The organism is Micromonospora sp. LOL_013, from assembly GCF_048060315.1.
Classification (GTDB): domain Bacteria; phylum Actinomycetota; class Actinomycetes; order Mycobacteriales; family Micromonosporaceae; genus Micromonospora_E.
This window is the reverse complement of sequence record NZ_JBHMIQ010000028.1, coordinates 1-57,671: the sequence shown is the minus strand read 5'-3', so window position 1 is coordinate 57,671 and position 57,671 is coordinate 1. Positions and strand designations below refer to the sequence as shown.

Annotated in this window: 41 protein-coding genes and 2 pseudogenes (1 of these 43 running past the window's edge); 21 read left to right on the top strand and 22 right to left on the bottom strand. The window is 69.8% G+C overall.

Translation table 11 applies throughout. From position 1 onward, the window contains the following. Positions 1–446, top strand: the end of a protein-coding gene (locus ACFHWS_RS19305) for an LLM class flavin-dependent oxidoreductase (RefSeq protein ID WP_416568711.1). 562 nt of this gene lie to the left of the window's left edge; only the last 446 of its 1,008 coding nucleotides appear in the window; its start codon lies off the left edge, out of view; it ends in the stop codon at positions 444–446. Positions 447–655: 209 nt separating this feature from the next. On the opposite strand, the gene ACFHWS_RS19300 is transcribed toward ACFHWS_RS19305, so the two are convergent. Further along, complete coding sequence (locus ACFHWS_RS19300; protein WP_416568710.1) at positions 656–2,965, bottom strand: cellulose binding domain-containing protein; 2,310 nt, start codon at positions 2,963–2,965, stop codon at positions 656–658. Between the two features lie 142 nt (positions 2,966–3,107). Continuing rightward, entirely contained in the window at positions 3,108–5,363 is a 2,256-nt protein-coding gene (locus tag ACFHWS_RS19295; RefSeq protein WP_416555568.1) for a beta-galactosidase, read from the bottom strand. Positions 5,364–5,478: 115 nt separating this feature from the next. Between ACFHWS_RS19295 and ACFHWS_RS19290 the strand changes: the two genes are divergently transcribed. Next, complete coding sequence (locus ACFHWS_RS19290; RefSeq protein WP_416568709.1) at positions 5,479–7,785, top strand: TIM-barrel domain-containing protein; 2,307 nt, start codon at positions 5,479–5,481, stop codon at positions 7,783–7,785. Between the two features lie 17 nt (positions 7,786–7,802). Here the strand turns inward: ACFHWS_RS19290 and ACFHWS_RS19285 are convergent, their stop codons facing one another. Genes ACFHWS_RS19285 through ACFHWS_RS19275 form a run of 3 tightly spaced genes read right to left on the bottom strand, consistent with a single transcriptional unit; the run spans position 7,803 to position 11,517 of the window. Continuing rightward, a complete protein-coding gene (locus tag ACFHWS_RS19285; RefSeq protein ID WP_416555572.1) occupies positions 7,803–8,783 on the bottom strand; it encodes a carbohydrate ABC transporter permease in 981 nt (326 codons plus the stop codon). Next, a complete protein-coding gene (locus tag ACFHWS_RS19280) occupies positions 8,780–9,817 on the bottom strand; it encodes an ABC transporter permease (protein ID WP_416555574.1) in 1,038 nt (345 codons plus the stop codon). The genes ACFHWS_RS19285 and ACFHWS_RS19280 overlap by 4 nt, the downstream gene beginning before the upstream one ends. A gap of 17 nt (positions 9,818–9,834) precedes the next feature. After that, the gene (locus ACFHWS_RS19275) at positions 9,835–11,517 is read right to left on the bottom strand and encodes an extracellular solute-binding protein (protein ID WP_416568708.1); all 1,683 of its coding nucleotides are present in this window, start codon (positions 11,515–11,517) and stop codon (positions 9,835–9,837) included. A gap of 272 nt (positions 11,518–11,789) precedes the next feature. Here ACFHWS_RS19275 and ACFHWS_RS19270 point away from each other — a divergent pair, with 272 nt between their 5' ends. From ACFHWS_RS19270 to ACFHWS_RS19255, 4 genes are all read left to right on the top strand, one after another. Then, positions 11,790–13,010 (top strand): ROK family transcriptional regulator, encoded by a 1,221-nt coding sequence (locus ACFHWS_RS19270; protein WP_416555578.1) that lies wholly within the window; start codon positions 11,790–11,792, stop codon positions 13,008–13,010. A gap of 337 nt (positions 13,011–13,347) precedes the next feature. Continuing rightward, positions 13,348–16,329, top strand: a complete 2,982-nt coding sequence (locus ACFHWS_RS19265; RefSeq protein ID WP_416555580.1) for a glycoside hydrolase family 3 C-terminal domain-containing protein — start codon at positions 13,348–13,350, stop codon at positions 16,327–16,329. 86 nt (positions 16,330–16,415) lie between these two features. Next, positions 16,416–17,507: a LacI family DNA-binding transcriptional regulator gene (locus ACFHWS_RS19260; protein ID WP_416568717.1), complete on the top strand. Its 1,092-nt coding sequence runs from the start codon at positions 16,416–16,418 to the stop codon at positions 17,505–17,507. Between the two features lie 13 nt (positions 17,508–17,520). Beyond that, on the top strand, positions 17,521–19,029 hold the full coding sequence (locus ACFHWS_RS19255; RefSeq protein ID WP_416568707.1) for a pyridoxal-dependent decarboxylase: 1,509 nt from the start codon (positions 17,521–17,523) through the stop codon (positions 19,027–19,029). A gap of 350 nt (positions 19,030–19,379) precedes the next feature. Here ACFHWS_RS19255 and ACFHWS_RS19250 read toward each other — a convergent pair whose 3' ends face one another. The 3 genes from ACFHWS_RS19250 to pyk all read right to left on the bottom strand — a co-directional run bounded on the left by ACFHWS_RS19250 (position 19,380) and on the right by pyk (position 22,274). Continuing rightward, the gene (locus ACFHWS_RS19250) at positions 19,380–19,841 is read right to left on the bottom strand and encodes an RrF2 family transcriptional regulator (protein ID WP_416555586.1); all 462 of its coding nucleotides are present in this window, start codon (positions 19,839–19,841) and stop codon (positions 19,380–19,382) included. A 106-nt stretch (positions 19,842–19,947) separates the two neighbouring features. Then, entirely contained in the window at positions 19,948–20,829 is an 882-nt protein-coding gene (locus tag ACFHWS_RS19245; RefSeq protein WP_416555588.1) for an acyl-CoA thioesterase, read from the bottom strand. Further along, entirely contained in the window at positions 20,826–22,274 is a 1,449-nt protein-coding gene (gene pyk / locus ACFHWS_RS19240) for a pyruvate kinase (RefSeq protein ID WP_416555590.1), read from the bottom strand. The genes ACFHWS_RS19245 and pyk overlap by 4 nt, the downstream gene beginning before the upstream one ends. 303 nt (positions 22,275–22,577) lie before the next feature. Between pyk and ACFHWS_RS19235 the strand changes: the two genes are divergently transcribed. Further along, positions 22,578–23,810: an endonuclease/exonuclease/phosphatase family protein gene (locus ACFHWS_RS19235; RefSeq protein ID WP_416568706.1), complete on the top strand. Its 1,233-nt coding sequence runs from the start codon at positions 22,578–22,580 to the stop codon at positions 23,808–23,810. Between the two features lie 17 nt (positions 23,811–23,827). Here the strand turns inward: ACFHWS_RS19235 and ACFHWS_RS19230 are convergent, their stop codons facing one another. After that, a complete protein-coding gene (locus ACFHWS_RS19230; protein WP_416568705.1) occupies positions 23,828–24,397 on the bottom strand; it encodes a hypothetical protein in 570 nt (189 codons plus the stop codon). A 185-nt stretch (positions 24,398–24,582) separates the two neighbouring features. Between ACFHWS_RS19230 and ACFHWS_RS19225 the strand changes: the two genes are divergently transcribed. From ACFHWS_RS19225 to ACFHWS_RS19200, 6 genes and pseudogenes are all read left to right on the top strand, one after another. After that, positions 24,583–25,275 (top strand): DUF4386 domain-containing protein, encoded by a 693-nt coding sequence (locus tag ACFHWS_RS19225; protein ID WP_416555596.1) that lies wholly within the window; start codon positions 24,583–24,585, stop codon positions 25,273–25,275. Between the two features lie 62 nt (positions 25,276–25,337). Beyond that, positions 25,338–25,628 carry a DUF305 domain-containing protein gene (locus ACFHWS_RS19220; RefSeq protein ID WP_416555598.1) on the top strand — a complete coding sequence of 97 codons (291 nt, stop codon included), beginning with the start codon at positions 25,338–25,340 and terminating at the stop codon, positions 25,626–25,628. Next, positions 25,625–26,146 (top strand): hypothetical protein, encoded by a 522-nt coding sequence (locus ACFHWS_RS19215; RefSeq protein ID WP_416568704.1) that lies wholly within the window; start codon positions 25,625–25,627, stop codon positions 26,144–26,146. Before ACFHWS_RS19220 ends, ACFHWS_RS19215 begins: the two co-directional genes overlap by 4 nt. A 9-nt stretch (positions 26,147–26,155) precedes the next feature. Then, complete coding sequence (locus ACFHWS_RS19210) at positions 26,156–26,587, top strand: HIT family protein (RefSeq protein ID WP_416555601.1); 432 nt, start codon at positions 26,156–26,158, stop codon at positions 26,585–26,587. Between the two features lie 294 nt (positions 26,588–26,881). Then, a pseudogene (locus ACFHWS_RS19205) lies at positions 26,882–27,052 on the top strand (IS200/IS605 family transposase); the annotation flags it as partial. A 272-nt stretch (positions 27,053–27,324) separates the two neighbouring features. Beyond that, on the top strand, positions 27,325–27,558 hold the full coding sequence (locus ACFHWS_RS19200; RefSeq protein WP_416555645.1) for a hypothetical protein: 234 nt from the start codon (positions 27,325–27,327) through the stop codon (positions 27,556–27,558). Positions 27,559–27,575: 17 nt separating this feature from the next. Here the strand turns inward: ACFHWS_RS19200 and ACFHWS_RS19195 are convergent, their stop codons facing one another. From ACFHWS_RS19195 to ACFHWS_RS19185, 3 genes are all read right to left on the bottom strand, one after another. Then, positions 27,576–32,714 (bottom strand): AAA domain-containing protein, encoded by a 5,139-nt coding sequence (locus ACFHWS_RS19195; protein WP_416568703.1) that lies wholly within the window; start codon positions 32,712–32,714, stop codon positions 27,576–27,578. A gap of 169 nt (positions 32,715–32,883) precedes the next feature. Then, positions 32,884–34,623, bottom strand: coding sequence for an ArnT family glycosyltransferase (locus ACFHWS_RS19190; RefSeq protein WP_416555605.1), 1,740 nt, complete (start codon positions 34,621–34,623; stop codon positions 32,884–32,886). Positions 34,624–34,836: 213 nt separating this feature from the next. Continuing rightward, positions 34,837–35,700, bottom strand: a complete 864-nt coding sequence (locus ACFHWS_RS19185) for a hypothetical protein (protein WP_416568702.1) — start codon at positions 35,698–35,700, stop codon at positions 34,837–34,839. Between the two features lie 134 nt (positions 35,701–35,834). Here ACFHWS_RS19185 and ACFHWS_RS19180 point away from each other — a divergent pair, with 134 nt between their 5' ends. Beyond that, positions 35,835–38,768, top strand: coding sequence for an AfsR/SARP family transcriptional regulator (locus tag ACFHWS_RS19180; RefSeq protein ID WP_416568701.1), 2,934 nt, complete (start codon positions 35,835–35,837; stop codon positions 38,766–38,768). Positions 38,769–38,789: 21 nt separating this feature from the next. On the opposite strand, the gene ACFHWS_RS19175 is transcribed toward ACFHWS_RS19180, so the two are convergent. The 5 genes from ACFHWS_RS19175 to ACFHWS_RS19155 all read right to left on the bottom strand — a co-directional run bounded on the left by ACFHWS_RS19175 (position 38,790) and on the right by ACFHWS_RS19155 (position 43,974). Continuing rightward, positions 38,790–40,010, bottom strand: coding sequence for an NAD(P)/FAD-dependent oxidoreductase (locus ACFHWS_RS19175; protein WP_416568700.1), 1,221 nt, complete (start codon positions 40,008–40,010; stop codon positions 38,790–38,792). Positions 40,011–40,109: 99 nt separating this feature from the next. Continuing rightward, positions 40,110–41,054, bottom strand: a complete 945-nt coding sequence (locus ACFHWS_RS19170) for an RNA polymerase sigma-70 factor (RefSeq protein ID WP_416568699.1) — start codon at positions 41,052–41,054, stop codon at positions 40,110–40,112. Between the two features lie 69 nt (positions 41,055–41,123). Next, positions 41,124–41,561, bottom strand: a complete 438-nt coding sequence (locus ACFHWS_RS19165) for a hypothetical protein (RefSeq protein WP_416555615.1) — start codon at positions 41,559–41,561, stop codon at positions 41,124–41,126. 9 nt (positions 41,562–41,570) lie between these two features. Continuing rightward, positions 41,571–42,611, bottom strand: coding sequence for a trypsin-like serine peptidase (locus ACFHWS_RS19160; protein ID WP_416555617.1), 1,041 nt, complete (start codon positions 42,609–42,611; stop codon positions 41,571–41,573). A 517-nt stretch (positions 42,612–43,128) separates the two neighbouring features. Next, positions 43,129–43,974 (bottom strand): MOSC domain-containing protein, encoded by an 846-nt coding sequence (locus ACFHWS_RS19155; RefSeq protein ID WP_416555619.1) that lies wholly within the window; start codon positions 43,972–43,974, stop codon positions 43,129–43,131. Between the two features lie 424 nt (positions 43,975–44,398). Between ACFHWS_RS19155 and ACFHWS_RS19150 the strand changes: the two genes are divergently transcribed. Continuing rightward, positions 44,399–45,208 (top strand): phosphotransferase family protein, encoded by an 810-nt coding sequence (locus tag ACFHWS_RS19150; protein WP_416555621.1) that lies wholly within the window; start codon positions 44,399–44,401, stop codon positions 45,206–45,208. A gap of 156 nt (positions 45,209–45,364) precedes the next feature. After that, entirely contained in the window at positions 45,365–45,922 is a 558-nt protein-coding gene (locus tag ACFHWS_RS19145) for a dihydrofolate reductase family protein (RefSeq protein WP_416568698.1), read from the top strand. A gap of 98 nt (positions 45,923–46,020) precedes the next feature. On the opposite strand, the gene ACFHWS_RS19140 is transcribed toward ACFHWS_RS19145, so the two are convergent. The 3 genes from ACFHWS_RS19140 to ACFHWS_RS19130 form a co-directional block, all read right to left on the bottom strand. Continuing rightward, complete coding sequence (locus ACFHWS_RS19140) at positions 46,021–49,446, bottom strand: hypothetical protein (RefSeq protein WP_416568697.1); 3,426 nt, start codon at positions 49,444–49,446, stop codon at positions 46,021–46,023. After that, positions 49,443–49,844 carry a hypothetical protein gene (locus ACFHWS_RS19135; protein ID WP_416568696.1) on the bottom strand — a complete coding sequence of 134 codons (402 nt, stop codon included), beginning with the start codon at positions 49,842–49,844 and terminating at the stop codon, positions 49,443–49,445. The genes ACFHWS_RS19140 and ACFHWS_RS19135 overlap by 4 nt, the downstream gene beginning before the upstream one ends. A 287-nt stretch (positions 49,845–50,131) precedes the next feature. Then, entirely contained in the window at positions 50,132–51,259 is a 1,128-nt protein-coding gene (locus ACFHWS_RS19130; RefSeq protein ID WP_416568695.1) for a hypothetical protein, read from the bottom strand. A 134-nt stretch (positions 51,260–51,393) separates the two neighbouring features. Here ACFHWS_RS19130 and ACFHWS_RS19125 point away from each other — a divergent pair, with 134 nt between their 5' ends. The 5 genes from ACFHWS_RS19125 (at position 51,394) to ACFHWS_RS19105 (ending at position 56,161) form a co-directional block, all read left to right on the top strand. Continuing rightward, positions 51,394–51,747, top strand: coding sequence for a hypothetical protein (locus tag ACFHWS_RS19125; RefSeq protein WP_416568694.1), 354 nt, complete (start codon positions 51,394–51,396; stop codon positions 51,745–51,747). A gap of 247 nt (positions 51,748–51,994) precedes the next feature. After that, the gene (locus ACFHWS_RS19120) at positions 51,995–54,814 is read left to right on the top strand and encodes a hypothetical protein (RefSeq protein ID WP_416568693.1); all 2,820 of its coding nucleotides are present in this window, start codon (positions 51,995–51,997) and stop codon (positions 54,812–54,814) included. Positions 54,815–55,041: 227 nt separating this feature from the next. After that, positions 55,042–55,272, top strand: a complete 231-nt coding sequence (locus ACFHWS_RS19115; protein ID WP_416568692.1) for a hypothetical protein — start codon at positions 55,042–55,044, stop codon at positions 55,270–55,272. A gap of 20 nt (positions 55,273–55,292) precedes the next feature. After that, on the top strand, positions 55,293–55,931 hold the full coding sequence (locus ACFHWS_RS19110; protein WP_416568691.1) for a hypothetical protein: 639 nt from the start codon (positions 55,293–55,295) through the stop codon (positions 55,929–55,931). Next, positions 55,928–56,161, top strand: coding sequence for a hypothetical protein (locus tag ACFHWS_RS19105; RefSeq protein WP_416568690.1), 234 nt, complete (start codon positions 55,928–55,930; stop codon positions 56,159–56,161). The genes ACFHWS_RS19110 and ACFHWS_RS19105 overlap by 4 nt, the downstream gene beginning before the upstream one ends. 61 nt (positions 56,162–56,222) lie before the next feature. Here the strand turns inward: ACFHWS_RS19105 and ACFHWS_RS19100 are convergent. Both ACFHWS_RS19100 and ACFHWS_RS19095 read right to left on the bottom strand, forming a co-directional pair. Then, a pseudogene (locus ACFHWS_RS19100) lies at positions 56,223–56,519 on the bottom strand (transposase family protein); the annotation flags it as partial. Positions 56,520–56,808: 289 nt separating this feature from the next. Then, the coding region (locus ACFHWS_RS19095; protein ID WP_416568689.1) for a hypothetical protein at positions 56,809–57,671 on the bottom strand (863 nt) is incomplete at its 5' end.

Sequence of the window (57,671 nt, the reverse complement as noted above, 5' to 3'; positions counted from 1 at the left end):
ACCATTTCAGTGCGGCCAACACGCTGCCGGCGCTCGCGCTGTACCGGCAGCATTTCCGCCCATCGGCGTGGTTGGACCGGCCGTACGCGATGGTCGCGGTCAACGTCGTCTGCGCCGAGTCGGACGAGCGGGCCGAGTGGCTGTCCGGCCCGGCCGCCCTGGCGTTCCTGCGGCTGCGCGCCGGGCGGCCGGAGGCACTGGTCAGCCCGGAGGAAGCGGCCGCCTATCCGTACACGGATCTCGAGCTGCAATTCATCCGCCAACGCAACGAGGAGCAGGCGGTCGGCTCCCCCGACACGGTCCGGCGGGCGCTGCACGAGTTGCGCGAGCGCACCGGTGCCGACGAGCTGATGTTGACCACGATGGTGTACGACGTCGCCGACCGGGTGCGCTCGTTCGAGCTGGTGGCCGGTGACCCGGGCCACCCCACGGACGGCGATCAATAGCCGGAAACAGGAGCTTCATCAGCTGGTCACCGCCGCGCGACGGTCCGCTGGCTATCGTCTCTGGCAGGTGATGGTTCGACGCACGAGATCACGCGTGGGGTGGATGTCGTCGCGTCCGCCGACGGGGGACCGGGTTCCGGTCCCCCGTCGGCGCGTCTACGGCCGCCGGCTCACTCAGCCGGCCGCCGGACTCACTAGAAGGTAGACATTCACCTCAAGTAGACGTTCGGCGTCGGTGGTGCCGGCATGTTGGCGCCAATGAAGAACGACGGGTGTGGCGGCTGGTTGTAGGCGGTGTTCTGCCAGGCGACCGCCACCCGGTACTGCGGGTCGTGCATCAGGGTGTGGATCCGTCGGTCAGTGGTGTGCGGTGTGGCGTAGATCCGCAACGCGCGGGAGTCGCTGGTCCGCCAGATGACCTCCTCCCGCCAGTCGCCGAACAGGTCGGCCGACAAAGCGGGGGTCGCCTTGGTGCCGTTGTTCGACGCCACCCCGGAGCCGGTCAGCAGCCGGGTGTCGCCGGAGGTGCCGTACTTGTCGATCCGGGTCCGGTCGAGCAGTTCCCGGACGGGGTCGCCGTCCCACCAAATCACGAAGTTGGCCGACGACGGCTTGCGTCCGACGTTGCCACCGGTCGGCGACCGCAGCTCGGACACGGCCGACGACCAGGATTCGGCACCGGCGCTGCCTGCCCAGATGTCCGCCGACACGCCCCGGCCGTTGTCCCCGCCGGTCGGTGTCTGCCAGATGATCTGCCCGGTGCGGGCGTCGATCAGCGCCGACGACGGCTTCGAGCCGTCCTCCTGGACCTTGAAGTACTCCAGCCCGGACCGCCCCGGGTCGAGGTCACCGAGGTGTCCGGCGTCGCCGTGGTTCAGGCTGGTGTTCCACAGCCCGCGACCGTTGTCGTCGATGGTGGCACCGCCGAAAACGATCTCGTCGCGGCCGTCGCGGTCGACGTCCGCGATGGACAGCGAATGGTTGCCCTGCCCGGCGTAGCTGCCGTTGCCTGACGAGTTGGAGTCGAAGACCCACCGTTGAGTGAGGCTTCCGTTGCGGAAGTCCCAGGCGGCGATGACGGTGCGGGTGTAGTAGCCGCGTGACATGATCAGGGACGGCCGCCGGCCGTCCAGGTAGGCGGTGCCGGCGAGGAACCGGTCCACCCGGTTACCGTACGAGTCGCCCCAGGACGACACGTTGCCCCGGGCCGGCACGTAGTTGACGGTGGACAGGGCGGCACCGGTCCGACCGTCGAACATGGTCAGAAACTCCGGACCAGATAGCACGTAGCCCGACGAGTTGCGGTAGTCGGCGCCGGAGTTGCCGATGACATTGCCCCGGCCGTCGCGGGTGCCGTCGGCGGTCTTCATCGCCACCTCGGCCCGGCCGTCGCCGTCGTAGTCGTACACCTGGAACTGGGTGTAGTGGGCACCTGCCCGGATGTTGCGGCCCAGGTCGACGCGCCACAGCCGAGTCCCATCGAGCCGGTACCCGTCGACGTAGACGTTGCCGGTGTAGCCGGAGTGCGCGTTGTCCTTGGCGTTGGACGGGTCCCACTTCAGGACGATCTCGTACTGTCCGTCACCGTCGAGGTCGCCGACGCTGGCGTCGTTAGCCGAGTAACTGTAGCTCTCCCCGGACGGGGTGGTGCCGCCCGGCGGCACCTGCAGCGGCACGTCCAGGTAACCGTTGGCGAAGATCAACGAGGCTGGCGACGCGGGCTGCTCGGTGCCAGCGACGACCGCCCGGACGGTGTAGCTGGCATTGGACGCGGCACCCGCGTCGTAGTAGTTGGTCGACGCGGTGACCGGCGACGAGGTGATCCGGGAGGAGCCACGGTAGACGTGGAACCCGGTACCGGCGGCCTCGGTGCCGAGCAGCCGCCAGGAGACCAGGTTGCCGGATCCGGACCGGACGCTGATCAGCCCACGGTCGAGGTCCTCCATCTGCTTGGCGCCGGGCCCCGGCGTCGGCGGCGAGGTGGTGGGCGGAGGCGCCGTGGTCGGTGGGGCGGTCGTCGGGGGTGCCGTCGTCGGGGGTGGTGCGGTGGTCGGCGCGACGCCGCCGGTGCAGGTGGTCCCGTTGAACGCGAAGGTCGTCGGCACCGGATTGCTGCTGTTGTTCCAGGATCCGTTGAAGCCGAACTCGGTGCTGGCGTTGGTGGCCAGGTTCCCGTTGTAGCCGACGTTGTCTGCGGTGACCTGGGCACCGCTCTGCGTCACCGCCGCGTTCCACGCCTGGGTGATCGTCTGCCCGGCGCCGAACGACCAGGTCAGCTGCCAGGATGTGACGGGGTCACCGAGGTTGGTCACGGACACGCTGGCGCCGAAGCCACCGGGCCATTGGCTGGTGACGCGGTAGTCGACCGCGCAACCGGCGGCCGCGGCGGCCGACGGCGCGAGGATCGTGGTGGCCACGCCGGCACCGATCGCGGTGGCCGCCGCAGTCGCGGCCGCGAGCAGGGCTCGGCGGGGGTTCCCGGGCTGGGACCAGGGGTTGCTGAGAGGGACGTTGCGCATGGAAGTCTCCAGGGAGCAGAGGGCGGACGGCACCTGACGGACGTCCCGGCTGCCCGGCCGGGGGGCGTACGCCCGGTGGCGCTGCGCTGGATCGGTCGACCGCAGTACGGCGGTCGTCGGTCGGCTCCCGTGCAGGCCAATGCTAGGGCAATCGCTTTCCTCGCTCAATGTCGATGTCCGTCGGCACCTGACGGGGTTGGTGCCGATGGTTCCGGTTGCCCACCGGCTGGTCCGGCTCCCGCAGCACCAGGAGCCCACCGGGCGGGACCCGGACCCGCCGGCTGCCCCGGCCGCGTCCCAAGATGCCGGTGACACCGGCCGGGGCGCCCGGCCACCGGCCCGGACCGCCGCCCATGGTCAGCAGCACGTCACTGGCGGGCAGGAACTCGCCGGCCACCATGATCTCCCCGGACGGCAGGACGCCACCGGAGACCAGCACGTCACCGGTGGCCGCCACCACCGCTTCCTCCCGGCCATGGTTGAACAGGAACAGCCACCGGGTGGTGCCGTCCACCCGGCGTACCGCCTCCACCCCGGCGGGCGCGGCGGGCAGTACCGGTGCCACCCCGGCCTCGGCGGCGACCACCGCCAGCAGCTCCCGGTAGCCGTCGTCGTCCAGTCTGGTGGACAGGTACCAGGCGGCGCCGGCACCGACCGAGCGGCGGGTCACCGCCGGCTGACCGGCCAGCACACCATCGACGTAGTCGAGCACCGGCTCGGCGGCACCGGCCTCGAAGCGTTCCCGCCACAGCCGGCCGGTACGCCCGCCGGACAGTCGCACCGTGCCGTCCGGACCGAGCGGCAGGAACTCCTCACTGCGGACGCCGAGCAGCTCACGCAGGGCACCTGGATATCCGCCCAGCCGGACCCGGGCGTCGGGGTCGGCGACCCCGGACAGGTAGCTGACCACCAGATAACCGCCGGTCCGCACCCAGTCGGCGAGGGTGTCCGCGACGGCGTCGTCCATCAGGTACAGCGCGGGCAGCACCAGCATCCGGTAGCCGGTCAGGTCCAGTGGTCCGGTCGCCGGGCAGACGAAGTCGGTGGTGATCCCGCACCGCCACAGCGCCCGGTGCGCGGCGGCCACCTCGTCGGCGTACGAGATGTGCCCCGACGGCAGCCCGGGATGCTGCAGCGCCCACCCGCTGGCGGCGTCCCAGCCGATCGCGGCCCGGGCCGCCACCGCGGCGGTGTCGGTCGCGGCGAGCAGCCGCAGCGCCTCGCCGAGCTGTACCGCCGACCGGAAGGTCCGGGAGTCGGCACCGGCGTGCGGCACCATCGCCGAGTGGAACGCCTCGGCACCGCCGCGCGGCGCCCGCCACTGGAAGAACATCGCGCCCCGGGAGCCGCGTGCGACGTGGGCGATGCTGTGCCGCAGCATCCGGCCGGGTTCCTTGGCGTAGGCGGTCCCCTCGGCGTACCGGTAGATCAGGTTGGGGGCGCTCTCCATCAGCAGCCAGGGCCGGTGCCGGCCCGCCGATGGCGGTGATCCGTCCCCGGTGACCGGGCGTGACCAGGACCGGGCGAGGTCGGCGGCGAGCGCGGTCTGTTCCTCGGCCCGGCCGTCGGTCTCGGTCGGATAGTGGTCGACGGCGATCAGGTCGATCTCCCGCGCCCACCGGGCGTGGTCCACCGGGACCCAGTCGCCGAACACATAGTTGGTGGTGACCGGCACGTCCGGCGTGTGTTCGCGGAGCAGGTCGCGCTGGTCGCGATAGGCGGCGAGCAGTTCGTCGGACCAGAACCGGCGGAAGTCCAGCACCTGCGTCGGGTTGGTCAGGTACTGGGTGGCGCGCGGCGGGTCGATCTGCGTCCATTCGGAGTAGCACTGGCTCCAGAAGGCACCGGTCCACGCCTCGTTGAGCCGGTCCAGGTCACCGTAGCGCTGCTGCAGCCACCGCCGGAACGCGTCGGCCGCGTGCGGGCAGTGGCAGACTGTGCCGTACTCATTGTGCACGTGCCACATCGCCAGCGCCGGGTGGTCGCGGTAGCGTTCGGCGAGCATCGCGGCGATGCGCCGGGCCGCGACGCGGTACGCGGGGGCGGCCGCGCAGTACGTGTCCCGGCTGCCGTGCCGCAGCCGTACCCCGTCGGCGGTGACCGGCAGCGCGTCGGGGTGGGTGAGGGAGAACCACGGCGGCGGCGAGGCGGTCGGGGTGGCCAGGACGACCCGGATCCCGCCCTGCTGCAGCAGGTCGAGTGCCCGGTCGAGCCAGTCGACGGTGTACTCGCCGGGGTGCGGTTCCAGCCGGGACCAGGCGAACACCCCGACGGTGACCAGGTTGACCCGGGCGCGACGCATCAGCTCGACGTCCTCGACCCAGGTCGTCTCCGGCCACTGCTCGGGGTTGTAGTCCCCGCCGTAGCAGAGCCCGTCGAGTCCTTTTGGCCAGCGCATCGGCGCTCCCTCCGACGTTGACAGTTTGTTGGATTAGCAAAGAAACTAATTTAGTCGCCCCCAGGCCGCTGGTTCCACCAGGGAGCGTCGAGCCCCGGACCGACGAGGAGAGCCCATGCCGTACCGTCCGCCCCTGGTCCCCCATGAAACATTCGTGGCCGACCCGCCCGACCTGCCGGTCCGCGCGCCCGGCGAGGAGGGCTTGTCCGCGCTGGTCCGCGCCGAGTTGCTGGGCACCGATGCTGCCGGGATCACCTGCAAGGGCAGCACCGCCGACGGTGAGACGCTGACGGTCGCGGTCAGCGCCGCCGGAGAGGGGGTGATCCGGGTCCGGCTGAGCGCGACACCCGACGCCCGCAGCCGGTCGGCCCGGGCGCTGCCGCTGGTCGATCCACGCCCGTACCCGGCCACGGTCACCGTGGCCGGCGGCACGGTACGCGTCGACGCCGGAAAGGTCGTCGCCGAGCTGCGGCTCGACCCGTGGCATCTGCGGTTCCTCGACCGGCAGGGTCGGGTGCTGCTCAACCAGAACCGGGGCGAGCGCGACATCAGCGGCCGGCTGCGCACCCTGCCGTTCGGCCGGTCCCTGGTCGACGGCTCCGTCGCCGCGTACCACGAGAGCTTCGACGCGCCCGGCGACGAACGCTTCGTCGGGCTCGGCGAGAAGTTCACCCGGCTGGACAAGCGCGGCCAGCGGGCGCTGATGTGGAACTTCGACGCCTTCGGCAGCGAGTCGGACCGGTCGCACAAGAACGTCCCGCTGTACCTGTCCGACCGCGGCTACGGGGTGCTGGTCGACAGCGGCATGCCGGTGGAGTTCGACATCTGCTCCTCCACGCACAGCTGCGTGCAGATCCTGGTGCCGGACGACCTGATCGACTACTACGTGATCGCCGGCCCCACCCCCGCCGAGATCCTGGACCGCTACGACCGGCTGACCGGCCGACCGGTGCTGCCACCGAAGTGGGCGTTCGGCACCTGGATCTCGTCCGGCTTTTTCGTGGACAGCCAGGAGAAGGTCCTGGAGCGGGCCCGACGGATCCGAGCCGACCGCATCCCGTGCGACGTGCTGCACCTGGACTGCTACTGGCAGGCCGACGGCGCCTGGTCCGACCTGGCCTGGGACGTCACCAACTTCCCCGACCCGGCCGGCATGCTGGCCACCCTCGCCGAGCAGGGGTTCAAGGTGAGCCTCTGGATGAACCCGTACATCATGACCGGCAGCCCGGTCTTCGGGCAGGCCGACGCGGCTGGCTACTTCCTGCGCCGCCCGGACGGCTCCACCTACATCGCCGACGTCTGGCACGGATCCTACCCGGTCTGCGGGATCGTCGACTTTACCAACCCGGCGGCCACCGAGTGGTTCACCGGCCTGCTAGGCGACCTGCTGCGGCAGGGCGCGATGGTGTTCAAGACCGACTTCGCCGAAGGGGTGCCGGCCGACGCGGTGGCGCACAACGGGATGACCGGCGTCGAGCTACACAACGTTTACACGCTGCTGTTCAACGACGCGGTCGCGGCGGTCACCCAGGAGGTCGCCGGGCACGGCATGGTGTGGGCCCGGTCGTCGTTCCTCGGCGGGCAGCGGCATCCGGCCCAGTGGAGCGGCGACGTCAACGCCACGTACCCGGGGATGGCCAGCACGTTGCGCGGCGGGCTGTCGCACGGCCTGTCCGGCGTACCATTCTGGAGTCACGACGCCGGCGGCTTCCACGGCACCCCGACCCCCGACCTGTACGTGCGGTGGGCGCAGTTCGGGGCGTTCTCGCCGCTGGTGCGCTTCCACGGCACCACCAGCCGGCTGCCGTGGGACTTCCCCGACGACGCCGCGCGGGACGCGGTCGAGGCGATCCGGCTGCGCTACCGGTTGATGCCCTACCTCTACTCGGCGGCGGTCACGGCCGCCCGCACCGGTGCCCCGATGATGCGGGCGCTGCTGGTCGACTCGCCGGACGACCCGGCCGCGTGGGGTGCCGAACTGGAGTACCGGCTCGGCTCCGACCTGCTGGTCGCGCCGATGATCAATCCGGACGGGCGGCGGCACGTCTACCTGCCGGCCGGTGACTGGGTCGACCACTGGACCGGGCGGACCCACCCCGGCGGACGCCACCTGCCGGTCGAGACTCCGCTGGAGCGGATCCCGTTGTTCGTCCGGCACGGCGCGCTGATCCCGACGACCGGACCGGGAGACACCGTCGGCGACGGTCCGTTCGCCGACGTGACCCTGGTCAGTTGGGGCGGCGTCAGCGCCGAGACGGTCGTCTGCGACGTCGACGGCGACACCACGGTCCGGGCGGTACGCGACGGCGACACGTTGCGGGTCAACCTCGACGGGCCGCTGCCGGTCCGCCGGGTCGAGGTCGTCGCGGTGACCGGCACCGAGCCGCCGGCCACGGTGCTGCTCGACGGCGTACCGCTCTGACCAGCGGTGCCGGCCGGTCAACCCTTGATCGCGCCGGTGATGACGCCCTTGGTGAAGTGCCGCTGCACGAACGGGAAGATCACCACCGCCGGCAGTACGGTGATCACCACCACGGCCATCTTGACCGCCAGGGTCGGCGGGTACGCGGTGACCCCGGGGATGTTCACCGGCGCGCCGGTGACCGACGGCGACTGGCCGGCCAGGATGTAGCTCTGCAGCACCCGCTGGATCGGCCACTTGTCGTTGTCGTCAATGTAGAGCACCGCGTTGAAGTACGCGTTCCAGTAGCCGACGGCGTAGAACAGCCCGACGACGGCGATCACCGCCCGGGACAGCGGCAACATGATCCGCCACAAGATCCGGAACTCCCCGGCACCGTCGATGCGTGCCGCGTCGATCAGCTCGGCCGGCACGTTCATGAAGAACGCCCGGATCACCACCAGGTTGAACACGCTGATCGCGGTGGGCAGGATCAGCGCCCACAGGTTGTTCTTCAGGCCCAGCCCGGTCACCACCAGATAGCTCGGCACCATGCCGGGATAGATCAGGAAGGTGAGCAGGAACAGGAACAGCAACGGACGGTGCGCGACCGAGTCCTTGCGGGACAGCCCGTACGCCGCCAGCACCGTCAGCACCAGGCTGAACGTCGTGCCGACGACGGTGACCAGGGTGCTGACCCACACCGCCCGGCTGATCTGACCGCCGGAAAGGATGTTCACGTACGCCGACAGGTCGATCTCCCGGGGGATCACCACCATGCCGCCGGTGGCGTTGATGGTCTCCCGCGACGCGAGGCTGGTCACCAGGACCGACCACATCGGGAAGATCACGGCCAGCACCATCGTGGCGAGGACGAGCCCTTTGACGCCCTGGCCGACCGGGCTCGGCGGCTCCTCCCAGACCGGCCGGCCGACGCCGGGGCGCCGCCGTCGGGGCGGCTGGTTCACCGGGTCGAGCCTGGGTCGGCGCCCGGCGGCCAGCGTACGTGCGATGCTCACCTGGAATACACTCCCTGCTCGCCGAGGCGGTGGGCGAACTTGTTCGCGGCGATGATCAGCACCAGCCCGATGACGCCCTTGAACAGGCCGGCGGCGGCACCCATCCCCCACTGCTGCGGGATGATCGCCTGGTAGTAGACGTAGGTGTCGAGCACTTCGGCGGCCTGCCGGCCGACCGCCTCACGCTGCAGGATGAACTGCTCGAACCCGACGGTGAGCGCGTCACCGAGCCGCAGGATCAGCAGCAGGATGACGACCGGACGTAGCCCGGGCAGGGTGATGTGCCACAGCCGTCGCCAGCGCCCGGCACCGTCGGCCGCCGCCGCCTCGTAAAGATTCTGGTCGATGGCGCTGAGCGCGGCCAGGAAGATGATCGCCCCCCAGCCGACGTCCTTCCACACGGCCTCCGCGGTGACCAGCACGATGAACGTGTCCGGGTTGCCCATCACGTTGAGCGGGTTGAGCCCGGCGTCGCGCATCCGCTGGGCGACCAGGCCGGCCCCACCGAGCATCTGCATGAAGAAGGTCACCACCAGCACCCAGCTGAAGAAGTGCGGCAAATAGACGACGCTCTGAATGAACCCACGCACCCGGGTCGACAGGATGCTGTGCAGCAGGATCGCCAGCAGGATCGGCAGCGGGAAGAAGAAGACCAGCTGGAACGCGGTGATGGTCAGGGTGTTGATCACCGCGTCCCAGAACGCCGGGTCACGGAACAGGGTCTCGAAGTTGCCGAACCCGATCCACTCGCTGTAGACGAACGCCTCGAACGCGTTGTCGCCGACCCAGGGGTTGTAGTCCTGGAAGGCGATCACGTTGCCCAGGGTGGGCAGGTAGTGGAAGACCAGCAGCAGCAGCGCGGCCGGCGCGGCCATCACCAGCAGCGGCCAGTCGCGGCGCAGCCGGGCCCGCAGCGGCACGGTCCGTCGGCGGGTGCGCCGACCATCCGGGGTACGGCGTGACCGGCGGTTGCCGTCCGGGGTGGGCTGGTCCGGCGACCGCCGGCTCCGGCCGTCGCCGGATCCGGCGGTCACGGACGTTTCGACCGAGGTCATCGATCGTTGTCTTCGAGCGCCTTGCGGAAGAAGTCGCGGCCCTCGTCACCGCCGCCGCTGCGCCACTCGTCGATGATCTGGTCCAGGTCGCTGGTCGGTCGGCGACCACGCAGCACGTCGAGGATCTTGTCCTCGGTCGGCTGCAGCACCCGCGACAGGTTGGCCGGCAGCTCGAACTTGATCCCGGCCCACGGGTTCGGCTCCAGGTACTTCACCGTCTCGTTGGAGTAGTCCAGCAGGGCCTCGACGAAGCCGGGGACGTCGGCGGTCTGCACGATGGTCGGGTAACGCCCGACAATGAAGGTGTACTGGTCGGCGATCTCCTGCCGGCCCAGCTCGGTCAACTCCGGACTGCCGTCGGCGCTGACCGTGTGGTGCTGGTCGGCGACCCCGTACTGGCGCAGGTGGTACTCCTCGGTACCGAACGGCGCGGCGCACCAGTTGAGCACCCGCAGGATCTCCTCGACGCGCTCCTTGCCCAGCCCTTTCTTGATGAAGGTGTAGAAGATCGGCGTCTCCCCGCCCCAGGCGACCGGGGCGCTCTGCCCGTCGGCGGAGAAGATCGGCACCGGCCGCATGTCGAACGTCGGGGTGATCTGTCGCTGCTCCGAGTACATGCCGCGCCAGGCGCCGACGCCGTCCTCGTAGCAGACCATCTTGCCGCTGTTGAACAGCTGCTTGGCGTCGGCGGCGCCGCTGCTCTCCACGATGTCCGGGTGCACCAGCCCTTCGGCGAACAGTCTGGTGGTGAACTCCAGGGCCTCGCGGTACTCCTCGGTCTCGTACTTGAATTCCAGGCCGCCGCCGTCGGTGCGCCGCCAGCCGCCCTGCGAGCCGGGCACACCGTAGAACATCTGCACCATGTTGAAGATCGAGCCGAAGGCCCAGACGCCGTTGGCCGGATCGGTCATCGCCTTGCCGAACTCGTGCAGCTCCTCAATGTTCTTTGGGGCCTGCACGCCGGCGGCGTCGGTGAGGTCCCTGCGGTAGAACAGCGCGTACGGGAACGGGCCGTCGGTCGGCCACGGGACGGCGGCCAGCCGACCGCCCCAGACCGCGTACTGCCAGGCCCCGGTCGGGAAGCTGGCCAGGTGGGGGTAGGCCAGCGCGGCGTCACCGGCCAGGTGGTCGGTCAGGTCCTCGAACAGCGCCGAGACCGCGTCGGAGAACCGCGGAATCTTGTCGATCTCCCAGTTCGGGGCGCAGAGCAGGTCCGGCACGTCGCGGGCACCGAGAATGGCGCTCAGCTTGTCGGCGTAGGTGTTGCCGTCCTGGACGCTGAAGTCGATCGGCACGCCGAGCCGCTCGTTGACCGCCTGCAGGTAGGCGTTGCGGTCGATGCCGGGCGGGGTTGGCCCCCACCAGGGAGTCATCGCGGTGAGCGGTTCACCGCTGCTGCCGGGCGTCTCGGTGACCGCCCGGACCAGGTCGGTCGGATACGTCAGGTAGCCGTCGGCGATCGGGCGTACCCCGGCGATGTCCGGGGTGAGCAGCTCGACCGGCTGGTACCTGGGCAGAACCGCGCTGACCGCGTCGACGTCGGTCGCCGTGCCCTGGGTGCCGGCCGGCCGGCTGCAGCCGGAGAGAAAGCCGCCACCGGCCATCGCGGTGGCACCCAGGCCGACCAGGCCCAGGAATCGACGTCGATTGGTGGCCGCGCCCGCGAGGGATCGATCCACGGCGCGCTCCCTTCGTATCGGCGAGCCAGGCATCCCGGCGACGATGGGACGAACCAGCTCGAGATGGGGGTGTGGGGGTACGGTTTGCACGCTAGAGTTAGTTCGTCTGCTGACTAAACAAAGTAGCCGACGGTGACAGGCGCCACAAGGGAGGCCGACATGACGCGAACCGCCGGTGGCGGCCAACCCCGCGGTGACCGCCGCGACACGCCGGCCCGCCGGGCATCCGGCCCGAGCCACCCGGCCGGGACCCGGGGCGTAACGTGATCACCATGCGGAGCGGCCCGCAGCCAGCGGACCTGACCGACGTACGCGCCACCAACCTCGCGGTCGTGCTGCGCTACGTCCGAACCAACGCGCCCTGCTCCCGGGCGGACATCGCCGGTGCCACCGGGCTCAACAAGGCCACCGTCTCCAGCCTGGTCGCCGATCTGATCGACCGCCGCCTGGTCCGGGAGATCGGCCTCACCGAACACCGCATCGGACGCCCGGCCACCATGCTCGTCGTCGATGGCGACGCGTACGCCGCGATCGGCATCGAGATCAGCGCCGACCACCTGACCGCGGTCGCGCTCGACCTGGCCGGCGGTGAGCTGCTGTCCTGGCGACGCGCCTTCACCGGGCTGGCCGCCACCCCGGGCAAGGCAGCCAGCACGGTGGCCGCACTGGCCGGCCGGGCGGTGAACCGGGTGACCCGGCAGGGGCGGCAGGTCCTTGGGCTCACCGTCGGGGTACCCGGCCTGGTCGACCAGCAGGGCCGGGTCAGCCTCTCCCCCGAGCTGGGCTGGCGCGACGTCGACCTGCACGCCGATCTGGTTCGCGCGCTGCGCGGGCCGGCGTACGAGGTGGTGGTGGACAACGACGCCCAACTGGCCGCGCTCGCCGAGCACCGGCACGGGCCGTACGCCGGCACCGCGAACCTGGTGCACCTGACCGGCGGTGCCGGCATCGGCGCGGGGCTGGTGGTGGACGGACGGCTGCTGCACGGCGCGCGGGGGTTCACCGGCGAGGTCGGTCACATCCAACTGGATCCGCAGGGTCCGCCGTGCCGCTGCGGGGCGAACGGCTGTCTGGAGGCGTTGGCCGCCGTCCCGGCGCTGATCCGCCGGGTGCTGCCGGACGCCGAGGTCGACGGGCCGGTCGCCGACTTCGCGCCGGAGATCGACCGGGTACGGGCGGCGGCCCGCGCCGGGGATCCGGCGGCGCTCAACGCGCTCGACGAGGTCGGCCGCAACCTCGGCACCGGGGTGTCCATCCTGGCCAACCTGATCAACCCCGAAGTGGTGCTGCTCGGCGGCTACTACGTCCCGCTCACCCAGTGGCTGCTGCCGGCGGCCCGGCAGCAGCTCGCCGACCGTACGGTGGCTCCGGCGGCCGGTGGCACCGAGCTGGCAGCCTCCGATCTGGCCGGCGGCGCGGCGGCGATCGGCGGCGCGGCCCGGGCGATCGCCGCGATCGACAACGGCCGTATGCCGGCCCGCCCGACCGACTGACCGCACCGGCGGCCGCCGCCCGGCTGACCAACGGCCCACTGCGGCGACCCGGGTCGGCGGCGGCTGACATCAATTTTGTGCCGGGCAGCCCCTTGACCGTCCGTACTGATGGATGTCAACCTCAAAGGGCTCCACGGTTAACACGGCTGAAATCGTGTCGACAGTGGAGCGTTTTTGGGACGGTCATCGAAGCGCTTCGAGCCAGCGCTTCCCGGGCTGGCGGCCAACCTCCACCGCGTACCGACGCCTGCCCGTGATCCGGTGACCGCGGCGGTGCCCGCACCGCCGCAGCGACCCACACGGGTGCCCTTGCCGATCCCGGAAGGCGATCCACGTTATGAGCGACAGCACGTTCCGCGACCCCGACCAACCCGTGGCCGCCCGGGTCACCGACCTGCTCCGCCGGCTCACCCTCGACGAGAAGATCGCCCTGCTGCACCAGCATCAGCCCCCGGTGCCCCGACTCGGCCTGCCCGGCTTCCGCACCGGGACCGAGGCGCTGCACGGGGTGGCGTGGCTCGGCCCGGCGACCGTCTTCCCACAGGCACTCGGGCTGGGTTCCAGCTGGGACCCCGACCTGCTGCGGCGGATCGGCGAAGCGGTCGGCGACGAGGTACGCGCGTTCCACCACAAAGACCCCGTCGGCGTCGGACTGAACGTGTGGGCGCCGGTGGTCAACCCGCTGCGGGATCCACGGTGGGGCCGCAACGAGGAGGGCTACGCCGAGGACCCGTGGCTGACCGGGGTGCTGGCCACCGGGTACGCCAGCGGACTGCGTGGCGACCATCCCTACTACCTGCGTACCGCGCCGACCCTGAAACACTTCCTCGGTTACAACAACGAGACCGACCGGGCCACCACCAGCAGCAACCTGCCGCCCCGGGTGCTGCACGAGTACGAACTACCGGCGTTCCGCGCCCCGATCGCCGCCGGTGCCGCGGTCGCGGTGATGGCCGCGTACAACCTGGTCAACGGCCGGCCGGCACACCTGAGCCCGCTGATCGACGAGCAGCTGCGCCGGTGGACCGACGACGACGTCCTGGTCGTCGGCGACGCGGGAGCGGCCACCAACATCGCCGGCGCCCAGGGCTACCACCCGGACCACGTCACCGGCTACGCGGCGGCGCTGCGTGCCGGGATCGACAGCTTCACCGAGGACGACACCGACTCGCTGCCGACCGTCGCGCGGATCACCGAGGCGGTGGCGCGCGGGCTGCTCGCCGAACCGGACATCGACCGCGCGGTCCGCCGGATCCTCTCCGTCCGGATCCGGCTCGGTGAGCTGGATCCACCCGAACGCAACCCGTTCGCGACGACCGGCACCGATGTGATCAACTGCCCGGCCCACCAGGACCTGGCCCGGATCGCGGTACGCGAGTCGGTGGTCCTGCTGCGCAACGTACCGACAGAGTCCGGATCCGACCCGGTGCTGCCGTTGGACCCGGACCGGATCCGGCGGGTCGCGGTGGTCGGCCCGCTCGCCGACACCCTCCACACCGACTGGTACGCCGGATCGATGCCGTATGCGGTCACCGCCTGCGCCGGGCTGACCGCGCGGCTGCCGATGGCAACCGTGACCCACCACGAGGGCGTGGACCGGATCGCGTTGCGACTCGGCACTTCGGCGACCTACCTGCAGGCCAGCGGCGCGGCCGCCGGTGGACCGCTGCGGGCCGACAGCACGGCGCGCGGACCGCTGCGCGCGGTCGCGCCGGAGGCGGCGCCGCAGTGCTGCTTCGACGTGTTCGACTGGGGCGACGGGGTGGTTGCGTTGCGCAGCGTCGCCAACGGCCGCTACCTGGCCGCCGGCGACGACGGGGTGCTGGTCAACGACCGGTCCGGACCGGGCGGGTGGGTGGTCAACGAGACCTTCCGGCTGGTCCGCGCCGCCGACGGCCGCATGGCACTGCACCACCTGGCCCGGGACCGCTACGTCACGGTCGGCCCGGACGGGCTGCTGCGGGCCGAGGCCGCCAGCGTCGACACCGCCACCAGGTTCACCGTCGAGCTGGTCACCGATGGCGCCCGGGAGGCGGCAGCACTGGCCCACGACGCCGACGTGGCAGTGGTGGTGCTCGGCAACCATCCGATGGTGTGCGGGCGGGAGACCGAGGACCGGGTCGACCTGGCGCTACCCGGTGCCCAGGCGGCGCTGCTGCGGGCGGTCCGGGCCGCGAATCCGCGTACCGTGCTGGTGCTGGCCAGCAGCTACCCGTACGCGGTGGAGTGGGCCGACCGGCACGTCCCGGCGATCATCTGGTCCGCGCACGGCGGCCAGGAGTACGGCACCGGGCTGGCCGAGGTGCTCTGCGGGGACGCGGATCCGGGCGGCCGGCTCACCCAGACCTGGTACCGACGTACCGCAGACCTGCCCGACCTGTTCGACTACGACGTGATCGCCTCGGACGCGACCTACCTCTACTTCCGGGGGGAACCGCTGTACCCGTTCGGCCACGGTCTGAGCTACACCTCCTTCGACTACCGCGGCCTGCGGTTGTCGGCCACCGAGGTAGGTGCCGACGGCACGGTCGAGGTCAGCGTCACGGTGTGCAACAGCGGGGCGCGGGCCGGGACCGAGGTGGTGCAGCTATACACCCGCCAGCGGCACTCCCGGGTCAAGCAGCCGCTGCGCCAGCTGCGTGCCTTCCGCAAGATCAGCCTCGCGGCGGGGGCGCGGACCACGCTCCGGTTCCGCCTCGCCGCCGCCGACCTGGCGACCTGGGACGTCACCCGGGACCGACCAGTGGTGGAGAGCGCCCGGCACACCGTGTCGGTCGGCCGGTCCAGCGCCGACCTGGTGGCGACCACCACCCTGACCGTACGGGGTGAACGGATCGGGCCCCGCGATCCGCTGGCCGGACCGTTGTGGGCCGCTGACAACGACGACTACGCCGGCACGGCACCGGCCGACCATCCCGAGGGGCGGGACGCGGTGGGCGCGGCGGAGGACGGCGGTTGGATTGCGTTCACCGACGTCGACTTCGACTCCGGGCCCACCGCGGTCACCGCCCGCGTCGCGCACCGGCCGCCCCGGGAGGGGGCCGGAGCGGACCCCGGCGCCGCCGGCCGGGCGGCGGACGGGTCGACGGTCACCCTGCGGCTGGACGATCCGCTGGCCGGCCCGGTTGCCGGTACGCTTCCGGTACCGGCGACCAGCGGCCGCGACGACTGGGCCGAGGTACGGACGGAGCTGCACGGACTGTCCGGAATTCGAGACCTGTATCTGCTTTTCAGTACGGCAGGCGCTACGGTGAGCTACCTGAATTTCGCCGGGACCGCCACTGGCGGTCCGGCCAGGGACCTGGATGGAGGAGCCTAGTGTCAACTCCGTCACAGCCGACCGGCGCCGGGCCGGACCCCGCCGGGCCGGACCCGGCGCGGGACCGGGCCGGCAAGCGGGCCGACATGGTGACGATCGCCGACGTGGCCCGGCACGCCGGCGTCGCGGTCAGCACGGTGTCCTATGTGCTCAGCGGCAAGCGGGCGATCTCGGCGACCACCCGGGAACGCGTACTGGCCAGCATCCACGCCCTCGGCTACCACCCGCACGCCGGCGCCCGAGCGCTGGCCAGCCGCCGGGCGAACGTGATCGCGCTGGTGCTGCCGCTGCGCTCCGGGATGCATTTGCCGGTGCTGATGCAGTTCGCCACCAGCGTGGTCACCACCGCCCGGCAGTTCGACCACGACGTACTGCTGGTCACCGCCGACGAAGGCCCGGCCGGGCTGCGCCGGATCGCGGTCAGCGCCATGGTCGACGGCATCGTGGTCATGGACGTGGAGATGCACGACCCACGCGTGCCACTGCTGCGTGAACTCGAACGGCCCAGCGTGCTGATCGGTTTCCCGGCCGAGTCCGCCGGTCTGACCTGCGTCGACCTGGACTTTTATCGGGCCGGCGAGGCCTGCGTCGAACATCTCGTCACGCTCGGCCACCGGCAGCTCGCCCTGCTCGGAGCCCCTGCGGTGGTCTACGAACGGGAGACCGGCTTCGCCCACCGGACCAGGGCCGGCTTCACCGAGACGGCGACCCGCTGCGGCGTCACGGCGGTCGCCCAGCCGTGCGAGGAGAACTACGACGCGGTGCGCCGCGAACTGGCCGGGCTGCTGCACCGGCACCCGGGGCTCACCGCGCTGGTGGTGCACAACGAGGCGGCGGTCGGGCACGTCCTGGCCGCGTTGCCGACCCTGGGTCGGCGGGTCCCCGACGACATCTCGGTGGTGGCGATCTGCCCGGACGAGGTCGCCGAGCGGTCCGGTCCGGCACTGACCTCGGTGCTGATTCCGGCCGAGGAGGTCGGCCGGCAGGCGGTCAGCCTGCTGATGCGCAAGGTCCGGGGCGACGCGGTGCCGGCCGCCACGCTGCTCGACCCACGGTTGACCGTCCGGGCCAGCACCGGCCCCGCCGCCGCGCTGCCGGGCGCCGAGGCCGGAGATGCCGCCGTCGCAGGCACCGGGCCGGAGACGATGGTGGCACTTGCCCACCGTTCCGATTCCTGATCAACTCGACTGCATGGCAGGCGACGCATCCGCGCGGGGCATCACACCCGGCGCAGACACCACGGCCGGCGGGCACATGTCGGCGGACGAGTTCCGCCGGGCCGGGCACGCGGTGGTCGACTGGATCGCCGACTACTGGCAGACCCTGGAGAAACATCCGGTACGGCCGTCGGATCCGCCCGGTACGGTGGCCCGGGCGCTGCCGGTGACGCCGCCGGAGCACGGCGAGCCGTTCGACCGGATCCTCACCGACCTGGACCGGGTGGTCGTCGGTGGGCTCACCCACTGGCAGCACCCCGGTTTCTTCGGCTACTTCCCGGCCAACACCTCGGCGCCGAGCGTGCTCGGTGACCTGGTCAGTGCCGGGCTCGGCGTCCAGGGCATGCTCTGGGCCACCAGTCCGGCCTGCACCGAGGTGGAGACCGTGATGCTCGACTGGCTGGCCCAGCTACTCGAGCTGCCGCAACGGTTCCGGTCGGGCTCCACCGGTGGTGGCGTCATCCAGGACTCGGCGTCGTCGGCCACGCTGGTGGCCACCCTGGTGGCGCTGCACCGGGCCAGCGGCGGCACCTGGCGCACGGCGGGCACCGCTGCCGGCTACGCCGTCTACACCTCGACCGAGGGCCATTCGTCGATCGAGAAGGCGGCCCGGATCGCCGGGGTCGGCGATCAGGGCGTACGGCTGATCGACGTCGATCCGGTGACGCTGGCGATGCGGCCGGACGCGTTGCGCCGCGCCCTCGATGCCGACCTGGCCGCCGGGCGGCGACCGGCGATCGTGGTCGCCACCGTCGGCACCACCTCGACCACCGCTATCGACCCGGTCGAAGAGATCGGCGCGATCTGCACCGAGTACGGGGTGTGGCTGCACGTGGACGCCGCGTACGCCGGCGCGGCGGCGGTCTGCCCGGAGCTGCGCTGGACGCACGCCGGGCTGGAGCGGGCCGACTCGTACTGCTTCGACCCGCACAAGTGGCTGCTGACCGGGTTCGACTGCGACGCGTTCTGGGTGGCGGACCGGGCCGAGCTGGTCGAGGCGTTGACGGTGATGCCGGAGTACCTGCGCAACGCGCTCAGCGACGCGGGCGCGGTGATCGACTACCGGGACTGGCAGGTACCGCTCGGTCGTCGCTTCCGGGCGGTGAAGCTGTGGTTCGTGCTGCGCTGGTACGGCGCACAGGGGCTGCAGGCGCACATCCGTTCGGCGGTGGCGCACGCGGCCTGGTTCGCCGACCAGGTACGCGCCGACGACCGGTTCGAGATCGTCACGCCGGGGCCGTTCTCACTGGTCTGTTTCCGGTTGCGCGGCCAGTCCGACGAGGTCAACTCCGCCCTGCTGGCCGGGGTGAACGCCAGCGGCTCGGTGCTGCTGACCCACACCCGGGTGGCGGGCCGGTTCACCTTGCGACTGGCGGTCGGCGCGCCGCGTACCGAGCGACGGCACGTCGCCGCCGCCTGGGAGCTGATCGCGGACACCGCCACCGGGCTGCTCGCCGACCAGCAACGCCGCGACGACGGGTAGGACGAAACCCTGGCCGCCGAGCCCGATCAGGAAGCCGGCGGTCAGCCCGAGCGGGGTGAGGAACCGGCTGCGCAAGGGCCGGCTGACCCGCCGGGACGGGATCGGCCGGGCGAATCGGATCAGCAGGTACCCCCCGAGGGCCAGCAGGATCCCGGCCCATCCGACTCCGGCGAGCAGTCCGACGAGGGCGAATACCGGCAGCTTTCGCACAGCACACCTACTTGAGAGATCGAACCTATCGGCTTCGAATGCGGGGGCCGGTGCTGTTGTCAAGCACGCCGACGAAGCCGGCCGCGGCCGGAGGGGCCGGATGTCGGGCCGGGAGCAGATCACGGACGGCCGTGCGGCGGTCAGGTCCAGGCGCGCGGGTTGGCCGCGAGATCCCGGATCCGCTCAGGAAGTTTGCCGGTGGCGACGTCGGCGACGGTGACCGACTCGAGGATCTCCCGCTCGCTGGCCCGCAACGCGATCCAGACGTCCTGCAGCGCGACCGCCGCACCCTGGTAGCCGAGCTCCTCCGGCCGGTGCCCCCGCACGTGGGCGAGCGGGCCGTCGATGACCCGGATGAGCTCCGCGAGGCTGATCTGCTCGGCGGGGCGAGCCAGCCAGTAGCCGCCGTCCGGGCCGCGCTGGGCCTGCACCACACCGGCCCGGCGCAACTGCAGCAGAATTCCCTCGAGGAACTTCGGCGGGATGCCCTGGGCCCGGGCGACCTGCTCGGCGGTCAGCACGACCCGCGCCGACGCCGCAGCCGCGACCGCCAGCTCGACGGCGGCCCGCAGCGCGTAGTCGACCCGGGCAGAGAGACGCATACCTCTCAGGTTACGGCACTGTTTCCATTATCAGACCGGCCGACCGCGTCGTCAGTCATCTACCCTGGTCACCGCCGTCCGAGCGCCGGTCAGGCAGGCGGCCCGGTCACCCGCCGACCCGCCGGACCAGTCCTTCCTGCACAGCGCTGGCGATGTGCCGGCCGTCGCGGGTGAACATCCGACCGGTGGCCAGCCCGCGCCCGCCGGCGGCCGACGGACTCCAGCAGTCATAGAGGAACCATTCGTCGGCCCGGAACGGCCGGTGGAACCACAAGGCGTGGTCCAGGCTGGCCCCGATCACCCCGCCCGGACCCCAGACCTCGCCGTGCACGGACAGCACCGAGTCGAGCAGGGTCAGGTCGGAGGCGTAGGTGAGTACGCAGGCGTGCAACAGCGGATCGTCGGGCAGCTTGCCGGCGGCGCGGATCCAGACCCGCTGGTACGGGTCGGCCGGCCGGTCCCCGGGGGCGACCAGACCCGGTTCGCCGACGTACCGCACGTCCATCGGCCGGGGGATCACCGCCCAGACACCGAGCCGCTCCGGATAGCGAGCCAGCCGCTCCACCATGGTCGGCACCGCCTCCGGCGGCGGGACGTCCGGTGGCTGCGGCGCCTGGTGGTCCAGCCCGTCCTCGGGCCGGTGAAACGACGCCGACATGAAGAAGATCGGTTTGCCGTGCTGGTACGCCACCGAGCGGCGGACCGAGAAGGACCGGCCGTCGCGGATGTTCTCCACCTCGTAGTCGATTGGCTCGGCACCGTCGCCGGGACGGACGAAGTAGCCGTGCAGCGAGTGCACCAGCCGCTGCGGGTCGACGGTTCGCCCGGCGGCTACCAGCGCCTGACCAGCGACCTGGCCGCCGAAGATTCGCTGCGGCCCAACCTTGGGGCTCGTCCCACGGAACGCTGACGGCCCGGTCCGGGTCAGGTCGAGCACCTCGAGCAACTGGTCGACGGCGGCCTGCCCGCCGACCGGATCACCGGTCACTGCAACGCCCGGGCCGCCGCGGCGTCGACGAGGCTACCAAGCTGGTGCACCCGCAGCGTGTTGGTGGAGCCAGGGGTGCCGACCGGGCTGCCGGCGACGATCACCACGTACTCGCCGGGATTGGCCCGCCCGAGGCCGAGCAGTGCCTGGTCGACCTGGCGGAACATGTCGTCGGTGTGCTGCACGAACGGCATCAGGAAGGTCTCCACCCCCCAGGAGAGGGCAAGCTGGTCGCGCACCTCGGCGACCGGGGTGAAAGCCAGCAGCGGCAGCTCGCACTGCAGCCGGGAGAGCCGACGCACGGTGTCACCCGTCTGGGTGAAGGCGACCATCGCCTTGGCGCCGATCGCTCGGGCGATCTGCGACGCGGCCGAGGTGAGCGCACCGCCGTGGGTACGGGGGTCGTGCTGCAGCCGGGGCACCGAGATCGAGCCGTGCTCGGTCGTCGTGACGATCTTGGCCATGGTGCTGACCGTGAGCACCGGGTACTTGCCGACGCTGGTCTCGCCGGAGAGCATCACCGCGTCGGTGCCGTCGAGCACCGCGTTGGCGACGTCGGAGGCTTCCGCGCGGGTCGGCCGCGCATTCTCGATCATCGAGTCGAGCATCTGGGTGGCGACGATGACCGGCTTGGCGTTCTCCCGGCACAGCTGCACCGCGCGCTTCTGCACCAGCGGCACCTCGTCGAGCGGCAACTCGACGCCGAGGTCACCCCGGGCCACCATCACCCCGTCGAAGGCGTCGACGATCGCCTCCAGGTGGGTGACCGCCTCCGGCTTCTCGACCTTGGCCAGGACGGGTCGGCGAACCCCCTCCTCGTCCATGATCGCGTGGACCAGCTTGATGTCCTCGGGCGACCGGACGAATGACAGGGCGATGAAGTCGGCGCCCAGGCCGAGCGCGAACCGCAGGTCGTCGGTGTCCTTGTCCGACAGGGCCGGCACGCTGACCGCGACGTTCGGCAGCGAGATGCCCTTGTTGTTGGAGACCGGCCCGCCCTCGACGACCAGCACCCGGATGTCGTTGCCGTCCACCGCGCTGACCTCGACGGCCACCTTGCCGTCGTCGATCAGCAGCCGGTCCCCGGGGCGAACCTCCTGGGGCAGCCTGCGGTAGGTGCAGGAGACCCGCTCCCGGCTGCCGATTATGTCGTCGCTGGTGATGACGACCGAGTCGCCGGTGCGCCACTCATGCGGCCCGTCGGCGAACCGGCCGAGGCGGATCTTGGGGCCCTGCAGGTCGGCCAGCACGGCGACCGCCCGGCCGGCGACCTGGGCCGCCTCCCGGACCAGCTGGTACACCTGCTGGTGGTCCTCGTGGCTGCCGTGGCTGAAGTTCAGCCGGGCCACGTCCATGCCCGCTTCGACGAGCCCACGGATACGCTCCGGGGACGCGGTCGCGGGGCCAAGCGTACAAACGATCTTTGCGCGGCGTGTCACGCCCATGAGGCTAGTCTCTCCCCTGAACCGGCCGACCGGCCGGCCCTGTCTGATGTCCGAACGGAAGTGCCCACCAGCGCTCGGCGCTCCGCGAGACATCGTACTGGTGGGTGGAACCGCGATGGTGGACCGGCGGGCATCGACGACCGCGCTCTCAGGGTAGCGCGGTAGTTGACCATCGCGGTACGGCCGGACGGCCGACGCCCGGACGTTCGGAGATCATTCGCCGAACCGTCACATAGATCCGGTTAACTGGTCACCACACGACCGGAGGGTGGCACGGTGACACAGCGAGTACGGACACGAACGGTGACCGCTCTGATGGCGATGATCGCCACCGGTCTGGCGGCAGGGCTGGCGCCCGGGACGGCGACGGCAGGCGGTACACCGGCCGGTGGGCACGGCGGCGTCCGGTTCGCCACCTTCAACGCCTCACTCAACCGGGGCGTCGACGGCGGACTGGTGGCCAATTTGTCCACTCTGGGTGATACGCAGGCCGCCAACGTCGCCGAGATCATCCAGCGGGTCCGCCCCGACGTGCTGCTGATCAACGAGTTCGACCACGACGGCGAGGGGCGGGCCGTCGAGCTGTTCCAGCGCAACTACCTGTCCCGCGGCCAGGGCGGGGCCAGGCCAATTCACTACCCGTACCGGTTCAGCGCCCCGTCGAACACCGGCGTGCCGTCCGGGCACGACCTCAACCGCGACGGTACGGTCGGCGGCCCGGACGACGCGTACGGCTTCGGACTGTTCCCCGGCCAGTACGGCATGGCGGTCTACTCGCGTCACCCGATCGACCGGCGGTCGCTGCGCACCTTCCAGACGTTCCGCTGGCGCGACATGCCGGGAGCGCTGCTGCCGGACGACCCGGACACCCCGGAGCCCGCCGACTGGTACTCCCCCGAGGTCCTCGCGGACGTGCGGCTGCCGTCGAAGAGCCACTGGGACGTACCGGTACGGATCGGCCGGCAGACCGTGCATCTGCTGGCCAGCCACCCCACGCCGCCGGTCTTCGACGGCCCGGAGGACCGCAACGGCCGGCGTAACCACGACGAGATCCGGTTCTGGGCCGACTACGTCGTCCCGGCCCGGTCCGGTTACATCTACGACGACCGGGGCCGACGCGGCGGGCTGCGCCCCGGTGCCCGGTTCGTCATCGCCGGTGACCTCAACTCCGACCCGTACGACGGCGACGGCATCCCGGGAGCGGCTCGACAGGTCACCGGGCATCCACTGGTCGACGACCGACGGCCGCCGACGAGTGCGGGTGGGCCGGCTGCCAGCCAGCGCCAGGGCGGGGCGAACCTGACCCACGAGGGCGACTCCCGCTACGACACCGCCGACTTCGCCGACGGTACGCCGGGCAACCTTCGGGTCGACTACCTGCTGCCGAGCCGCCGCCTGCAGACGGCGGGCAGCGGGGTTTTCTGGCCGACGCCGGACGATCCACTGTTCCGGCTGGTCGGCGATTACGACCCGGCGCTGCCCGGCGGGTTCCCGACCTCGGACCACCGGCTCGTCTGGCTCGACCTGCGCTGCTGAGCGGCAGTTCCAAGCGGTCAGTCGGTGCCGGTGGCGGCGAGCGATCCCGGTGGGCGGGCGTCGCGGGAGGCGATCGCGTTCATCGGGATCTGCACTGCCCGCACCCCCATGTCGAGCCGGGCCACCTGGTAGAACTGCGCCCGGGCACGGCGGTAGTCGACGAACCCGGCCCGCCAGGTCTGTTCGTCGACTGGTTCGTCACCGGTGGCAAATGCCTCCAGCCTCCACAACGTCTCGGTGAGGGCCTGCGCGGCGGCGATGGTCGGCCCGTCGGCGAGCAGCAGGATCGACTCGAAGCACACGGACCGGTCCGACTCGGCCTGTCCGAGCCGGGCCAGCCCTTCCTCACGGCCGATCGGGCTGATCGCGGTGACCAGACCGCGGCTGGCCAGCACCCGTGAGGCGAGCAAGGCGATCTGCTTGGCGGTGGCGGCGAATTCGACGTACCCGGCGAGCCGCCGATCGTCCCACCGCACGGATTGTTCCCGGCGCCACCGGTTGCGCTCGGTGATCCCGGTGCCGACGTAGGTGAGCACCCCGCCGACGACCACCGCAAGGATGGTCGGCAGGTGTTCCAGCAGAGACATCACATTCTCCGTCGCGTCGCCGGGCCTCAGGGTAGTGAGCCGTCACAAGGTCGCGTGCCAGCACAAGGCCCGGTCCCCTCGGGGGTCTCCGCTTGCCCATGCCTTACACCGTAAGTTAGGCTGCCTTACGGCGTAAGACAGCCGGTCGCGTCCGCGGACGCCCGGCGGACGAGAAGGGGATACTCATGAGCGATCTGGTCCGCACGGCGCGGCTCACCGGCGTGTTCTACTTGGGCCTCGGCATCACCGCCATGCTCGGCTTTCTGATCGTCCGACCCCAGCTGGTCATCGCCGGCGACCCCGCAGCGACACTGGGCAACCTGGTAGGGCACGAGACGCTCGCCCGCGTCGGCGTCGCGCTCGAGCTGGGCGTCGTCGTCACCCAGGCGCTCGCCGCCGTCTGGTTCTACCGCCTCTTCCGCATCGCCGACCCGCTCGCCGCCGGCAGCATCGGCGCGTTCGGGCTGGTCAACGCGGTGGCGATCATGGGCAGTGCGGCGATGCTCGCCACGGCCGTCGAGGTCGCGGGCGCGCCGATCGGCGACGCCGCGCCGATCGTCCAGGCTCTCTATCTGGTCAGCGGCAACCTGTGGGGGGTGGGCAACCTGTTCTTCGGGCTGTGGCTCATCCCGATGGGCAGGTGTGTGATCCGGTCACGTTGGATGCCCCGACCACTCGGCTGGGTGCTCGTCATCGGTGGCCTCTGCTACCTCGCGAACGGGTTCCTGCTCTACCTCACACCCGACGCCCAGGTCGTCGCCGACCTGCTCGTGGTGCCGGCCACCGTTGGCGAGCTCTGGATGATCGGCTACCTGCTGACCGTCGGCGTCCGACGAAGGACGCCGTCCCGGGTGTTACCGCACCGTCAGGGCGGGTAGGCGAGGGTAGCGGAGAATCACGCGGATCGCCGCAATCTTTCCCGACGAGGTGGAAGTTGGCGATGATGAACCGGAGCTACCTGCGGCTGGGCGTCGCGTTGACGCTGAACGTGATCCTGGCGGTCGGGTTCGTCGTCCTGTTCGGGGTGGCGTTCTACTTCGGCCGGCAGGAGAGCTTCATCGGCGACGAGCAGTTCCTCAAGTCGATGATCCCGCACCACTCGCGGGCGATCCTGGTCTGCGAGCGGTCGGACATCACCGATCCGGAAATCATCGAGCTGTGTGGACAGATTGTCGAGACGCAGCAGGAGGAGATCGACCAGATGAAACAGATCCTGCAGCGGTACGAATGAGTCACGTCCGCGCGGCGCTCGGCGTCGTACTCACCGTCGTCGCCATCGGGGCAGGCACCGCAGCCTGCACCGCCGACCCGTCGGAAGCCGACACCGGCCCGTCCGCCACCAGCGCCGACCCGGTCGATCAGCGGTCAGCGGCACAGCCGCCGCCGGTCGCGCCCGCACCGCCGATCGCGCCGCTGCCCGACCCAATGGCCGACGCCCGGCCCGTCGCCTCGGTGGCCGCCACCAGCGGCCCGGTCTCGGTCGGCACGGTCGAGATCCCGCCGGGCCTGCTGTCGGTCAGCCTCGACTGCGTCAGCGGCGGCCGTGGGGATGCCGCCGCCGCCAGCGGAGCTGCCGACCTCGCGGTGTTCCTCGACCCGGGGATGCGGTTCGAGCTGCAGTGCCCCGCCGACGAGGTGACGAAGATCCGCAACGTCGACCAGGACCACCCGGGCGGCCCGGCCACCATCCGGGTCGAGGCCGGCGCGGACGTGCGGTGGAACCTGCTGGTCGAGCACCAGCCGGGCTAGGCTGCGCCGGTGAACGGGTGCGTGTTCTGCCGGATCATCGCCGGGGAGTCCCCCGCGTGGCGGGTCGCCGACTCCCCCGCCGGGGTGGCGTTCCTGGACACCCGGCCGGTGTTCCCGGGCCACGTGCTGGTCAGCCCGCGCCCGCACGTGGTCACCCTGACCGACCTGCCGCCGGCCGATCTGGCCGGGTACTTCTCACTGGTGCAGCGGGTCGCGGCGGCGGTCGAGGCTGGCCTGGACGCGGGCGGCACCTTCGTCGCGATCAACAACCGGGTGTCCCAGTCGGTGCCGCACCTGCACACCCACGTGGTGCCCCGGACCAGGGGCGACGGGCTGCGCGGCTTCTTCTGGCCGCGCCGCCGCTACGCCGACGACGTCGAGGCCCGGCGGTACGCCGAACAGGTCGCCGCCGCGTTACCTCCCGGACCGGACCTGCCGTGAGGCCGCCCTCGTGATCAGGCAGAGCGACGCGCGGAGTCAGCCTCGCCCGATATCCGGCAGAATATATGGACGTCTATCTATTGACCTGGTGCGTGGACCCGACGGACCGCCCGGTCCCACGCCGGGTGGTACGGGAGTGGGGCCGGGCGGCGGATCGTCACCAGCGAGCGGTTATCCGGACCACCGTGTACGGCAGCACCGGGTCGGTCGCCCCGTACTGGAAGTTGACCAACAGCAGGTCGCGGCCGTCGACGGGCCGTGCAGCCGGGGGCCGCGACGATCAGATACCGCTGGTCCGGGGTGACCAACTCGCTCAAGGGCGTCTCGTCGCGCCGCCTCCGGCAGGAGTTCCCCGACCTCGCACGCCACTACCACCGGGCCAACAAGTTCTGGTCGGGCTCGTACTTCGCCGGCTCCGTCGGCGGCGCGCCACCGAGCATCGTGAAGCAGTACATTGAGCGGCAGAACCGTCTGGCTCAGGGCACTGCTCGGGCCCTGGCGGCCCTCCCAGCGCGGGCCTTCACCCCCGGTCTGAAGGCCGGAGCACTGGCCCGCATTCCGGTAGCGGTGGTCGACGCCGGGCATCCGCTGGCCGGGCGTACCACGGTGGGGTCGGACGCGGTCGGGACGGACACCGTCAGGTTGGCCGACTTGGCCGACGGCCAGCTGAGTCTGCCACCGGAGGAGCTGACGCCCGCTACTGGTCGGCGATCCTGGCCGCCTGCGCCCGCGCCGGTGTGGCCGTCGAGGTGGTCGACTGCGAGCAGCTGGGGTGGCGCCGGATCGGGCTGGCGGACCTTGACGGTTTCGCCCTGGTGCCCCGATCACTCGCCGAGCTACCCACAGTGGATGGGGTGGTGCTCCGGCTGACCGACGAGCTGCCCGCCCCCGATCTGGAGCTGGTGTGGCGGCGGGACGCGACGTCACCGGCCGGGCTGGCGGTCGCCCGGGTCGCTCACGACCTTCATTGATCATCGAACGGGGCTGCTCAGCTGTCCGACGAGCGACGGGTGACCAAGCGGGCCAGCGGCGAAACCTTCGTCAACCGGGCCGAGGCGGTGGCGGTCAGCGCCTTACCGCCGTAGGTCTGCAGGGTGGCCCGGTAGACGGCCTCCGGCTGGTGCCAGCCGAGGACGCTGGCGTGCCCGGTCATGACCTGCGCGAGTTCGGCGGGCGGCACCTCCTCCAAGGTGCGTGGACCGAGCGCCCGGGGCAGTGCCGGCGGTTGATGGGCGAGCCGATACGTGCTCGGCTGGACTCCGGTCTCGCCGAGGGGGCTGTCCCGGACGAGCAGACCTCTGCGTACCGCTGCAGTGACCGCCTTGTTGATCGCACTTGCCGAGGCCCGACTGACGCGCTGACCACCGGCTGCATGGACGTACGCGATCTGTAACCGCCCGCCGGTCACCGGGCCTTCGCAGGCGACGATGGCGAGTATGGCCTCCTGCATCCCCGGCGGCGGCGGAGTCTCGGCGCGCGGGGCGGCGCCCTGGAAGATCTCGTACGGCTTGAGTCCAGGCGCCGGGTCCAGATCCCGCTCGACCGGTTCCGCCCGCTCGACCCGTTCCACCAGTCCGACCGGTTCCGCCAGTCCGACCGGTTCCGCCCGCTCGTCCGGTCCCGCCTGGCTGACTGGTTCGCGCGCCGGTTCGGCTGCCGCCGCCCAGCCGGACGGGCGGATACCCCGCTGGTCCAGCGCCGCCCGCAGATCCTGCAACACCGCCGCTTCGTCGACGACGAACGACGACTGCGGGATACGGAAGAACTCCCAGCCGCAGCGCTCCAGTTCCCGCTGCCGGGCCATGTCGGCCTCGTAGCGGTCGGGCCCGTGCCAGGCGTCGCCGTCGCACTCGACCGCGAGCCGTCCGTTCGGACCGATCACCACCAGGTCGATGAGATAGCCGATCGCCTCGAACTGCGGCACGACGGTGAAGCCAGCGGCGACGAGCCGATTGTAGACACGCTGCTCGAACAGTGAGTCGAAGGGTGCGACCGGCCGGTCCTCGGGCACCTCGGTCGGCAGTGGGGTGCCGTCGTGCTCGCTCGGGCGGGCAGTCACGCCGTAGCAATAGTCGAGCAGTTGGTAACGCATGTCCTCGGGATTACCAAGGTCGCTGAGTCGGACCGAGTGGAAGACCCACATCTGGTCCTTGGCGCGGGAGGCGGCGACGTTGTAGCGCTGCACGTACATCTCGGCCGTCGCAGCGCCGATCCGTACGCCGTCCTCCATCGCCGCGACCATGCTGAGGAACACGACGTCGCGTTCGGATCCCTGGAAATCGGCGGAGTCGCCGCACCGCAGCTCCCGACGCTCCCATTCCGCCGGATCGAGCTGTTCCAGCAGCAGCCGTTCGATCCGCTTGGCCTGATGGACTCCCTGCAGCGAGATCACGCCGAAGGTCAGACCGTCGTAGCGGGGGTCCTGCGCACAGGCCACGATCTGCGCGACGACCGCCTCGGCCTCCGGCGGGTTGACCTTGTTGCTGGTGCCGCTGACGTAACCGTTCCCGACGTGCACCGGCCGGATCGGTTCGAGGCGGTCGGCCCCGTACTGACGGACGGGGATCAGCCGGATGTTCTCCGGCTCGTACGCGATCCGGTTGGAGAAGTTGATGATCTCCGGAACGCAGCGGCGGTGTTCGGTCAACGGAATCAGGCCGCTGAACCGCATCTTGGCCTCGTCGAACAGGCTCCGCTTCGGGTCCTGCCACGACGCCCGGTACGGGTCGTCGCCGAGGTACTGGTCCGCGAGGTCGCGCAGATGTTGCTGGTCGACGCCGACCCCGCTCGGTGAGACCTGCTTGTCGTCGCCGATCACCACGATTTTCGGCGCCAGGTACTGCAGGAACGTTGCGGCCAGCCCGGCCTGTGACGCCTCGTCCACGACGACGACGTCGAACATGTCCGGCTGCACCTGCAGCTGTTCCGCGATCCGGTAGATCGGCATGATCCAGACCGGTACCGACGGGCGGCAGCGGTCCATGGCCTGGCGGATCTCGGCGCGACGCTGATGGGCGTACTTGCCGGTACCCTTGCCGAGCCCTCGCACGAGCTGGCCGTACTGCTGCAGGTTGGCCCGGGCGGAGCCGCTGATCCGGTCCGGCGAGGCGGCATGTCGCCAGACGCGGGCGGCGGCCAGCTCCTCGACGTGGCCCCGGATCCGGCCCTCGAGCTCACCGATCTCGGACTGCAGCCGGTTGAGATCGGTGATCTGCCGGTCGGCGAGCCACGCGCCGACGACCGCCCAGGCCCAGGCGTCGTCCCAGCCGTCGAGGCGCTCGTCCCATCTGTCGTCGGCGCAGTCGGTGACGACGGCGTCGTGCAGGCGGGGCGCCACCGCCCGCAGCCGGGAACCGAGCGCGTCCCGACGGTCGACGAGCTCACGCACCTGGGTCAGTCGGGTGAGCCGAGCGACAGCGGCGGCGTACCTGCCCACGTCCCGGGCGGCGACCGCCTCCACCAGCTCGCGCAGCGGTGCAGCGGCGGTCGGCTGATGGCTCAGTGCGACGACCGGCTCCCCGATGGCGTCCACGGCGGTCCGGGTCCGCGCCAGGTGGTCGTCGGCGGCGGCCGAGTCCACCAACGCGGCGTAGGCCCGTACCGCCGAAAGATCCGACCACTGTGGGCGGGGTAGCTGTGCGGCCGCCAGCCGGTGCTCCTGGTCGGTCAGCCCGGCACCGAACGCGAGAACTCGCTGCAGTTGGCTCAGCTCGGTCTGGTGCCAGGTCAGCCGTTCCTGGAAGGTGTCCTCGGGCGGGACGACGACGGTGGCCGGCCAGGCGCGGTCGGCAGCGGTCAGCAGCCGGGTGGCCTGTGCCCAGGCGAGGAACGCGTCGACGGCCTCGGCCGTCGTCGGCGGGCGACCGTCCACGCGGACCCGGCTGAACAGCTCCCGAGCCGCCTTGACCGGCTTGGCGGCGAGCAGGTTCAGCACCGGCGTGCCGTCGGCTGCGAGCTTGACCCTGCCGCCGGCCGCGAGGTGCTCGCGCAGGTGGTGGGCGAGCGACACGAGCTGGGCGACGTCCGGCCCGGCCTGGGGCACGCCGCCGTCCTGCACGCCGATAACCTGCACGTCGGTGATGCCGAGGTAACGCACCTGCGGTTCGGCCTGTGCCACCAGTTGCTGCAGGTGCGCGGCCCGGTTGTGCCACAGCTGTCCCCGGCCGCAGGTCACATCGGCCAACGCGTCGGCCATCCACGGTTCGCGTCGTCGCGCCAGGTCGTCGGCGGTGTCGGCGAGGCGGTGCAGATCCTGCTGCAGCGCGGTCCGGGCCGCCGGAGGCAGCGCTCTGACCACCACGTACGCCGGATGTTGCCGGCTGTCGTGCCGCGCGTCGTGGGCGGCGCGGGCCTGTTGTTCGGCGGTGACGGCAGCGGCGAAGTCCGCCGGCGGGGCCAACCGCGCGGGGTCGGCCAGCGTGGCCCGCGACGACGCTTCGTCCGCGATCAACTGCTGGTCGCGCAGCAGCCGCAACCACTCGGTGATCTCGGTCCGGGTCAGCGGGGGCTCGTCCCCGGGTGCTGCCGGTGCCCACGGGCGGATCCACCCGTACCGTTCTCCGGCGTGACGGTGCGCCTCGGCGATCGCGGCCAGCGTGCCCCGGTACGGTCCCTGCTCGTGCCGGGCGACTTCGGCGGCCCGCACGTCGACCAGCCGCTGGTGCAGTTGGGCACGCTGACGCCGGAGCTGGTCGATCGCGTCGAGGTGCCGGGCGATGGTCCGGTCGGACTCGTCGGCGTCGAAGTCGATGGCGTGCTGCGAGATCGTGTTGACCGCGACCTTCAGGTCCGCCATGTCCTCCCTCGACGCGCCGACGACCGCGACCGACAGCGGCCGGATCGCCTCCGGCAGCTTCGTGCGTACCTCCTTGAGCGCACGATCGGTCTGCGCGGTGACCAGGACCCGCTTGCCCTGGGCGAGCAGATGGCTGAGCAACGCGGCGGCGGTGTGTGTCTTGCCCGTACCGGGCGGGCCCTGCACCAGGGTCTGGGCGTGCCGGTCCACCTGCTGAAGGATCTTCAGTTGCTTGTCGTTCACCGGCAGCGGCAGGTAGAACTCGTCGTCGACGGCGATCACCGCGCCGGGCGTCGGGTCGGTCTCGGTCGCCGGGCGGTGATCCGGATCCACCAGCGGCAGGATCCCCTCCGGCACGGAAGCCGCGTCGATCAACTGCTTGCGGATGCGCTCGAGCACCTCGACCAGCCCGTGGCTGCGCCGACGCAGGACGATCGCGGGCGCCAGGGTCACCTCGGGCCGCGCGGGACCGCCGCTGCCGGGCAGTTCCGTCTCGAGGTAGCCGCCGTCCGGGTCGAGGCTGTGCGCCACGCGTTGCAACAGTTCGCCGATCGTCGCTACGTTGAGCGGATGGTCGGCGAAGGTCCGTGCGGTTTCCCGGACCTCGCCGATGTGCCGCGACCGCGTCAGGTGCGAATCCAGCATGTCGAGTTCGAGGCGCAGCGGGTCGGCCGTTTCGGCGGCGTTGACGTGCAGTGTGCCGGTTACCGGGTCGAGGTCGATCGTGACCGGTACGGTGAGCAGGTGTCGCCGTACGGCCGGATGGTCGGCTGGCTTCCAGGTGAGGCATCCGACGGCGAGGACCAGCTCCTTCTCTTCGGGATTACTCGCCGCCGCCGCTTGCATCGAGAAGAGCGTGCCGTACGCCTCACGCACCGGCTGATCGACGCGTTCCCGCTCCGCCCAAGTCTCCCAGCGGATCAGCCATGACCGGTAGGCGTCCTCGATGTCGGGGTGCTCAGCCAGACGAAACACCGCAGGGTTGCCGTCGACGTCCGGCTCCCCGTCCGGATCCGGAACTTCCACCTTGAGCTGCGGGGTGATCTGTGGATCGTCGATGCCTGCGGTCAACCAGCGGCGCAGCGCCTCGCCGACGGCGGGCGGCCGGACCACATCGATCCGATCGATGTGGCCGACCTCGTCACCAGGCTCTGGCGTGGCGTCCCAGTGCGCGAAGTGCACGGCGGAGTGTCGTGGCATCCTCCGCGTCCAGGCAACCTCCTCGTAACTGTCGACCGTGCGGGGCGCCGAGACGACCGACTGCTGTGCCCGCGCCAGGAACTCGAAGAGTCGCACCGCCCGATCGAGGCGGTTCGCCGCAGAGGACGTCAAGATACGGTTTCCTTTCGACGCTGGACCACCCGATCGAACATAGAGGAAAGAACACCGGCGCCACACCTCCGCCGTTCGGCGCTGGTTCCGAGGCCGTACGGACGATCAGCGCCAGATGCAGTGACGTTCGCCAATCGGTGATGTGGAATCGGGACAGGTGGTCGCCGGGTCAGCGGCGGAAGATGGTGATTGAGTGACCGACCTGGTCGATCGGCTCGCTGCTGTCGATCAGCTCACGCAACTCACCGCCGGTGGTCGCCACCCAGGTGTTCGACACCACCAGCAGACCGTGTACCTCCTCGGGCGGCACCTCGCGCGGATCAGTGGCGGTGATGCCGTAGTACTCTGGCACGCCGGCACCCTTGTAGGCCAGCCACACCCGCTCGTCCGGGTACCGCTGCCGCAGCCGGTCGGCCAGCCGCGCCAGGTCCTGCCCCCAGTCCACGTTCGAGTCGTGCAGGTGGTGGTAGGTGCGGGCCGGGCCACCGAACGCCTCGTTGGCGTACGGCAGGTAGAACGGGAACGCGCGGGCCGAGCTGACCGCGACCAGCGCGACCAGCGCCACCGCGGCCGGCCGGGCGTACCGAGCGGCGGCGGCCGGCCACCGCACGGCGGTCACGGCCGCCGCTGCCACGGCCAGGAAGACCGGGACGACGATCGCGTATCGGACGCCGAGGTCGCGGGAGCCGGTCATCGCGACGGCCAGCAGTACGGCCGCTGGTGCCAGCAGGTAGCCGGCGGCCGGGCGCAGCCGGGGCACCGAGAGCATCGCGGCCGCGCCGACCAGCCACAGCGCCAGTGCTCCGAGCGGCGTCTTCACCAGCAGCGCGGCCGGCAGGTAGTACCACCGGTGGCCGGAGTACGTCTCACCGAACAGGTACCCGCCCCATTTCCAGTCCTCGAAGCCGAACTGGATCCGCATGCCGTCGCGGAACGACTCCGGAAACGGCAGCCAGTCGACCACTGTTCCGCGCAGCCCGCCGATCGTCGGCACCGAGCCAGGTGGCACCGTCTGCAGCCGCGGGTCGACGACGAGGTAGCTCACCCACACGGTCAGCAACGCGAGGAGTCCGATCGCGGTCGCGGCCGCGCCGGCGACGACGAACCGCCGGGTCCGGGGCGAGGACGGACGGGGCGGCCAGACCGGCCGGGCGTGCCGGACCGACCAGGCGGCCAGCGCCAGCAGCACCGGCACCGCCGCCAACGCGCTCATCTTGGTGGCCAGCGCCGCGCCGAGCGCCAGGCCGGCCAACGGCAGGTAGAGCCACGGTCGGCGCCGGGCCCGCCACAGCAGCCAGGCCGAGGTCAGCAGGAACCCGGCGGTGGGTACGTCGAGGGTGGCCAGCGAGCCGTGCGCGATCACGTCGGGCGTGAACGCGTACACCGCCAGGGCGATCAGGGCACCGGCCCGGCCGGTGATGTCGCGGGCGAACGCGAGGACCACCAGCCCGAACGCGAGGGTCAGCCCGATCATCGGCAGCCGGGCCAGTAGCAGCAGCCGGTCGGCGTCGTTGCCCGCTTCGTACAGCACGTGCCGCCCGAGGTCCGTCTGGTTGCCCTGGAAGGACGGCTCGATGTACGGGTCGGCGAACGCCAGGCTGGCCCCGATGACAAGTTTGCCCAGCGGCGGATGTTCCGGGTTGACCTGCAGACCGCCGCCCTGCAGGTAGAGCGCCGCCGCACCCACGTATACCGGCTCGTCGATGGTCGGCGCCTGCGCCACCGCGGTGGTGACCATCGCGACCGCCATCTGCCCCAGCAGCAGCGCCACGACCAGCGGATACCACCAACGTCGGTGCCGTCGCAGCCAGCCGGGCCGATCCGGTTTCTCCGTCACCGTGCTCGGATGGTCATCCGAGGTGACGGGGACATCCCGGTCGAGGACTCCCGACTTGCGCAAGAGGCTCACGGGCCGGCAGCCTACTCCGTCGCTCGACCGCGACCGTCACTTCGCTTGGGTGATACCTCCGTAGATTCCCAATGACGTCTGAGGTGGCGCTGAGGAAAATACGAGGGATCCCTGGTGGGCCGCAGGCGGCGGATGCCTCCTGCGGCCCATCGGTTCGGTTCGTCCGGTGAGATTGGTCGGCTCCGCCGGCCCGGGGTCACCGTGGCCGTCGGGTCAGGCGCAGATCGCCTGAATCGCCAGACCATCGGTCGGCACACCGGTCAGGGTGAGGTTGACGGTGCTGAGACCGGCGTTCGGGTAGAGCGAGCTCAGGAACGTCTGCCCGGAGGCACCGGGTCCGGTGGCCGCGCCGACCGAATGCACGTCCTCGGTGCTGGACGAGCAGGTGTGGTTCGCCGAGGCGACCCCGGTCTGCACCGACCCTTCGGCCGCCGCTCCCACCGGGCTCGCGCAGATGGCGTACGCGGTGACCCGCCAGTTGCCCGAGTAGGCGCCGTCCTCGGCGGCGGCGGCCCGGGCGATGTCCAGCGGCCCGGAGGCCCGGGACATCTGCAGGCCGACGTTGCCGAAGCCGCCACCGGTGATGCTCGCCCCGGTGCCGATCACCCGCTGGTTGCCCGAGCAGCCCGCGGCGGTGCTGCGGGTCGGCGACGAGGAGTAGGTGGAGTTGCCGGGGACGATGGTGTAGCCGGGCACCGAGTCCACCGGTGCGCAGATGGCGTACCCCTCCAGTGCCCAGTTGCCGCTGACGCCGCCCGGCGGTTCGTCCGCCCAGACCTCGTACCGGTCGGTCTGGCCGGGGCCGCTGACCGGCTGCAGGGCGCTGAGTCGGATCGATCCGGCGGCCGGCCCGCTCACCCGGGCCCCGCCACCGATCACCCGGGTGTCGTCCGGGCATTCGGCGGCCCGGAACTTCGGTGACTGTGAGTTCGTCGCGGTGGCCAGGTGGGTGGTCCGGAACAGGCCGCTGACCGCAGCGGCTGGCGCGGTCGCGATGACTTGGGCGGCCGCACCGACGGTCAGGGTGGCGAGCAGCGCCGCCACGCGCAGACCGGTGCGACGGTGTTTCGTGTTCATCGCTCCTCTTTTCGGATTGATCGAGATGACTGGCGTGTGCCGTCGATCCAGACAGTGACCGATGGACCTTCGGAACTGTTTCGGTAGTCGTTAAATAGGCTGCTCAGCCACGAAACACGGAGCATCCTGCAGAGGTGGACACTGCACAGACCGACGTCGAGCTGCGGGTCCTCGGTGAGGTGACGGTGCGGGTCGACGGGGTCGACCTCGACCTGGGGCACGCCCGGCAACGCTGCGTCCTGACCGCGCTGCTGGTCGACGCGAACCGGCTGGTCCCCACCGACCGGCTGCTGGACCGGGTCTGGGGGCACCGGCAACCGCAGCGGGCCCGAAACGCGCTCGCCGGCTACCTGTCCCGGCTGCGGCAGGTGCTGGCCCCGGCCGAACCGGTACGTATCGTCCGCCGGTCCGGCGGCTACCTGCTGCGGGTCGACCCGGCCCTGGTCGACCTGCACCTGTTCGGCCAGCTGGTCAGACGGGCCAGGGCCGGCACGAGCGCCGCGCGGACCGGCGGGACGTCGGTGACCGTCGACGATCCGGCGGCGTTGCTGGCCCGGGCGTTGTCGCTGTGGCGCGGTACCCCGTTCGGCACCCTGGAGTCGGCCTGGCTCGACACGGTACGCACCGCGCTGGCCGCCGACCGGCTCGCCGCCCAGCTGGACCTGATCGACCTGCGGTTGGCGGCAGGTCGGCACGCCGACCTGCTCGGCGAGCTGACCGCGCTGGCCGCCGAGCATCCCCTCGACGAGCGGATCGCCGGTCAGTTGATGCGGGCGCTGTACGGGGCGGGCCGGCAGGCCGAGGCGTTGCGGCACTACCAGGTGGTCCGTACCCGGCTCGCCGATGAATTGGGCACCGACCCGGCGGCGGCGCTGCGGCAGACGTACCACCGGATCCTGACCGCGGACCCGGCGCTGGGGACGGCGACCGCACCCCCGGCGGCCCTGCCTCCGGCCCCACGCGCCGCGCCGGGGCAGGGGGCGGTAAGAGAGCCGGCGGCGGCGAAGGAGCCGGCGGCCGACGTGCCGTGCCAGCTGCCGGCCGCCCCGGCCTGCTTCACCGGCCGGGTCGCCGCCCTCGCCGAGCTGGACGCGCTGCCGATCGACGACCAGGATCGGACGCCGCTGGCGGTGGTCGCCGGCACCGCCGGGGTCGGCAAGAGCAGCCTGGTGCTGCACTGGGCGCACCGGGCCGCCGCCCGGTTCCCCGATGGACAGCTGTACGCGAACCTGCACGGCTTCGACCCGGCCGGCGCGGCGCTGGACCCGGCCGAGGTGGTACGCGGATTCCTGGCCGCGCTCGGTGTCGCACCGCAGCGGATGCCGATCGGGCTGGCCGCGCAGGCCGCCCGCTACCGCAGCCTGGTCGCCGGCCGGCGGATGCTGATCGTGCTGGACAACGCGCGCGACGCCGAACAGGTCCGCCCGCTGCTGCCCGGCGCGCCGGGCTGCGTCACCGTGGTGACCAGCCGGGGCCAGCTGACCGGGCTGGTCGCCGTCGACGGGGCCCGGCCGGTCGCTCTCGACCTGTTCACCGCCGCCGAGGCGCGGCGGTTCCTGGCGACCCGGCTGGGGCAGGCCCGGGTACGGGCGGAGCCGTCCGCCGCCGACGAGATCGTCACCCGGTGTGCCCGGCTGCCGCTGGCGCTGGCCGTCGCGTCGGCTCGGGTGATGGTGAATCCGGCGGTCACCCTCACCGACCTGGCCGGCGAGCTGACCGAGGCCGGTCCCGGCCTCGACGCGTTCGACGGCGGCGACCCGGCCGCCGACGTACGGGCGGTGTTCTCCTGGTCGTACCGGGCGCTCCACCCGGCTGCCGCCGGGCTGTTCCGGCTGATCGGGCTGCATCCCGGACCGGAGCTGACGGTGCCGGCGGTGGCGAGCCTGGCCGGTGTCCCGGTGCCCGCCGCCCGGCGGCTGCTGGCCGAGCTGACCCGCGCCAGCCTGGTCACCGAGCACTCCCCCGGCCGGTACGTGCTGCACGACCTGCTGCGGGCGTACGCCGCCGAGCTGGCCGATGCGCGGGAACCGGCGGCGCGGCGGCGGGCCGCGACCGGGCGGCTGCTCGACCACCTGCTGCACACCGCGTACGCCGCCGACCGGTTGCTGTACCCGCACCGGGACCCGATCCTGCTGGACTGCCCGGCTGACGGGGTGGTGGTGCCGGCGCTGGCCGACGGCGCCGCGGCGATGCGCTGGTTGGTGGCCGAACACCGGGTGCTGGTCGGCGCGGTCGACTTGGCGGCCCGCGACGGCTGGGACCGGCACGCCTGGGAGCTGGCCTGGAGCCTGACCAGCTACGTCAACCTGCGGGCACTCTGGCACGACCAGTTGACCGTGCAGGGTGCCGCCTTGCCGTCGGCGGTGCGGCTGGGCGACCCGGCTGCGCAGGCGCACCTGCACCGCAACCTGGGTCGGGCGTTGACCCAGCTGAACCGCACCGACGAGGCGGCCCAGCATCTGGCGCAGGCGCTGGCCGGGTTCATGGCCGTCGGGGACCGGGCGAACCAGGCACAGACCAACGTCAACTTCGCTCGGCTGCGGGAGCGGCAGGGCCACGACGCGCAGGCCCTCGAGTATGACCTGCGCTCGCTGGAGCTGTACCGGCAGGCCGGGCACCTGACCGGTCAGGCGCGGGCGATGAACAACATCGCTTGGACCTGGATCCGGCTCGGCGAGCCCGACCAGGCCCGCGAGCTGTGCCGGCAGGCGCTCGCGATCAACACCGAGCTCGGCAACCGGCACGGGGCGGCGACCAACTGGCGTACCGCCGGTTGCGCCGAGGCGGCGGCGGGTGCGCATCGCCCGGCGGTCGACTGCCACGAGCGGGCGTTGCGGCTGTTCCGCGCGATCGGTGACCGGGGCGGTGAGGCGGAGACCCTGGTCGACCTCGGCGACGTCCGGTACGCCTGCGGCGAGGTCGACCCGGCCCGGGAAAGCTGGACGGCGGCGCTGGTGCTGATGGAGCAGGCCGGTCATCCGGACGCCGCCGCCGTGCGCGCCCGCCTGGCCCGCCCGGCCGCGCCGACTCACTACGCCGGGCGGCCGGACAGCACCGCTACCCGGTGAGCGTCCCCGGGGCGTGTGGCGTCACGCCGAGGTGTCGACCACGGAGCCGGCGGCGGCACCGGGGTGGGTGGCGCGGTGGGTGGTGGGGCGGCGACGGGTCGGCAGCCCGAGCGTCGGGTTGGCGACGCCCCACGCGGCGCCCCTGCAGACCAGCTCCTTGTAGCCGGCGGCGAGGCGTCCGGTCAGCACCGCCGGCCTGGCGCGGTCGTCGGCGGTGACGTACTGGATCAGGCCCTCCCGGCGGCCCAGCGAGATGCACTGGTTGAAGTAGCGCAGGGGCGCGTTCGGCAGTTTCCCGCCGGTCATCCGGGCTGCGATCGAGTCGGCGGCCTGCCACGCCATCGGGGTGCCCGAGGCGCACGACATCCGCAGCGGCTTGCCGCCGGATCCGGCCGCCCAGGCCGCGTCGCCGACGGCGTACACGTCCGGATGCGACACCGAGCGCATGGTGCCATCGACGACGATCTGGCCGCTGTCGGCAAGCTGCAATCCGGTCGTACGGGTGATCGGGTGGACGGCGAAGCCGGCGGTCCAGACGGTGACGGCGGCCGCGATGGTGCCGTCGGTGGTGGTGGTGGTGACCCGGTCGGCGGCGACGCCGGTGACGGCGGTGTGCTCGTACACGGTGATGTTGAGCCCGGCGAGGACCTTGCGCAGATGCGCGCGGCCCTTCGGCGACAGGGTGTCGCCGAGGCCGCCGCGCACGGCGAGGGCGACATCGAGATCCGGGCGGGCCTCGGCGATCTCGGTCGCGGCCTCCAGCCCGGTCAGGCCACCGCCGACCACGACGACCGACTGACCGGCGGCAAGCCGCGCCAGCCGGTCCCGCAGCCGCAGCGCGCCGGGCCGGCTGGCGATTTCGGCGGCGTGCTCGGCGACGCCGGGGACGTCGCCGGGGTTCCAGCCGCTACCGAGGGCGTAGACAAGGGTGTCGTAGCCGATCTCGTCGGTGCCACCGGTGCTGCCGCCGGCGGCGACCGTGACCGTCCTGGTGTCGACGTCGACACCGGTGACCTTCGCGATCCGCAGCTCGACGCCGGTGCCGGCGAACATCTCCCGCAGCGGTCGGGGCTTGAGGTCCTGGCCGGTCGCCAGCTGGTGCATCCGGACGCATTCGACGAAGTCAGTCTCGGCGTTGACGACGGTGATGGCGACGTCTGCGGGGTCGAGCCGCCGGGCGAGGCGGCCGGCGGCGATGGCGCCGGCGTATCCGGCGCCGAGGACGACGATGCGGTGCCGCATGTCCTGCTCCTGTCTGTCTGCACGGGGTGTGACACCACCTGAACCGGGCAGCCCCGCGGTTGCTGACGCGACAGCGGCGTGAAGCACCTCACACGGTGGTCAGAAGGCGGTGAACAGCGGTTCCCCGTGATCGGCGGCGGTCCAGGACGCGGTGGCCCGGTGCAGCTTGTCGGGGTTGACCTGGCTGTGGACCACGGCCACACCGTCGGCGGTGGCCTGCAGGCACATGACGCCGATGACCCGGCCGTCGATGACGACCACGACCGCCGGGTCACCGTTGGCAGTCCAGGCGTACACCTCAGGTGAACCGCCGAGCAGGGCGCGTTTTGCCGCACCCGGGGTGAACAGGCCGCGCAGGAACTTCGCGACCGCGACGGCTCCGACAACCGGCACAGCGCGGGCCGGGACGTGTCCGCCGCCGTCGCCGATCGAGACGGCGTCGCCGGTGAGCAGGCGTACCAGTGGCTCGATCCGACCGCTGGTGGCGGCGGCCAGGAACTCTTCGACGACCCGCCGGGCGGCGACCCGGTCGACCTCGGTGCGGGCCCGGCCGTCGGCAAGGTGCCGCCGGGCCCGGTGCAGGAGCTGCTGGCTGGCGGCCTCGGAGACGCCGAGGATGCCGGCGATGTCGCGGTGCGGGTAGTCGAACGCCTCCCGCAGGACGTACACGGCCCGCTCCTGCGGGGTCAGGCGCTCCATCAGGGTGAGGACGGCGTACGAGACGGATTCGCGCTGCTCGGCGGTGTCGGCCGGGCCGAGCAGCGGGTCGCCGGCGAGCAGCGGCTCCGGCAGCCACTGACCGACGTACGTCTCGCGGCGGGCCCGCGCGGAGGTCAGCTGGTTGAGGCACAGGTTGGTGAGGACCTTGGTCAGCCACGCCTCGGGGACGTCGATCCGGTCGACGTCGGCGGCCTGCCAGCGCAGGAAGGTCTCCTGTACGGCGTCCTCGGCCTCACTGGCGGAGCCGAGCAGGCGGTAGGCGATCGCCGCCAGGCGCGGCCGGGCCGCCTCGAACCGGTCGACGTCGTCCCCCGTCAGTGCCATGGCCCCGATGGTAGGCCCGGCCTTCGACCCGGCCGCCACGCGCGACGACCCGGGGCACGGGAGCGGGTGTCAGTCCAGCTGCTCGACCTCGCGGTCGCCAAGTGGGGCGGCCAGGCGTACCAGGACGGCCGATTCCAGGGCGATCGCCGGGCACTCCTGGTCGGCCGCTTCAGGCAGCCGGCCCACCCGGATCTGGACGCGCACCGCCGTTTCGCTCTCCTGCACCTGCGGCTCGGCGCCGTAGCAGTCGACGGGACCGGCGGTCACGGTGAATTCGAGCGTACGGTCGTCGACGGCGCGCCAGGTGCGCCAGGCGACGACCTGCGGCGCGATCAGGTCGTCGCGGACCGGCAGCGCCCCTGGGCTCGTTGCGGCGTCCGGCGCCTGGGTGGCGGTGGTGCCGTCGCCGTCGTCGCCGGGCTCGGCCGCCGGGCCGCAGGCGCTCAGCGCGACGACCGCCCCGACCAGCAGTACGGCTGTCAGTCGAGGCGGTCGTCGCGTCAGCATCGACTCAGATTACCAGTCGCCGTTGGCGGCGTTCGTGCCGTCGAGGACCGCCGTATCGAAGTACGGCCCCCGGTTCACTCCGCTGCCGTCAACGGTGGACATGACCGATCGGACATAGCCGAGGCCGTTGGCGTTGCTGTAGTTCCAGATCCACGGACCACCCGAGGAACCGCCGCCGAAGTTGCAGGTGATCTTCGACCGGTCGTCGAAAATGCTGTTGTCGACGGCGGTGCCCCAGCAGGCCCACATCTTGTCCCCGCCGTCGCGGTTGCTCGGGTAACCGAAAATCGACACGTCGAACTCGGTGCCGCCGTTGTAGGCGAGGCCGTGCCCGCCGACGGTGGCGACGACCGTCGTGTTCCAGTCGCCACCGGAGAACGTGGTCACCCAGCCGACGTCCCGGTTGAGGTTGCTGTTGTTCATCCATTCGTTGAACGTCCGCAACCGGTACGCCTGGAACCGACCGACCGGGTCGTGGTCGGCGTTGAAGGCGTTGTACTTCGGCACGAAGACGAGGTTGCTCAGCCAGTCACCACCCTGGCCGCTGTGGACACAGTGGCCGGCAGTGATCAACACCCGCTTGGACGAGGTGGCGACCGCCGACGCCGAGCACCACGAGCCGCTCTCGTAGCCACCGATGAACAGTTTGCCGTTGGTGACCGAGAAGTTCGTCACCGGATCCGGGGCGGCGATCTCTTTCGTCGCGATGGTGGCGGCCACCGGCTTGGTCGCGACCGTGGGCGTCTTGCTGGCGATGGCCCGCGCGGTGTTCTCGACCCACACGGCGTCGCCGGGCGCGTCCAACGGCTTGGCCGCCTTCATCCGCTCCGGTGTCCAGTACGCCAGCACGTCGGGGTCTCCGCCGGTGCGCTCGAACGCCTTGAGCTGCGCGGGCGAGTAGGTGCGGGCGGTCTTGTCACCCGGCAGCTGCACCGGCGCGAGCGAGCTGCTGGTGCCCAGATCTGAGCCGGCGACCCGGGTCGGCTTGGTCTCCACCTCGGCCGGACCCGCAGTGGCCCCGGTGGCGGACAGGACGGGCGCGACAGCCACGGCCAGCGCGATGACACCGAGGCGCCGAGCACCCCGGGGAATACGGGTTCTACCAGGCACACCCATGCGGCAAACTCCTCTTTGTCGAGCAACCATTCCGGTTGCTTTCGAATCCACGCGTCATTTCCAGACTTCTGGAATAGCGAGGACGGAGGCTGGTGCTGCGAGAACAGCAGCATTGACAACAGCGGCTCGGCGCGGCCGGTGGCCTACACCCTGCTTGTTGAACCGCCATTGCCATAGTCAACGACCTATTTGAGTTCGTCAACCCTGGGTCACCGGACCACTACCGGATGATGTTGGAGCCAGCCGTGGACGCGCAGGTGGCACCCTTGTGAGGCGCCAACTTACGGTCCCATACTTGTGACAGCAGTCACAGTCCCCTATAGATCATCAAGGTGTACCTGGCGAATCTTGGACCAGCGAGCCCGTAGCCCTGGTCCTACCAGGTGAAGCCGACCATGAACGGTGTTGATCGCGCTGCCGGCGCTGTCCACGCAGGTCACTACGGGAACGGTCAGCAAAACTCGACCGGGTCACCGGAGCGGATGACGCCGAACTCCAGCGGGCGCGCGTACACCCCGGCGCACGGCAGAACGCCGACGCCTGCCAGACGCAGGCGGTTGTGTCGGCTCAGCACCTGCAACAGCGCGACATCCGGCTCGCCTTCACCATGCCGCAGCGCCGGAACCACACACCGTGGGGTCGCGACGACGACCTCGGCAACCACGTCGGAGCCGATCCGCAGCCGACGCCCCGGCCAGAGGTTCTCGACGAAGCCGGCGCCCGGGTCGGGCACCTCGACAACGATGTTGGGCCGGAAACGGCCGGCGTCGACCGGCCGACCCGAGTGGGCCGCGAGGCCGGCCAGCGTCGCGGTCGTCATCAGGTGCAGGGGCGCGAAGTCGAAGAACGTACCGGGTGGGGAGCCGGCAGCCAGCACGGAGCTTCCGGTCTGCGCGCTTGAAAGATCGTCCTCCGTACGTACCTGGGCCGGGTCCATCCGTTCGATGGTCGCGCCCGGCGCGGCCCGGTCGAGCAGGCGCACGTCCCGGCCCAGCATCGTGGACAGCGCCGGGTCGCGGTGGCCGGTCACCGTCACGGTCTCGGTCGTACCGTCCGCCATGGTCAGCCGGACCGCCGGGGCACCGGTGGCGTCGGAAGGCAGCAACGTGGACCGTACGGTCAGCATGTCCCGCCACAGGCGCGGGTTCTTGGCGCTGGCCACCTTGCCGGTGAGACAGTCGAGCACGGCGAAGGCCCGGTCGCCGGCGATGCCCGTCTCGTCCACGTACGCCTGGTCCAGGTCCTCTCCCTGCATCGACTTGACCGGGTAGCGCGACAGCTGCCGAACCCTGCCCACCTGACGATCGTGGCCCATGCCCAGGAAACCTAGCCGAAGGATCTGACGCTGTCGGTCAGCTCCTCGTGAGATTCGTGACGAGGCTACGCAGCCAGGGCTGCGCGAGTGCGTGATCACGTCCGATGGCGCGGGCGACGGCGTGCCGGCCGGCCCGACTGCGTCCGTACGCCACCAGCGCGGCGGCCTCGGCGAGGGCCTGTCGGGTGCGCGTGACCGCCGGACGCTGGAACGACAGCGGCAGCCGACGAAGTCGCTGTACGCCGATGGGTCCGGCGGTACGGCACCGTCGAGCAAAGTTCCGAGTTGGTCCGGCGTGACCAGGTCCCACCGGAACGGCACACTCTCCTCGACCGGCACCACCACGCCATGGTGACAGCTCGCTCGCGCGGCTGCTGCACCGAGAACGCTGAGTTACGGTGGTCCGATGCAGGCGGAGGCGGCCCAGCGGGCGACGCAGGCGGCCATGTGGATCGCCTCATCGCTCGGCTTGACCGCCCACGACGCCGCCGTCCTGCACAACTCGAACAAGCTCACCCTGCGTCTGCAGCCCTGCGACGTGCTGGCACAGGTGGCACCGGCGGCGCACCGGTGCGCCCAGCGTGAAGTGGATATCGCTCAGCGACTGTTCGAGGTCGGCAGCCCGGTGGCCGCGCTGAAAACGCCCGAGATCTTCGCCTGGGACGACTACGTGGTCACGCTGTGGACCTACTACGAGCCGGTGGCTCAAGCGATCCCACCTGCGGACTACGCCAACGCGCTCGGACGTCTGCACGCCGGAATGCGCCGGGTCGACCTGCCCACCCCGCACTTCACCGACCGGGTTTCCGAGGCCCGAACGATCGTGGCGGACCACGACCGGACCCCGAGGCTGGCCGACGCGGACCGGATCTTCCTGGCGGACACCTTGGATCGCCTGCGCCGAGCGGTCAGCGACAGCGGCCGGCCCGAACAACTCCTGCACGGCGAACCGCACCCGGGCAACCTGCTCTCGACCCCGACCGGCCTGCTCTTCATCGACTTCGAGACGTGCTGCCGGGGGCCAATCGAGTTCGACCTGGCCCACGCACCCGACGAGGTCGGCGACCTGTACCCGGGCGTCGATCAACACGTGCTCCGAGGTTGCCGGACGCTCGTGCTGGCGATGATCACGACGTGGCGCTGGGATCGCGACGACCAGTTCCCCGACGGCCACCGGCTCGGTGTCGAGTGGCTACGCCGACTCCGGAAGTCCTGACGCCCGCCTGGGTGTCTGTCGGATCAACTGCAACCGTCCGCAGCCCTCGATATGGGGCACGTCCCGTCGCACGAGCATGATCCCAGCCTCCTCCAGAAACATCCCGAGGTCAGAGTCGCAGGGCGCGACACTGTAGCGGCGTTAGACTCGCCGGCCATGGGCCTTCTCACCTTCAGCCTCAACGTCACCCTGGACGGCTGCGTCGACCACCAGGAGGGAATCGCTGACGATGAGACGCATGCCCTCTTCACCCGTCTCATGGACGAGGCCGGGGCGATGCTGTGGGGCCGCGTCACCTACGAAATGATGGAGAGCTACTGGCCGGCCGTCGCCCGCGGTGACCAGGAGGCACCGCCGGCCGTACGCGAGTGGGCGGTCAAACTGGAGGCCAAACCCAAGTACGTGGTGTCGTCGACCCGCACCGACTTCCCGTGGGCCAACAGTCACCACATCGCCGGTGATCTGCGCGAGGGCGTGCAGAAACTCAAGGACGCGACCCCGGAAGGGGTTCTCGTCGGCAGCGGCACGCTCGCGACCGAACTGGACCGGCTGGACCTGATCGACGAGTACCAGCTGCTCGTCCATCCCAGGATCGCCGGCCACGGGCCGACGCTGTTCCAGGGCGGGCTGCCCGGCACCCGCCAGCTCGAACTGCTGTCGGCGCAGCCGCTGCGCAACGGCGCGGTGGCCATGCACTACCGCCACACGCGCTGAATCACGGAGTACGGGTACGGTCTGCAGAACTCGAGGTTGTGCCGACTCAGCACCTGCAGTCGTCCGCTTGGACATGGCCGCGACCGTGCGAATTCTGGTCACGGCCACCAGGCGATGACTTCGTTGACCGCCCGCAGGCAGTCGGCGCCGAATCCGGGGCCACCGAGCCTGGTCAGACCGGGCGCGGCCGCCGCGAGGATGCCCAGGCACTCCGGCAGGTCGCGGCGGTCGAGCCCGAGCCGGACCAGCTCGATCATCATGTCCCGAGAGACCGTCGGAAGCTTGACCGCCCTGCGGAGGACCGCGACTGCGGCGTCGTACGGTGCCGCGCACCGCATCGCCCGGGGAAGCAGCTCGGCCGGCAGGTGTGGTGCGACGTCCTTGAGAGCATGACCCATCCGAGACGATCCGTCCAGGAGACTCCCCCACTGCTCGACAGTGAGCGCCGGGGCGTACCGGACCGCCAGTTCGATTCGGCGCTCAAACCCATTTGCTGCGGCCAGCAGCGCAGTGAGTTCGTCCGGTGGCGGCGCGGGTCCGATCAGAACCTCGGGCACGAACTCGGCGGTGAGTGGGCCGGTAATGCGGAGCTGTGGCCGGAGGCTCCCGATCGGCGCTGGAGAGTGATCGGGTTCCGACCGGTTTCCATCGAGGGCCTTCGTGACGACGGCGAGAGCGTCACCAATCCGATTGGTGGCCAGGTCATCGAGCGCTCGGGTCAGGTACGGTGCGCGTTCACCCGCCGGCAGATGGGATACGACGGCGGCGACAGCGGAGGCCCGGTGAAAACTGTCAGGAACGGCTTCCGCGAATCTCATCGCCTCGACGTGTGACCCGACCGGGGGATTCTTCATCAGCGCGACAAGTCCGGCAACCTGTTTTCCGGCTTCCCACCTCGCAACGGAACGGAAGAGCACCGGTAGATGTTTGGCCGCCAGACCCGAGGCCGCGACCGGCAAAAGATGTGGCGGAAACCGTCCGTCGAATGCTACGACAGAGAGGGCGCGGGTCACCATATCGTCCGGGAGGAAAGATGCGATGCTGACTAGTCTTTCGGCGAGAATCATCTCGAAAGTGAGAGCCTTAGAATAGTCGTACGTGTTGCCGTCGCTCACGTTTTCCTCTTCGAAGGCCGTGTTCTGCTTGAGTCTCCGCTCCAACTCAACCACAGCCTCCACCGCCCGATTGCGAAGCGCAGCCGGCAGCGCCGGGATTAGATCGGGAAGAAGTCGGCAGGCTTGCTCGAGTGGCAGGTACCCATCAGTGCATTTCTTCAGCTCTGCCGAGCACCTCGATAACTGCTCGCGCGGCGGCAGCAACGCCGCCAATTTCACGATGGCGACCGAGTTCTGTCTTTGCGGACCCGACCCAAGTTTCCGCATAGCAACCCTCAACGGACGAAAATATTCTGCAGGCAGGACGGGCCGCAGTTCGGCGATGACGTCGGCTCGCACGTCGACGTGTTCGAGCGCGGCGTCAACCACGTCGATCCGGTCCACCGCCGCCTCAGCAAGGTATGGGACGATCCCGGCCACCTGTTGCGGCAATGCCATCCCGAGCACCGTGAGCAGGGCGGACCGCCGCTGATCACGGGGCAAGTACGGCAGCAACGATGCGAGGGCAACGCCGCGAGGACCGGCCTCAACAATCGACTCGGCGAGGCGTACCGCCTCGGGCAGTTGATGATCGGGCAGGCTCGGCGCAACGTACTCCAACGCCACCACCCGATCCCAGCCGTCCTTGATCTGGTTTGTGGCGGCCAGCGCTTGGTCGAGGACCGGCTGCCGGGCATCCTCGGGCAGGTGCGGGGCGAGACCGCCGAGGGCGACCGCGCGCGAGTACGGCTGAGTCAACCACTGGACTTGGATCAGCGCCCGTTCGCCTGTCCATATCCCGGCCGCGACCAGCTCGATGTACAGCCGCGACGGAATCCGATTGGCCCGAGTAAACAGCGCGGCCTGGATGAGGGCGTATCGGATTTCGAGGCTGAACTGGTCGCCCGGGCTTCCCGCCAGCAGCGCCGCGTCGACCGCCGACCGGGCACACCGAGCGGCGCGAGCCACGTCGGCCAGGAATAGATCGAGCGAGGCGTTCCGGTCATGCAGTGCGAACCAGAGGTTGGCATGGCCGGAGGATTCTTCGGACCGGGCGAGCAGCGCGTGCAGGTCGGCGTGTCGGTCACTCGCGACGAGGTGCCGGCCGAGATTCCGGAGTAGGTAGCCGCAGTCGTCTTCGCCCGACCGGTCCAGATGGCCGTCGAGAACGGACAAGCATGCGCCGGCTGCGACGGCGTGCGCCTGTTGTGTGGCCCGGAGGAGTTCCTCGGCGACCACTTCGTGCTCGTACGGCCAGGACTCGGACCGGGGCGTCCGGCCGCTGAGGAACTGCCGGAAGGTCGCATGGTGGATCCGGTACCGGCGTGGGCGTCCGGTCGCGGTGAGGAACGGCCGCAACGGTCCGTCGCACCGGGCCCGCACGGTAGAAGCAGGTAGGTTGCTCAACCAGGCCAGCTGGTCGACGTCGACCGGCTCGGTTACGGCGGCCAGCGCCGCCACCAGCGGTAGCTGGCGGTCGGCCCAGTCCGGCTCGGCTCGCCACTTCTGTACCTGGCGAAGGTAGTACGTCCAGAGGTCGGCGGGCAGTTCGTCAACGTCGGTCGGGGCGCGCAGCCCGAGGCGGATCTCGGTGAGCAGGTAGCGGGCGTAGATCCACACCCCGTGGCAGGCCGTTCCGATCAGCTCCACGCTCTGCTCCGGCGCGATACCCGCCTCGGATAGCACGGTGGCGAGCGGTGGTTCGGCTACCCGCATTCGCAGAAAGTTGTCGAGGTCCGCCCGATTCCGGGGATCGGCGGGATCGAGGATCAGCGTGTGCTGTGGGCTGTCCGGCACGGCCGGGTGGTAGCCGGTCCGGTAGGTGCCGAAGACGAATACGCCGGCCGGCAGTGTCGCGGGGAGGCCTAGCGGCAGAGCACCCAGGTCGCCCTCCAGCTCGTCAAGCCCGTCGAGGACCAGCACGATCGGTCGCGAGCTGGCGGCCCGGCTGGCAGCGTTGGAAAGCAGGGACGCGAACCCCTCCGGCGTGGCCAGCCAGGGCGGAACCGCGCCGTTCGGTGCAAGGTCGTCGAGCTGGAGATCCATGATGAGCTGCGCGGCTAGGCTCTGCCGCGCGGTGCCCGCCCGCCCGGTGCTCTGTCGGGCGAAGTGGCAGGGGTATCCGCGCGTCGAGGCCAGCCACGCGGCGAACGCCGACTTGCCGACACCGGCGTCGGCCTCCAACCACAGGTAGCCGCACTGCCGGCCGGTCACGAAGGCGTCCAGTTCGGCGAGTAGCCATTGCCGGCCGACGAACTGGGCCGTCGCGAGGTCGGCGAGAACCGGTGCCTGGTCGAGGCGGGCGACCAGCAGCGGCACGCTGACCGCACCGTAGTAGTTGGGCCCGGTGCTGACCGACCCGTAGAGGTCCCCGCCGACCGCGACCGCGCCGGGGCCGAGGGCGGCGACCTTGTCAGCCGCGTCGGTCATTCCGGCTGCGGACCGCGATTCCCGTCGGTGCGGATCGGCCCTTCCGCGTCCCCACCGATCGCGACCGAGCCGCGGCCTGACGCGGTCAGTCCATCACCGGTCACTGGTGGCGGTACGGACTCGGTACCGGGCTGGGCGGCGGGGTCGGTAGACACCGAGCCGCCCTTCTTTACGCTCCCCCGGATGGCAACCGCTCCCTCGCCCGACGCAACGACCTGCTCGGTGGCGGGCGGCACGACCACCGGCTCGTTGGGCACTTCTCGTCGTGAGTCGCTGCGAGCGAGCCACATCTGAATCGCGGTGGTGGCCAGTACCAGCACCAGGAATCCAATGGTCCAGGATAGACCGCCGCGATTGGCGACCATCTCGGTGGCGTACCCGACGGCCACCGCGATCACTGCGGCTCCCCCGGCTCCGGCAACTCTCGTCCTGGCCCTCGTCATGGTCAAACCTTCCCCCTCATCGCAAGCCTCACCCACACCTAGCAACAATGCACGACCGTCGCCATCGCCCGATCAGTCGCCCGGCCCGGCGGTGGGCGTCGATTCGGGAACGCTGCCCGTAGTCACGCTGGCGAACCCGAGGCCCACGCTGGAAGCAGGCTGTCTGCCGAGCTCGTTGCTGGCGGTCGGGCTCTAGCCGAATAGGAGGAAGTCGACATAGGCCAGCGCGACGACAGCTTGTCCTACCAGGTGAAGCCGACCATGAACGGGGTGTTGACCGGGCTGCCGGCGCTGTTCAGGCAGGTCACGCCGACATTCATGTCGGTGGTGCCGACCGGGTGCCAGTACTGCACGTGGCAGTGCGCGTCCTGATAGCCGAGCGCGTACGCCACGGCGTGCCCGGAGTAGTCGATGATCTGCGGGAAGAACATCTCGTAGCGTCCGGTGCCGGTGCGGGTCACGGCGTAGTCGCCGCTCACCGAGCTGTCGTTGGTCCAGGTGATCGCCGGTGCCGGCCCACCCGACGGGTACGTGTCGTCGACCGTCGCCAACGCCGTCGGGGCGATCTGCTGCAACAGGTTGTGCACGGTCCAGGTGATGGTGAACCGGGAGTCGACGAAGGCTCCGGAGGCGTCCCGGCACCGCACCCGGGCGATCCCGTCGGCGAGGTACGAGTCCACCTTGCACTTCACGGCCGCCGACGTGTAGGCGGTGATCTGGTAGAACGTGGTCTGCGTCTGGGCGGCCGAGGCGGGCAGCTCCACCGCGTACGAGCCGGGCGCGTCTCGCACCACCCACGGTGAGCCCGCGCTGGAGTCGAAGCGGTACCAGGCGCTCGGGGTGTACATCGGCGAGGTCGGGTTGTTCGACCAGAGGTACGACACACCGTCGGCGGCCAGCGTGGAGCCGCTGGCCTCGACGAAGTTCGCCACGAACGTCGCGTCCTGCCGGGCACCGCTGGACCCGAAGCAGTAGACGTTGACCAGCAGATCGGTGCCGGACGGATACCAGGAGCCGACGGTGCAGAACCGGACCGCCGCACCGTACGCCTGGGCGTGCACCACTCCCCCGCCGCCGGTCACCAGCGACCCGAGCCCACCGAACCGCACCAGGTAGACACCGGCACCCGACCGGGTCACCGTGATCGGCCCGCCGCCGGGATTCTTCGCGTACGAGTAGTACGTGTGCCCGCCGGAGGTCCGCATCGGCACCGTGTAGCTGGCGGCGCTGGGGCTGCTGGCCCACACGTACCCGGTCACGGACGGGGTGACGTCCGCCGCAGCCGGCGCTGCCGCCGCGACGGTGGCGGCCACGCCGACCGCCACAGCACCGAGGACGGCCACGATCCGCCGAAGAAGCCTACTGGTCATGCGCCGACGCTAACCACCGCCGTCAACCGCCCGCGCCGGCCGCCTCGCGTGCAAGCCCGGCGCGGCGGTGCACTCTCGACTGTCAGCCGGTTGGCCCATGGCGGGATGCGCCGCCCACCGAGCAAGATGACCGGGTGAAGGCGTTCGTAGGGGTCACCGACGGCGAGTGGCCCAGCTTCCTCGCCGCCCGGCTGCAGATCAACGAGGTCAACTTCTGGCGTCCCGGCGGCGGCAGCTTCAAGACCCTCACCCCCGGCGAGCCGTTCTTCTTCAAGAGCCGCTACCCGCAAAACCGGATCGTCGGCGGCGGCTTCTTCAGCGGCTTCGCGAAGCTGCGGCTTTCGAAAGCGTGTGGACCGTTAGGCGAGGCCAACAGCACGGGTTCCCTCACCGGAATGTCCCGCGACATCGACAGATATTGGTTAAATATGATAAGCTCAAGAAATCGCGGCCCTATCGCAATCTTCCGTTCATCAAGATTGGAATAGTAGTCACGGAGAGGATATCAACGCAAACTCGCTTGAGGGATCAGGGCCGGCGTCGCCCAACTCGGTGACGAAATTGGCTAGGCGTTCGGCGAATCCAATCCGGCAGGATGCCCTAGGTCGCTGCCCTGCACGGCATTACCTGACGGAGCCTGGGGCCCGAAAGCACGACAGAACCCTACAGCATGCATCAAGAAATCAACTGCATCAACCCACACTGCAGCGACTGAATTGAGGAGGATAGGCAGTAGTGGATCCCATGATCTTCGGCATAGCAACCAATCTCGCGACCGACCTATTAAAGGTCACCTATCGTCGTTCTCGTGAAAGGAGCCTAGGGCCCGAAGAAATCCAGGCGCTACAGCGCGCATTCAGTCGAGCACTTGGCGTACTGATGAGCGATATCGTGCGGGCCCAAGATGATGAGCTGACGCCCGACTTGGTCGAGCTGGTCGAGGGGCAGCTCCATCGGTTGGTCACTGACCCAGCGATGGCCGATATGCTTCTCGCGGCAGCACTGGAGGAACGCGGGCCAGATCCCAACCGACTACGTGAGCGGTTCGAGCAGTTGGGATTCGACCCACAAACCTTCCTAACCGACTTTGATACGGCGATGTCCCAGTTCCGATATGCACTAACCGATGAGTTACTGCAGGCAGCCCAAGCCGCCGATTCGCCCCTGTTCAATAGAGTAGCGCTGACACAGCTTGCGGCGGTGCGGGCCGACTTGGCGCACTTGGCGATACCGCCTAGCGTCGACCAGCAACGGAAGCTCGCCGGACCACACACCCTCATCAGGCCGACTAACGAAAATCCGGACTGGCATGCGCTACTGGACGGGAGTCCACTCCCAGCGATCTTTGGTATCGCCGGCATCTTGGAGCGCATAATCGCCATCGAGGATGTCCCCTACAATCCGACCACGGCTCTTGAATGGCTGGCAAAGCATCCTGGCAGGATAGTCTTTTTAGCCGGAAGCCGCGGCGACGGAAAGACGTCTTATCTAAACGCCTTAGCTGCCCAATCACACGACTCGCACTGCTTTCTGCGTTGGGGGAGAGAATCGCCGTTCAACGTACAAATAGCCGAGGATGTCGCCAGGAAGATCCAGGGTGTGGATCCAACCCGATCAACCACGGTCGTCATCGTCTACCCAATCGACGCCTCCTTCAGCTCGGCCGATCTGAATCAGCTTGGCTACGAGTTGACCAACGGTGTCGCCGAAGGCGGCCGACGAGCTGTTGTGATTGTCGAAGGCGACGACGGAACCTTCGAACGGCTGCCGTTCTACTCCGCACACTTGGCAAAACTTCAGCCACTTGGACTAGAATCTGTGCATCCCTGGGTATCCCTGCTACGCCGCGCTCATGACGAGGTGCTGCACGAGGGAGAGGATGAACGGCATATCACCGCGCGCTACCCGAACCTCGTGCACTTCCTTAGATCAAGCCCGGCAGAACAGGCGGAAGTGCTCGCCGACCCACAGTCACCGATGATCGTACGACTACTACAAGCCGTCTACGGCGCGAACATGTGGGGAAAGTTGTACGACGAACTGGTACAGTTGCAGCTGACACCGCCCTCGCCCGATGCGATGTGTTACCTTTCTATCTGCTTGGCCACGATAGCGGGCCGCGGGATTCCCACCGACTTGATCGAGAAGCTGCAGCCGGACGCACAATGGGAAACACGGTCGCTGCGTAACCCCTGGATCCTCGACGAGCACGACCAGCACGTGGCCCGGCACCGAACGATTGCCCAGGTGGTTCTCGAGAAGGCCGTCAAGCGGAGCAACGGCCGCAATATTCGGAATACCATGTACTACCTCACAGCACACCTACGGATACCGAACTGCGGCGCCCTGATACCCCAAATCGTCATAACTGTGGCTTACCTGTCACCAGTGGCTTCTGAAGACGAGACCGACGGCTTGCGGAAGGCTGTGTTCTACGGTGCACGCCGCGGACTGAAAGAGGTTGACGGCGTCGCCAGCGCCATCGAAGGCCAATGCGGCGGGGACTATCGCAAGCTATCGATTTGGATGGAAATGGTCCGCTTGCTGATTCCGCGCCAGTCCCGGGATTCGTCCCATTTATGGCTTATCGATCTTCACGATAACCTATTGGATGCCGCAGAGCGCACCGAGAACCCACCAGAACCCGAGCGACTAAAATACTACCGGTGGAAAATTCGGTACCTACGATCCTGGTTTCTCAATCAAGACGACTACAGTTTCCTATTCGACGCAGTACAACAAGTCGCACCCTTGATCAGCGCCGCATGGTGCCGAGCGGACTTCTACACCGATCTCTTCCGGTGGTGCTTCCAGGCGGTCAGTCTTCGCAAGACCGAGCATCTGACCGATCAAGCCGCCATCGAAGGTCGATTCTTGTATGGCACTTTATTCACTGCTTACGAACGACTGCGCAGCTGTACCACTGAGGATCGCATCACAGCGATCCGGATCGACTTCAACACAATGATCTTGCGACACGTACACTGGACACTTCCCGACGATGCGCACGACCTGATCGAGGATACGTGGAAGCTCTCAGTCACCCTTGGATGCCCGGACGCGCAGGTGGGGACACTTTTTGCCGAGATGCTATTGAACGGCAACACTACTTCACCTTCAAACGACGACGCAATCACGAAGGCACGCCAGATACTCAACACAGTCCTAGACACTTCTCCTAGCCACGGAGAAGCAATCTTTTTGCTCGCATTTGCACAGACGATCGATCACCAAGAAAGGCTGACTTTAGATACACTGCAAACGCGAATCACCGCCGCCACACAAGCTCCCGTTTCAGTTCTCAGTAAGGCGTTTATCGCACATGCTCTCGCCCTGATCGAAACCGACACCGTCCGCTCCAGGCAACTTCTCCTAGAGGCTATCACGGCCTACATGGATTACATCGATGACCGTCGTTCAAATAACTCAGACTCCGGCCTCTACGCACGAGACCGCCTACAGTTCGCATGCGATATTGCATTCTCTGCACTTAACAAACTTGGCGGCCCCGAAGTCCAACAGGCGCACCGCCGCTACCGTCGACTATCGGGTTAACCGCCATGCGGGTGCCGCTATGCCCGGTTCAGCCGCAGCAAGCCGTGGTATTCCTTCCGCCACTATGCGGGTTGTCCATCCGGCAAGATCGTTCTCCGAGGGTCGTTCGCGAAGCCGACAGTATGAAGCCGACCCATCAACTACTTCATCCGGTACGGTCGAAGCTGCTGCAGATTGTCCAATAGGGAGAATGCAGGCGTGGGCTCGGTTGAAGGGTCAAGGCGGGGGTGGCACGCTTCGGTGACGAGGTCGGCCAGCAGGTGGGCGCGATCCGGGCCAGCGCGGAAGCCCTCGACCGCAGCACGGCCGCGCTGCGCGGCATCACCAGCGGGTCCAGCCACTCGCAGGTGTCCGAGACGATCGCCAAGGTCGAGCAGGCGAAGCAGAAATTGGCCGAGGCTGCGGCGCTGACGCAGAGCGCGATCGAGTCCAGCCGTGGCTACGCCGCGAGCTTCTGACCGGCTGGGAGGATCACCTGATGTCGACTGTGATCGTGCCCGCCGGGCTGAGCATGGGTCCCCGCTACCGGTACGTCCGCCCGCCGGACCCGACACCGGAATGCTACGAGGTGCACCTCGGTGACGACCTGGTCGAGCTGACCGAAACCGAGGCCGCCGTCTGGGCCGCCGCCTTCCTCTACCCGGACCAGCACGCAAAGCTCACGGTCAACCGCGATTCCCTGGTACGCATGCTGGAAACCGCCCCGAAGCCAGAGCCGCGCGCCGCCCGCTACGTCGACGACCTGATTGCCCGCGGCCTGCTCGTCGAGTTCGACCCCGAAAGCGACCTGCAACCAGTCTTCAGCCGCCACAAGCTGCTCCCCCTCGCCCAAGGGCTCGGCTCCACGCCCGAGGAACCCGACCTGCATCGCATCGGCGTCGGCGACAAGGCGGCGGTCGCGGTGCCCATCCAGGTCGAAACCCAATGGTCGTACGCCTTCCTGCACGCCAACTTGTGGGACGGGTGCGCCTTCTACGCCGACCAGTCGGAGGAGGAAGCCGCCGGCGAGAAGCTGATGGACCTGACGGCGGCCGGGGTAGCCCGCGACGTCGCGATCAACCTCCCGATGATGGTCGTCACCGGATGCGCCTTCTTTGATCCGGTCGTTCAGACGTGAGGTACGGCCGGAAGCAGCGCAAGGGCCAGCAGCAGGCCGAGACCTTCGGCCAGCAGTTCCGCCGGGAGCTGTCGAAGGAATCACTCGGCAAGTTGGCCGAGCTGGGTGGCGCTGCCGTCGGCATGCTGCTCGGGCTGGCCTCGACGAAGGCCGGCCTCCCCGTGCCGCCGTCGACAGCCGCGACCGCCGGTATCGCGGCTGTCGTGGTCCGGCCGGTGCGGTGCGGGTGAGTAGCCAGCCGGCCAGGATCGTGGCGAGCAGGTCGGCGTCCAGACGGATCAGCAGTCGCCACATCGTGGTCGTGGCCGGTACCCGGCGGACGAAGCCGAGCCGGGCCCGGGCGATGTCGTCGAGATCGTGTAGCCAGTCCGCGATCGCGGTCATGCTCGATGCGCCGGCCATCACCGCGCACACCGCGACGGTGAGTAGCCCGGCCAGGGGATAGCGCAGCCCGCGTGGGCTGCGGGGATCCGGCACCACCGCCAAGGCGTCCAGCAGACTTGGTTGTTCACTCCGGGTCACCGGCTGGGTGGGTGTGCCGGTGGGGGTGGTGACTGCGGACAGTACCTGGATCGGGCATGCTGACATCGCGGGTGAGGTCCTTGGAGTGTTCTGGAAGCGTGAGAACTCCCATGATCACCTAGGCGACCTCACCCGCCCCGAGCACCTCCGTAGAGGTCATCGCTCCACGTAGCCGCAGCTCAGGCGGCCGCCCGTCGAGCACGCAATGGCCCTGGGTGCCCGTCGCCCACATGGCAGCATTCCTCCACCCCGCCAGCACGCCAAACTCGCAATCAACGCCTTATCCCTGGCACGGATACCGTAAACCGCACCGAAGCCCGAAGTGTATGCAGCCCGCTACATTGACGGCCTAATTCTAGAACAGCAGACTAGCTTGAGAAAGAGCCCACCTCGCCACCCAGGGAGGAGCGACTTTCCGTAGTTCATCTACGACCTCCGACCTCGGTGCGTAACGGAGCTCACGCAGCTCTTCAGCAGAATCATCATTAGTGCGGGAAGTCTTCATTTGTAGCCTAATAGCCTGAAGCAGAAGGTCGCGCGGCAAAAGCTTCTCGACTACATCGTGGAAAGGCGATAGCCCAGTCGACAACACCTCGGAGCACAGCAAGCTAATCCAAAGGAGGACAATATGGCAATCATCCCCGGTTGCTCTGTCTGCCGGCAAATCAGGCAACCACGGCGCCTTCGCGGTCAACTCAGCCTCTAGCATGCGGGCCACATACTGGGGAACACGGATTCTCTTCCGGCGTAGATGCGCTCCAAACCGAGCCAATATTTCTTGGTCGACGACGCCAGCCTTGCCATGCAAGGCTGTCCGGATGGCCGCATCAACAACCACCCCAAGGGCGGGTTCATCGAAGCAACGCATTACCAAGACCGCAGGGTCAGTAAAGCTAAGCCGACCAGGTTCGAGAACACCAATTCGGATCAACAAATTTTGAACGACTATATCTTCATGAGCCACTAATCGATCCAGATCATCCCTTATGATTTGGTCAAAAAACCCCAACCAAACACTCTCATAGACTTCTGTCTCACCACGGAAGTACAGCCTTGCCCAACGCTCCAAGAAAGCAATTCGAAAGTCTGCTACATGCCCCCCTTGCCGACGATCAAGCATAGAGAAACAGATACTCCTAGGATCTCGGTAGAGCCTAAGCCTCGATCCACCGATGAAGGTTGGACCGGCAGGACCCCGGATGTAGAAAGTGCCCTCTG

Coding starts and splice junctions, on each gene's coding strand:
- ACFHWS_RS19110 (WP_416568691.1), top strand. CDS start 55,293: ATGTCGACTGTGATCGTGCCCGCCGGGCTGAGCATGGGTCCCCGCTAC.
- ACFHWS_RS19185 (WP_416568702.1), bottom strand. CDS start 35,700: ATGAACACGAAACACCGTCGCACCGGTCTGCGCGTGGCGGCGCTGCTC.
- ACFHWS_RS19225 (WP_416555596.1), top strand. CDS start 24,583: ATGAGCGATCTGGTCCGCACGGCGCGGCTCACCGGCGTGTTCTACTTG.
- ACFHWS_RS19250 (WP_416555586.1), bottom strand. CDS start 19,841: ATGCGTCTCTCTGCCCGGGTCGACTACGCGCTGCGGGCCGCCGTCGAG.
- ACFHWS_RS19300 (WP_416568710.1), bottom strand. CDS start 2,965: ATGCGCAACGTCCCTCTCAGCAACCCCTGGTCCCAGCCCGGGAACCCC.
- ACFHWS_RS19220 (WP_416555598.1), top strand. CDS start 25,338: ATGATGAACCGGAGCTACCTGCGGCTGGGCGTCGCGTTGACGCTGAAC.
- ACFHWS_RS19165 (WP_416555615.1), bottom strand. CDS start 41,561: ATGCTGACGCGACGACCGCCTCGACTGACAGCCGTACTGCTGGTCGGG.
- ACFHWS_RS19145 (WP_416568698.1), top strand. CDS start 45,365: ATGGGCCTTCTCACCTTCAGCCTCAACGTCACCCTGGACGGCTGCGTC.
- ACFHWS_RS19260 (WP_416568717.1), top strand. CDS start 16,416: ATGGTGACGATCGCCGACGTGGCCCGGCACGCCGGCGTCGCGGTCAGC.
- ACFHWS_RS19230 (WP_416568705.1), bottom strand. CDS start 24,397: ATGTCTCTGCTGGAACACCTGCCGACCATCCTTGCGGTGGTCGTCGGC.
- ACFHWS_RS19290 (WP_416568709.1), top strand. CDS start 5,479: ATGCCGTACCGTCCGCCCCTGGTCCCCCATGAAACATTCGTGGCCGAC.
- ACFHWS_RS19215 (WP_416568704.1), top strand. CDS start 25,625: ATGAGTCACGTCCGCGCGGCGCTCGGCGTCGTACTCACCGTCGTCGCC.
- ACFHWS_RS19130 (WP_416568695.1), bottom strand. CDS start 51,259: ATGACCAGTAGGCTTCTTCGGCGGATCGTGGCCGTCCTCGGTGCTGTG.
- ACFHWS_RS19140 (WP_416568697.1), bottom strand. CDS start 49,446: ATGACCGACGCGGCTGACAAGGTCGCCGCCCTCGGCCCCGGCGCGGTC.
- ACFHWS_RS19175 (WP_416568700.1), bottom strand. CDS start 40,010: ATGCGGCACCGCATCGTCGTCCTCGGCGCCGGATACGCCGGCGCCATC.
- pyk (WP_416555590.1), bottom strand. CDS start 22,274: ATGGGCGTGACACGCCGCGCAAAGATCGTTTGTACGCTTGGCCCCGCG.
- ACFHWS_RS19295 (WP_416555568.1), bottom strand. CDS start 5,363: ATGCGCTGGCCAAAAGGACTCGACGGGCTCTGCTACGGCGGGGACTAC.
- ACFHWS_RS19270 (WP_416555578.1), top strand. CDS start 11,790: ATGCGGAGCGGCCCGCAGCCAGCGGACCTGACCGACGTACGCGCCACC.
- ACFHWS_RS19265 (WP_416555580.1), top strand. CDS start 13,348: ATGAGCGACAGCACGTTCCGCGACCCCGACCAACCCGTGGCCGCCCGG.
- ACFHWS_RS19170 (WP_416568699.1), bottom strand. CDS start 41,054: ATGGCACTGACGGGGGACGACGTCGACCGGTTCGAGGCGGCCCGGCCG.
- ACFHWS_RS19255 (WP_416568707.1), top strand. CDS start 17,521: ATGGCAGGCGACGCATCCGCGCGGGGCATCACACCCGGCGCAGACACC.
- ACFHWS_RS19150 (WP_416555621.1), top strand. CDS start 44,399: ATGCAGGCGGAGGCGGCCCAGCGGGCGACGCAGGCGGCCATGTGGATC.